This window comes from Duganella levis (assembly GCF_009857605.1).
In the GTDB taxonomy this organism is placed as follows: domain Bacteria; phylum Pseudomonadota; class Gammaproteobacteria; order Burkholderiales; family Burkholderiaceae_D; genus Rugamonas; species Rugamonas levis.
Genome location: NZ_WWCT01000030.1, coordinates 1 through 56702, shown reverse-complemented (window position 1 = coordinate 56702; position 56702 = coordinate 1). Strand labels below are relative to the sequence as shown.

Annotated in this window: 52 protein-coding genes and 1 tRNA gene (1 of these 53 running past the window's edge); 21 read left to right on the top strand and 32 right to left on the bottom strand. The window is 61.7% G+C overall.

The window, feature by feature from the left end; genetic code table 11:
• The 4 genes in view from GTP69_RS27120 to GTP69_RS27105 are tightly spaced (at most 50 nt apart) and all read right to left on the bottom strand, a layout consistent with a single transcriptional unit that may run on beyond the window.
• On the bottom strand, window positions 1–594 hold the start of the coding sequence (locus GTP69_RS27120; protein ID WP_161057802.1) for an ATP-binding protein. Its footprint begins 2247 nt before the window's first position; 594 of the gene's 2841 nt are visible here — the first part of the coding sequence; it begins with the start codon at window positions 592–594; the stop codon falls past the left edge of the window.
• Between the two features lie 50 nt (window positions 595–644).
• Window positions 645–1556 (bottom strand): ribosome small subunit-dependent GTPase A, encoded by a 912-nt coding sequence (gene rsgA / locus GTP69_RS27115; RefSeq protein ID WP_161057801.1) that lies wholly within the window; start codon window positions 1554–1556, stop codon window positions 645–647.
• Window positions 1553–1900, bottom strand: coding sequence for a 4a-hydroxytetrahydrobiopterin dehydratase (locus GTP69_RS27110; protein WP_161057800.1), 348 nt, complete (start codon window positions 1898–1900; stop codon window positions 1553–1555). Before GTP69_RS27110 ends, rsgA begins: the two co-directional genes overlap by 4 nt.
• A complete protein-coding gene (locus tag GTP69_RS27105; protein WP_161057799.1) occupies window positions 1897–3165 on the bottom strand; it encodes a M48 family metallopeptidase in 1269 nt (422 codons plus the stop codon). Before GTP69_RS27105 ends, GTP69_RS27110 begins: the two co-directional genes overlap by 4 nt.
• A 56-nt stretch (window positions 3166–3221) precedes the next feature.
• On the opposite strand from GTP69_RS27105, the gene orn reads away from it, so the two are divergent.
• The 4 genes from orn (at window position 3222) to GTP69_RS27085 (ending at window position 6882) form a co-directional block, all read left to right on the top strand.
• On the top strand, window positions 3222–3818 hold the full coding sequence (gene orn / locus GTP69_RS27100; protein ID WP_110849905.1) for an oligoribonuclease: 597 nt from the start codon (window positions 3222–3224) through the stop codon (window positions 3816–3818).
• A complete protein-coding gene (locus GTP69_RS27095; RefSeq protein WP_229261169.1) occupies window positions 3818–4810 on the top strand; it encodes a DUF1176 domain-containing protein in 993 nt (330 codons plus the stop codon). Before orn ends, GTP69_RS27095 begins: the two co-directional genes overlap by 1 nt.
• Before the next feature lie 123 nt (window positions 4811–4933).
• Window positions 4934–5812: an alpha/beta hydrolase gene (locus tag GTP69_RS27090; RefSeq protein ID WP_161057798.1), complete on the top strand. Its 879-nt coding sequence runs from the start codon at window positions 4934–4936 to the stop codon at window positions 5810–5812.
• A gap of 74 nt (window positions 5813–5886) precedes the next feature.
• Window positions 5887–6882, top strand: a complete 996-nt coding sequence (locus tag GTP69_RS27085; protein ID WP_161057797.1) for a hypothetical protein — start codon at window positions 5887–5889, stop codon at window positions 6880–6882.
• Here the strand turns inward: GTP69_RS27085 and GTP69_RS27080 are convergent.
• From GTP69_RS27080 to GTP69_RS27065, 4 genes are all read right to left on the bottom strand, one after another.
• On the bottom strand, window positions 6879–7769 hold the full coding sequence (locus tag GTP69_RS27080; protein WP_161057796.1) for a cupin-like domain-containing protein: 891 nt from the start codon (window positions 7767–7769) through the stop codon (window positions 6879–6881). The genes GTP69_RS27085 and GTP69_RS27080 overlap by 4 nt on opposite strands.
• A gap of 41 nt (window positions 7770–7810) precedes the next feature.
• Complete coding sequence (locus GTP69_RS27075) at window positions 7811–8236, bottom strand: STY0301 family protein (RefSeq protein ID WP_161057795.1); 426 nt, start codon at window positions 8234–8236, stop codon at window positions 7811–7813.
• 68 nt (window positions 8237–8304) lie between these two features.
• Window positions 8305–9633 (bottom strand): Nramp family divalent metal transporter, encoded by a 1329-nt coding sequence (locus tag GTP69_RS27070; RefSeq protein WP_161057794.1) that lies wholly within the window; start codon window positions 9631–9633, stop codon window positions 8305–8307.
• Between the two features lie 71 nt (window positions 9634–9704).
• Window positions 9705–10400: a UPF0149 family protein gene (locus GTP69_RS27065; RefSeq protein WP_161057793.1), complete on the bottom strand. Its 696-nt coding sequence runs from the start codon at window positions 10398–10400 to the stop codon at window positions 9705–9707.
• Between the two features lie 64 nt (window positions 10401–10464).
• On the opposite strand from GTP69_RS27065, the gene GTP69_RS27060 reads away from it, so the two are divergent.
• Together GTP69_RS27060 and GTP69_RS27055 are read left to right on the top strand one after the other, a co-directional pair.
• The gene (locus GTP69_RS27060) at window positions 10465–11457 is read left to right on the top strand and encodes a serine/threonine protein kinase (protein ID WP_202424590.1); all 993 of its coding nucleotides are present in this window, start codon (window positions 10465–10467) and stop codon (window positions 11455–11457) included.
• 103 nt (window positions 11458–11560) lie between these two features.
• A complete protein-coding gene (locus GTP69_RS27055) occupies window positions 11561–13852 on the top strand; it encodes a coiled-coil domain-containing protein (RefSeq protein WP_161057791.1) in 2292 nt (763 codons plus the stop codon).
• Between the two features lie 95 nt (window positions 13853–13947).
• Here the strand turns inward: GTP69_RS27055 and GTP69_RS27050 are convergent, their stop codons facing one another.
• The 3 genes from GTP69_RS27050 to GTP69_RS27040 all read right to left on the bottom strand — a co-directional run bounded on the left by GTP69_RS27050 (window position 13948) and on the right by GTP69_RS27040 (window position 16459).
• Window positions 13948–14901 carry a hypothetical protein gene (locus GTP69_RS27050; protein ID WP_229261168.1) on the bottom strand — a complete coding sequence of 318 codons (954 nt, stop codon included), beginning with the start codon at window positions 14899–14901 and terminating at the stop codon, window positions 13948–13950.
• 93 nt (window positions 14902–14994) lie between these two features.
• Window positions 14995–15366, bottom strand: a complete 372-nt coding sequence (locus GTP69_RS27045; RefSeq protein WP_161057790.1) for a DUF8785 domain-containing protein — start codon at window positions 15364–15366, stop codon at window positions 14995–14997.
• Window positions 15367–15400: 34 nt separating this feature from the next.
• Window positions 15401–16459, bottom strand: coding sequence for a DUF475 domain-containing protein (locus tag GTP69_RS27040; protein WP_161057789.1), 1059 nt, complete (start codon window positions 16457–16459; stop codon window positions 15401–15403).
• A gap of 106 nt (window positions 16460–16565) precedes the next feature.
• Here GTP69_RS27040 and GTP69_RS27035 point away from each other — a divergent pair, with 106 nt between their 5' ends.
• The 4 genes from GTP69_RS27035 (at window position 16566) to GTP69_RS27020 (ending at window position 23247) form a co-directional block, all read left to right on the top strand.
• The gene (locus GTP69_RS27035) at window positions 16566–16988 is read left to right on the top strand and encodes a divergent PAP2 family protein (protein WP_161057788.1); all 423 of its coding nucleotides are present in this window, start codon (window positions 16566–16568) and stop codon (window positions 16986–16988) included.
• 215 nt (window positions 16989–17203) lie between these two features.
• Complete coding sequence (locus tag GTP69_RS27030) at window positions 17204–18370, top strand: efflux RND transporter periplasmic adaptor subunit (RefSeq protein WP_161057787.1); 1167 nt, start codon at window positions 17204–17206, stop codon at window positions 18368–18370.
• Between the two features lie 14 nt (window positions 18371–18384).
• Window positions 18385–21618, top strand: a complete 3234-nt coding sequence (locus tag GTP69_RS27025) for an efflux RND transporter permease subunit (protein WP_161057786.1) — start codon at window positions 18385–18387, stop codon at window positions 21616–21618.
• Between the two features lie 207 nt (window positions 21619–21825).
• Window positions 21826–23247 carry an OmpP1/FadL family transporter gene (locus tag GTP69_RS27020; protein WP_161057785.1) on the top strand — a complete coding sequence of 474 codons (1422 nt, stop codon included), beginning with the start codon at window positions 21826–21828 and terminating at the stop codon, window positions 23245–23247.
• 63 nt (window positions 23248–23310) lie between these two features.
• On the opposite strand, the gene GTP69_RS27015 is transcribed toward GTP69_RS27020, so the two are convergent.
• Window positions 23311–24711, bottom strand: coding sequence for an L-cystine transporter (locus GTP69_RS27015; protein WP_161057784.1), 1401 nt, complete (start codon window positions 24709–24711; stop codon window positions 23311–23313).
• Between the two features lie 200 nt (window positions 24712–24911).
• Here GTP69_RS27015 and GTP69_RS27010 point away from each other — a divergent pair, with 200 nt between their 5' ends.
• Window positions 24912–26642, top strand: coding sequence for a methyl-accepting chemotaxis protein (locus GTP69_RS27010; RefSeq protein ID WP_229261167.1), 1731 nt, complete (start codon window positions 24912–24914; stop codon window positions 26640–26642).
• Between the two features lie 4 nt (window positions 26643–26646).
• On the opposite strand, the gene GTP69_RS27005 is transcribed toward GTP69_RS27010, so the two are convergent.
• From GTP69_RS27005 to GTP69_RS26980, 6 genes are read right to left on the bottom strand one after another with little or no spacing between them, the layout of a single operon-like run.
• Window positions 26647–27996 (bottom strand): sensor histidine kinase, encoded by a 1350-nt coding sequence (locus GTP69_RS27005; RefSeq protein ID WP_161057783.1) that lies wholly within the window; start codon window positions 27994–27996, stop codon window positions 26647–26649.
• Entirely contained in the window at window positions 27993–29399 is a 1407-nt protein-coding gene (locus GTP69_RS27000) for a sigma-54-dependent transcriptional regulator (RefSeq protein ID WP_161057782.1), read from the bottom strand. Before GTP69_RS27000 ends, GTP69_RS27005 begins: the two co-directional genes overlap by 4 nt.
• A gap of 3 nt (window positions 29400–29402) precedes the next feature.
• The gene (locus tag GTP69_RS26995; protein ID WP_161057781.1) at window positions 29403–30599 is read right to left on the bottom strand and encodes an ABC transporter permease; all 1197 of its coding nucleotides are present in this window, start codon (window positions 30597–30599) and stop codon (window positions 29403–29405) included.
• Complete coding sequence (locus GTP69_RS26990) at window positions 30599–31840, bottom strand: ABC transporter permease (RefSeq protein ID WP_161057780.1); 1242 nt, start codon at window positions 31838–31840, stop codon at window positions 30599–30601. Before GTP69_RS26990 ends, GTP69_RS26995 begins: the two co-directional genes overlap by 1 nt.
• A gap of 15 nt (window positions 31841–31855) precedes the next feature.
• Complete coding sequence (locus tag GTP69_RS26985) at window positions 31856–32518, bottom strand: ABC transporter ATP-binding protein (RefSeq protein WP_161057779.1); 663 nt, start codon at window positions 32516–32518, stop codon at window positions 31856–31858.
• Window positions 32519–32532: 14 nt separating this feature from the next.
• Window positions 32533–33780: an efflux RND transporter periplasmic adaptor subunit gene (locus GTP69_RS26980; RefSeq protein WP_161057778.1), complete on the bottom strand. Its 1248-nt coding sequence runs from the start codon at window positions 33778–33780 to the stop codon at window positions 32533–32535.
• A 159-nt stretch (window positions 33781–33939) separates the two neighbouring features.
• Here GTP69_RS26980 and GTP69_RS26975 point away from each other — a divergent pair, with 159 nt between their 5' ends.
• The 4 genes from GTP69_RS26975 (at window position 33940) to GTP69_RS26960 (ending at window position 38180) form a co-directional block, all read left to right on the top strand.
• Window positions 33940–34380 carry a hypothetical protein gene (locus GTP69_RS26975; RefSeq protein WP_161057777.1) on the top strand — a complete coding sequence of 147 codons (441 nt, stop codon included), beginning with the start codon at window positions 33940–33942 and terminating at the stop codon, window positions 34378–34380.
• A 248-nt stretch (window positions 34381–34628) separates the two neighbouring features.
• On the top strand, window positions 34629–35417 hold the full coding sequence (locus GTP69_RS26970) for a transporter (protein ID WP_161057776.1): 789 nt from the start codon (window positions 34629–34631) through the stop codon (window positions 35415–35417).
• Window positions 35418–35429: 12 nt separating this feature from the next.
• Complete coding sequence (locus tag GTP69_RS26965) at window positions 35430–36974, top strand: methyl-accepting chemotaxis protein (RefSeq protein WP_161057775.1); 1545 nt, start codon at window positions 35430–35432, stop codon at window positions 36972–36974.
• Window positions 36975–37019: 45 nt separating this feature from the next.
• Window positions 37020–38180 carry a DUF418 domain-containing protein gene (locus GTP69_RS26960; RefSeq protein WP_161057774.1) on the top strand — a complete coding sequence of 387 codons (1161 nt, stop codon included), beginning with the start codon at window positions 37020–37022 and terminating at the stop codon, window positions 38178–38180.
• A gap of 17 nt (window positions 38181–38197) precedes the next feature.
• On the opposite strand, the gene GTP69_RS26955 is transcribed toward GTP69_RS26960, so the two are convergent.
• Window positions 38198–38806 (bottom strand): IMPACT family protein, encoded by a 609-nt coding sequence (locus GTP69_RS26955; RefSeq protein WP_161057773.1) that lies wholly within the window; start codon window positions 38804–38806, stop codon window positions 38198–38200.
• Window positions 38807–38929: 123 nt separating this feature from the next.
• Between GTP69_RS26955 and GTP69_RS26950 the strand changes: the two genes are divergently transcribed.
• Window positions 38930–40909: a helicase-related protein gene (locus tag GTP69_RS26950; protein WP_161057772.1), complete on the top strand. Its 1980-nt coding sequence runs from the start codon at window positions 38930–38932 to the stop codon at window positions 40907–40909.
• A gap of 2 nt (window positions 40910–40911) precedes the next feature.
• A complete protein-coding gene (locus GTP69_RS26945) occupies window positions 40912–41202 on the top strand; it encodes a hypothetical protein (protein WP_161057771.1) in 291 nt (96 codons plus the stop codon).
• 4 nt (window positions 41203–41206) lie between these two features.
• Here the strand turns inward: GTP69_RS26945 and GTP69_RS26940 are convergent, their stop codons facing one another.
• The 3 genes from GTP69_RS26940 to GTP69_RS26930 all read right to left on the bottom strand — a co-directional run bounded on the left by GTP69_RS26940 (window position 41207) and on the right by GTP69_RS26930 (window position 43044).
• Window positions 41207–42118, bottom strand: a complete 912-nt coding sequence (locus tag GTP69_RS26940) for a CE1 family esterase (RefSeq protein ID WP_161057770.1) — start codon at window positions 42116–42118, stop codon at window positions 41207–41209.
• 218 nt (window positions 42119–42336) lie between these two features.
• Window positions 42337–42412 (bottom strand) — tRNA-Lys (locus GTP69_RS26935).
• 191 nt (window positions 42413–42603) lie between these two features.
• Window positions 42604–43044 carry a hypothetical protein gene (locus GTP69_RS26930; RefSeq protein WP_161057769.1) on the bottom strand — a complete coding sequence of 147 codons (441 nt, stop codon included), beginning with the start codon at window positions 43042–43044 and terminating at the stop codon, window positions 42604–42606.
• Between the two features lie 158 nt (window positions 43045–43202).
• On the opposite strand from GTP69_RS26930, the gene GTP69_RS26925 reads away from it, so the two are divergent.
• On the top strand, window positions 43203–44372 hold the full coding sequence (locus GTP69_RS26925; protein WP_161057768.1) for an acyltransferase family protein: 1170 nt from the start codon (window positions 43203–43205) through the stop codon (window positions 44370–44372).
• A 136-nt stretch (window positions 44373–44508) separates the two neighbouring features.
• Complete coding sequence (locus GTP69_RS26920) at window positions 44509–47277, top strand: TonB-dependent receptor (protein WP_161057767.1); 2769 nt, start codon at window positions 44509–44511, stop codon at window positions 47275–47277.
• A gap of 3 nt (window positions 47278–47280) precedes the next feature.
• Here the strand turns inward: GTP69_RS26920 and GTP69_RS26915 are convergent, their stop codons facing one another.
• The 5 genes from GTP69_RS26915 to GTP69_RS26895 form a co-directional block, all read right to left on the bottom strand.
• Window positions 47281–47490: a hypothetical protein gene (locus GTP69_RS26915; protein WP_161057766.1), complete on the bottom strand. Its 210-nt coding sequence runs from the start codon at window positions 47488–47490 to the stop codon at window positions 47281–47283.
• Between the two features lie 129 nt (window positions 47491–47619).
• Entirely contained in the window at window positions 47620–47877 is a 258-nt protein-coding gene (locus GTP69_RS26910; RefSeq protein ID WP_161057765.1) for a hypothetical protein, read from the bottom strand.
• A 78-nt stretch (window positions 47878–47955) separates the two neighbouring features.
• On the bottom strand, window positions 47956–48786 hold the full coding sequence (locus GTP69_RS26905; protein ID WP_161057764.1) for an alpha/beta fold hydrolase: 831 nt from the start codon (window positions 48784–48786) through the stop codon (window positions 47956–47958).
• Window positions 48787–48839: 53 nt separating this feature from the next.
• The gene (locus tag GTP69_RS26900) at window positions 48840–49253 is read right to left on the bottom strand and encodes a hypothetical protein (protein ID WP_161057763.1); all 414 of its coding nucleotides are present in this window, start codon (window positions 49251–49253) and stop codon (window positions 48840–48842) included.
• The gene (locus GTP69_RS26895) at window positions 49253–50194 is read right to left on the bottom strand and encodes an NADP-dependent oxidoreductase (protein ID WP_229261166.1); all 942 of its coding nucleotides are present in this window, start codon (window positions 50192–50194) and stop codon (window positions 49253–49255) included. The genes GTP69_RS26900 and GTP69_RS26895 overlap by 1 nt, the downstream gene beginning before the upstream one ends.
• A gap of 181 nt (window positions 50195–50375) precedes the next feature.
• On the opposite strand from GTP69_RS26895, the gene GTP69_RS26890 reads away from it, so the two are divergent.
• Window positions 50376–50945, top strand: a complete 570-nt coding sequence (locus GTP69_RS26890; RefSeq protein WP_308494472.1) for a TetR/AcrR family transcriptional regulator — start codon at window positions 50376–50378, stop codon at window positions 50943–50945.
• Window positions 50946–50951: 6 nt separating this feature from the next.
• Here the strand turns inward: GTP69_RS26890 and GTP69_RS26885 are convergent, their stop codons facing one another.
• The 5 genes from GTP69_RS26885 to GTP69_RS26865 all read right to left on the bottom strand — a co-directional run bounded on the left by GTP69_RS26885 (window position 50952) and on the right by GTP69_RS26865 (window position 55712).
• Window positions 50952–51746 (bottom strand): response regulator, encoded by a 795-nt coding sequence (locus tag GTP69_RS26885; protein ID WP_161057761.1) that lies wholly within the window; start codon window positions 51744–51746, stop codon window positions 50952–50954.
• Complete coding sequence (locus tag GTP69_RS26880; RefSeq protein WP_161057760.1) at window positions 51743–53440, bottom strand: hybrid sensor histidine kinase/response regulator; 1698 nt, start codon at window positions 53438–53440, stop codon at window positions 51743–51745. Before GTP69_RS26880 ends, GTP69_RS26885 begins: the two co-directional genes overlap by 4 nt.
• On the bottom strand, window positions 53437–54165 hold the full coding sequence (locus GTP69_RS26875) for a Crp/Fnr family transcriptional regulator (RefSeq protein WP_161057759.1): 729 nt from the start codon (window positions 54163–54165) through the stop codon (window positions 53437–53439). The genes GTP69_RS26880 and GTP69_RS26875 overlap by 4 nt, the downstream gene beginning before the upstream one ends.
• A 258-nt stretch (window positions 54166–54423) precedes the next feature.
• Window positions 54424–54897, bottom strand: a complete 474-nt coding sequence (locus GTP69_RS26870) for a hypothetical protein (protein WP_161057758.1) — start codon at window positions 54895–54897, stop codon at window positions 54424–54426.
• Between the two features lie 119 nt (window positions 54898–55016).
• Window positions 55017–55712: a hypothetical protein gene (locus tag GTP69_RS26865; RefSeq protein WP_161057757.1), complete on the bottom strand. Its 696-nt coding sequence runs from the start codon at window positions 55710–55712 to the stop codon at window positions 55017–55019.
• 544 nt (window positions 55713–56256) lie between these two features.
• Here GTP69_RS26865 and GTP69_RS26860 point away from each other — a divergent pair.
• Window positions 56257–56589: a hypothetical protein gene (locus tag GTP69_RS26860; RefSeq protein ID WP_161057756.1), complete on the top strand. Its 333-nt coding sequence runs from the start codon at window positions 56257–56259 to the stop codon at window positions 56587–56589.
• Window positions 56590–56702: the final 113 nt, after the last annotated feature.

Here is a 56702-nt window from a genome sequence, read left to right as displayed (position 1 = left end):
GCTGGCGGCGATGCCGTAGTAATCGTAGATCCAGCTGGCGACGCCGGGCTGGTTTTCTTCCGCTTGTGTAAAGCGCTGCGACCAGCGCTGCTGGGCGCTGGTCAGGTTGCGCAGCACCGCCCAGCGGGCATTGACGGCGTCGGCGATGGCGCAGCGCTGCAGGTCACCGCCGGCGCGGGCGATGGCCGCCATCTGTTCCAGTTCGGCTTCGCCGGCGACGTGGTCGCCACGGTCAATGGCGATCCAGGCGCGCAGCCAGTGGGCGTCGGCGTCGCCGGAGGCCAGCTGCAAGGCGGCGCAGCGCTGGCCGGCCTGCTGCGCCAGCTCGTCGGCGGCGTCCAGCTGGCCATTCAGCCAGGCCGCTTCGGCGCGCACCAGTTGCAGGCGGGCGCTGTGGGCGTCGCGTTGTTCAGTGGGGAGGGCGCTGGCCAGCAGTGCTTCGGCTTCGGCCGCCAGTTGCAGTGCGCGCGGCGTGTCGCGCTGGCGCAGATGCCAGGCCAAGGGCAGCAGCAGCGACAGCCGCGCCGGACCACGCAGCGGCGGCAGGGCGGCCTCCCACTCGGCTAACGCGTCGTCCAGCGCAAACATGTCCATCGGCTTCCCCAGGATACTTGCTCCAAGGCATTATAGACGCAAGCTTGTTGTTAATACAGTGTTTGTGATGACTCGTGCAACAGCTGACCGTACAAGGTGTGGCGCATCTTGGCGATCTTGCCTTCGGCGACGGCATCCAGCACCGCACATTGCGGCTCGATCAGGTGGCGGCAGTTGTAGAACTTGCAGTGGCCCAAGTATGGGGCAAATTCTACAAACGCGCGCTCCAGCATGCCCTCACTCAGATGGTAGAGGCCGAACTCCTGGAAGCCGGGCGAATCGATGATCGACGAGTCCGGACCGAGGCCGGGCAGCGTGTACAGCCGGGTGAAGGTGGTGGTGTGCTTGCCGGTGTCGAGCGCGGCCGAGATTTCGCGCACAGCGATGTCGGCATCCGGCACCAGCAGGTTGATCAGCGAGGACTTGCCCATGCCGGACTGGCCGATCAGGATCGACGACTGGCCGGCCAGCAGCGGCTGCAAGGTGGCGACCGCGTGTTCCGGCGCGGCAGTGGCCGAGACTTCATGCACCGGGTAGCCAAGGTTGGCGTACAGCTGCACCCGTTCACGGGCGCGCGGCAGGGCGGCGGTGACGTCGGTCTTGTTGAGGATCAGGTGGGCCTTGATGCCGGCCGCTTCCGCCGCCACCAGCGAGCGCGACACCAGGTCGTCGGTGAAGCCCGGCTCGGTGGCGACCACGATGAACAGTTGCGTCAGGTTGGCCGCCAGCAGCTTGGACTTGTACTGGTCCGAGCGGTACAGCAGCGTCTTGCGCTCCTCGATCTTGTCGATCACGCCCTGGTCGGGCGAGGTCATGGTGATGCGCACAAAGTCGCCCACCGCCACATTGGTCTTCTTGCCGCGGGTGACGCATTGCAGTTTGAGGCCGTCCGATTCCGCCAGGTAGTGGCGGCCGTGGGCGGCAATGATGACCGCGCTGCGTTGTTCCGGCGCGCCGCTCATGCCGGCACCGCCGCTTGCTGGTACAGCGCGTCGGCCTTGGCGGCGCAGATGAAGTCGTTGTCGGTCAGGCCGTGGGCGGAGTGGGTGTCGTAGCGGACGATGCAAGTGTTATAGGTGACGGTCATTTCGGGGTGATGGTCTTCAGTGTGGCTTACGTATGCCAGGGCGTTGACGAAGGCCATGGTGCGATGATAATTCTTGAAGGCGAAGCTGCGCGTCAGGCGGCCGTTGTCGATCGTCCAGTCCGGCACCAGCGCCTGCAGTTGCGCGGCCGCGCCGGCGTCCAGCGCGTCCGTGCGGGGACGGCAGAGGGCGGCCAGCAGATCGGCGCGGGTGGTCATCATGACGCCGCCAGGTTCAGTTGGCGGATGCGCACGCTGGCCGGCGGGTGCGAGTCGTAGAAGGCCGAATGCAGCGGATCGGGCGTCAGGGTCGAGGCGTTATCCTCGTACATCTTGACCAGCGCCGACACCAGATCGCGTGCATCGGTGTGCTGGGCGGCAAACGCGTCCGCTTCGAACTCGTGCTTGCGCGAACCCAGCGACGTCAGCGGGTTGAACAGGAAGGTGAATACCGGCAGCACCAGCATGAACAGCAGCAGCGCCATGGCGTCGTTGCCCTGGCCCGGCAGCAGCAGTGGGTTGACGCCCAGGCCGTCGTAGAACCACGGCTGGGTCTTCAGGTAGCCCAGCAGCGCCAGGAAGCCCAGCGAAATTGCGAACATCATGGTGATGCGCTTGATGATGTGCTTGAGCTTGAAGTGGCCCAGCTCGTGCGCCAGCACTGCTTCGATTTCCTGCGGTTGCAGGCGCGACAGCAGGGTGTCGAAGAACACGATGCGCTTGTTGGCGCCAAAGCCGGAGAAGTAGGCGTTGCCGTGCGCGCTGCGCTTGGAGCCGTCCATCACGAACAGGCCCTTGGAGGCGAAGCCGACGCGCGTCATCAGGCCTTCGATGCGGGCTTTCAGCGACTGGTCTTCCAGCGGCGCAAACTTGTTGAACAGTGGCGCGATCACGGTTGGGAACAGCACCATCATCAGCAGCTGGAAGCCGCTCCACACCACCCAGGTGTACAGCCACCACAGGTCGCCGGTCTTATTCATCAGGGTCAGCACCACCCACGCCAGCGGCAGGCCGATGGCTGCGGCCAGCGCGGAACCCTTGATCAAATCGCCGAAGAACAGGCCCTTGCTCATCTTGTTAAAACCGAAACGCTGCTCCAGGCCGAATTGTTTGTAATAGTCGAACGGCAGGTCAATCAGGCCGGAAATCAGCGCGAACGCCACCAGCAGCGCCAGCTGGTAGACCATGCCGGGGCCGGTCGCCTGGAAAATCTGCAGCGACAGCCATTGCAGCCCGCCCAGCAGCGTAAAGCCGACCAGCACTACAGTATTGACCATCAGCGTCAGCAGGCCGTATTGGGTGCGGGCGATGGTGTAGTCGGCGGCCTTCTGGTGGGCGGCCAACGGTATCTTTTCGGCAAATTCCGCCGGCACGGCGCTGCGGTGCGCCAGCACATGACGGAGTTGACGCGACGCCAGCCAGAAACGGACCAGCAGCGTCAAAATAATGAAAGATACGAACAAAATCGAAAACGCGAGTGAATACATTCTGTGCCTGTGAGAAAATGGCAGATTCGGATTAATTTAGCCAAGAGAAGAGAATTATGTCACAAGCTACTGATTTGCCAGAAGGTTCCGCCGCTGTACCAGCCGCGCCACGCCCGAATGAATTCAACCTGGTGTGGGTGGACATGGAAATGACCGGCCTGGAGCCGGACACCGACCGCATCATCGAAGTGGCGGTGGTGGTCACCGACATGCACCTGAACGTGCTGGCCGAAGCCCCGGTGTTCGCCATCCACCAGTCGGACGAAACCCTGGACAAGATGGATGCCTGGAACCGCGGCACGCACGGCCGCTCCGGCCTGACCGAGCGCGTCAAGGCGTCGACCGTGACCGAAGCGCAGGCGGAAGAAGAGCTGATCAAGTTCATGAAACTGTGGGTGCCGAAGGGCAAAGCGCCAATGTGCGGCAACACCATCGGCCAGGACCGCCGCTTCATGGTGCGCTACATGCCGAAGCTGGAGGCGTTCTTCCACTATCGCAATATCGACGTCTCGACCCTGAAAGAGCTGGGCAAGCGCTGGAAACCGGAAATGGTCAGCGGCTTCAAGAAAGCGCAAAAACACACCGCGCTGGCCGATATTATCGAGTCGATCGAGGAACTGAAGTACTACCGCGAGCATTTCATCAAGCTGTGATGATGCGCCGTCTGCTGCTGGCGCTGGGCGCCTTGACCGTTGCCGGCGCCGTTCAGGCGCAGGAGTTCGGCTACAAGGATTGGGCCGGCGCCTGCGACAACACCCGCCACTGCGAACTGGCCGGCTATCAGCGTGAGGAGGTCGAACTGCCGGTCACGCTGTGGCTGGCCCGCGATGGCGGCGGCGACGCGCCGCTGCAGATGAGACTGATGGCGTCATCCGGCGACGGTGATGCCGAACTGATGACCCTTCGCGTCGGCAAGATGGTCATTCCGGGTATCAAACTGGCGTTGACGCCGGAACAGATCGGGCGCCTGTTGCCGGCGCTGAAGAAAGCCGAGACGGCCAGCGTCACCGACGGCAAGCAGCAGTGGGAACTGTCATTGGCCGGCCTTAACGCCGCGCTGCTGAAGATGGACGACCTGCAAGGCCGGGGCGACACAGTGACGGCGCTGGTGCGGCCGGGCAGCAAGCCGGCCAGCAGCGTGCCGGCCGCGTTGCCGGCGCCGCTGTTGCGCGCTGTGCCGGTCGCCGCGCCGCGCCCCGGCGATGCGGCGCTGCTGCCGACGCTGCTCAAAGCGCTGCCCGCCAACGATTGTCAGAGCGACGGCCCCACCGACGATGCCGGTCCGCATCATCAAGTCATCCGCGTGTCGTCCAGCCAGGTGCTGCTGTTCGTTGAGTGCGTGCGTGGCGCCTACCAGTCGGCCTATGCGCTGTGGCGCGTCAACGACAAGCCGCCCTATGCGCCGCAACGCGTGCTGCTGCCGCTGCCCGGCGGCCAGAAGGAAGATGCGCCGATCGAGCCGTCCTTCGGCAAGGGCGTGCTGCATTCCTACGGTAAAGGTCGTGGCATTGGCGACTGCGGCAGCAACACCGAATGGCTATGGACCGCAGATGGTTTCCAACTGCTGCTGGCGACCAGTGCGCCGCAGTGTCGCGGCATGGTCGGTGGCGGCTTTCCGCTGCGACTGTGGACGGCCAAGCGCTAGCAAGCGGACGGCGATGGTGCGTCAAGCATCAGCGGCAGTGATTGTGGCGGTGGCGTGCCGCACGGTGGCGCGCTTGCTGCTGGGCTAGAGTAGCCTGTCGCTATCCACCCTGATTGCCTTGCCATGTCCCGATCCTCCCTGATGTTGCTGGTGGCGTTGCCGCTGTTGCTGCTGGCGCTGGCCGCCTGCTCGCCGTTGACGACGCTTAACGCCTTGTCGCCAGGCGGCGCTTCCGAACGCACGCTGGACCTGGCCTACGGCGATGGTCCGCGCCACAAGCTGGACGTCTACCGTCCGCATGCCGTGCAAGCTGGCCAGACTGCGGCGCCGGTGGTGGTGTTTTTCTATGGCGGCAACTGGGTGGACGGCGAGCGGGGCGACTATGCGTTTGTCGGCCGCGCGCTGGCGTCGCGCGGCATCGTGGCGGTGATTGCCGATTACCGCCTGTATCCGGAAGTCAGTTATCCCGATTTTCTCAAGGACGTGGCGCAAGCCGTGGCCTGGACGCGCCAGCACGCCACGCAATACGGCGGCGATCCGCAACGCCTGTTTGTCATGGGGCATAGCGCCGGCGCCTACAACGCGGCAATGATCGCACTGGACCCACGCTGGCTGGCAGAGCAGGGCATGGCGCCATCGGCATTGCGTGGCTGGATCGGCCTGGCTGGTCCCTACGATTTTTTACCGATAGAAAACCCGACCACCAGGCCGGTGTTTCACTTTCCGGATACGCCGCCGGCATCGCAGCCCATCCATCATGTGACGGCGTCATCGCCGCCGGCATTGCTGATTGCGGCGCGCAGCGACAGCTTGGTCAACCCGGCACGCAATACCGGTCATCTGGCCACCGCACTGCGGGCGCAGCACGTGCCGGTGCAGGAGTTGTACTACGACCATGTCAGCCACACCACGCTGGTAGCCACGCTGGCGGCGCCAATGCGCTGGCTGGCGCCGACACTGGATGATGTCGCCACCTTCGTGCTGGCGCCCGTCGCCAGGTGAATCGCGCGCCGTCTTTTTCCTTTTGGCATTACGATCCGTAGATATCAACTTACTAACAATGATCTACAGAAACCATGTCCGATATCCTGGAACCCGTCCCGCCGGTCGTCTCGACCGAACCGCCACCACCTGAGAAAAAGCCACGCCGCTGGGGCCGCTACATACTGTATGTGCTGGCCACGCTGGGCGTGCTGGCGATTGTGCTGGTGGCCGCAGCCTTCTACAAAGCTAACAAAGGGCCGGTACTGGTCAAGATCGACGAAGCCGCCTCGATCGACGAATCGATGACCCGCAACTATGGTAAGTACTCGCCCGAGAAAAAAGGCTGGGTGTTCGTCGACCAGAGCAACGAACCATTCCTGGTACGGGTGGTGCAGCAGGCGCGCATCGAGTCGGTGGACGCCAGCGACGAACTGTACTTCGCCACCAGCGGCACATCGCTGAGCGGCACCGGCAATCATTTCTACGGCGTGTTCCAGATCCGCTCGGATGGCAAGGGCGGCGACGGCCTGGTGGAAGTCGGCGAGGCGCAGCGCTACGACAGCGCGGCGCCGATCACGCCGGAAAAAGTGCGCTTCGAAGCCTTATCGGAGAACACCTGGAGCTGGGTGATCAAGGTGCAGGACGGCCTCGATCCCAAGGCCGAGCGGGTCACGGTCAGCAATGTGGTGCTGGCGCCGCATGGCGACACCATCGACCAGCTGGCCAGCTTCCGCGCCGCTGCCGACGCCGATCCCGGCCCCGATTGCGCGCAGGCCAATGCCAACTACGCCGAGTGGGAAAAGCAGGTGACCCATTACCAGAGCCTGCAGGAAGACGCGCCGAAGGAGGACATCGCCGCCGGCGATCTGCTGCTCCAGCACCAGCCGCTGCGCTGCGAACATGCGCGCTGGACCTATGCCACCGCGCCGGTCACCGGCCCGCTGCCGGGACCGCTGACGGTGACCGCCAAGGGTACCCAATACGGCGCGCCGATCGAAGCCAAGACTTGGAAGATCATGTTCGACAGCAAGGCTTTCATCTACAACGTGCCACCGGAACTGGAGTCGGAAGACGCGCAGGGTGACTAAGCCGGTGGCGTCAATGCGCTGAGCGCCAGCGGCACGCCGCGCGCCCAGCGGTTGGACGACAGCGAAAACGTCAGCGCGCGCACCTGGTGATACCAGCCGGCCGGTACATACAGCATGTCGCCCGGCTGCACCAGCACCTCGATCAGCGTGGCCTGGCGAGCCAGCGGGAAGCGCTCGTAGTCGGGCGCTTCCGGATCGAACGGCGAGCCAAACAGCATGGCGCTGGCTTCCCTGGTGTACAGGAATTCATCATGATGGGGCGGCGCCAGGAAGATGCGCTTGCTGCCCCAGATCTGCGCGAAGATATTGTCATCGTAATCGCAATGCAGTGGCGTCAGCGTGCCAGCCGGACCAACCCAGAAGCGCGCCGGCCCCATCTTGTCGAACCAGGTCGGCCAGTGGCACATGCTGTTCAATTCACGCAGTTCCAGGTTGCCCAGATAGGGCGGCAGGCCTTCGGTACGTTCGGCCAGGTCGAGATACTCGGCCATGGTCATGTCCTGCATGGCGCGGTCAGGTGCGAAGGCGGTGTTGATGTAATCGCCGACGCGCGCGCGCACCGCCATGTGGCTGTGCTTTTCGCGCAGCAGGTCCGGCGTGTGGGCGCTCAGCGGCCAGCGGCCGACCACACCCTCAATCAGGAACGGCAGGCCTAGCGTGGCGCGCTGGCGGAAGTCGGCGGCGCCGAGTCCGCGCACGCGTGGCACCGTGGTCATGGCAGGCAGCGCGCGGGCAGTCTGCTTGATGGCCTCGCGCATCTCTTGGATGGAACTGACGCCGCGCACTTGCGCATCGCGCTGTTCGCGCGCCAGCTTGTTGGCGGCCGCCTGTTCTGGCGTCTCGGTGGCCAGCACGCGCGGCGGCAGGTTCTTTTGCTTTCTTAACATCGTGATTGCTGTGATGGGGCTTCCGTCATTGTAGCGCTGACTCACTCGCAGACAAAGGTCAGGACATCGCCGGCTTGCTGGCCAAGTAGCGCGGTGGTAAGCCTACACTGCCTGGCCTCGAGCGGGATCGGCTTGGCCAGCAGGATGCGCGACTGGCGGTAGACGCAGGCCATCCAGTAGGGGGCCGAATCGGGCGGCAGGCGCCACAGCGTGACTTCGGTCTCGTCCTGGCGCTCCGTCTGGTCGGGCACGAGATTGCCGCCGTCGCTGGGATGCTGGGTGTACACCGTCACGTTGACCAGCGTGGCCGGCGGCAGTTCGCTGTCGGCCACCAGCTCCCACGAACGGTCGCTGGTGCGCGTGGTTTGGGCGATGTCGATCACGCGTGGGCAGTCGAAGATGACCGGTGCTGCGGCTGCGGGCAGACAAGCCAGCAAACTGGCGGCGACAAGCAGTGGATAGCGCACGGCGGCTCCTTGGTGACGGCGGGCCTTCCTTTATAGCGCCGCGTGCCGCTGCGCATATTGCGCTGGATTCAGGAAAACGCCTGCCACACCAGCCAGGCGTTGGCGGCCGAGATGACAGCGAACAGGAACCAGGCCAGCGTGGTGGTCCACCAGGCGTTGACGAAGTTGCCCATGATGCGGCGCTGCGATGTCAGGCTCACCAGCGGATACATGGCGAACGGCAGCTGCATGCTCAGCACCACCTGGCTCAGCACCAGCAGCGTGCCGACCGAGTGTTCGCCCAGCACGATGACACCGATCATGGCCGGGATCAGGGCCAGCCCACGGGTGATGGCGCGCCGCTGCCAGCATGGGATCTTCAGTTTCAAAAAGCCTTCCATGATCACTTGCCCGGCGATGGTGCCGGTGAAGGTCGAACTCTGGCCGGACGCCAGCAGCGCCAGGCCGAACAGAATGGCGGCCAGCGCGGTGCCGGCCACCGGTTCCAACAGGCGGTAGGCGTCGTCGATGTCGAGCACGCGGCTGCTGCCCGGCTGGTAGAACGCGGCCGCCGCCAGTACCAGGATGGCGCCGTTGATCAGCAGGGCCAGCAGCAAGGACACCACGGTGTCAATGCGTGACAGGCCGATGGCTTCGCGCCGCGCTGCGTCGTCGCGGCGCACCACGCGCGTCTGCACCACCGACGAATGCAGGTAGAGATTGTGCGGCATCACCGTCGCGCCGAGAATGCCGATGGCCAGGTACAGCGGTTCGCGTGACGACAGCGCGCTGAGCGACGGCACCAGCCCGGCCGCCACTGCATGCCAGTCCGGCTTGACGAACACCAGCTCGGCGAACAGGCAGATCGCCACCGTCAGGATCAGTCCCAGCACGATGGCCTCGACCTGGCGGAAGCCTTTGCCCTTCAGACCCAGCACGATCAGCGTGTCGAGCGCGGTCAGCGCCACGCCGACCGGCAGCGACACGCCCAGCAGCAGCTTGAAGGCGAGCGCGCAGCCCAGCACTTCGGCCAGGTCGCAGGCGATGATGGAAATCTCGGCGAAGCCCCACAGCGTCTTGCCGACCGCCGGCGAATATTGTTCGCGGCAGTGCACGGCCAAGTCTTTGCCGGTGACGATGCCGAGCCGCATGCTCAGGCATTGCAGCACGATCGCCGCCAGGCTGGACAGCACGACCACGAACAGCAGCTGGTAGCCGAACTGCGAGCCGCCCTGGATCGCCGTGGCCCAGTTGCCCGGGTCCATATAGCCGACCGAAATCAGCAGGCCGGGCCCGGCGAAGCGGATGACTTTTTTCCAGAACGGATCGCTCTCGGGCACCGCGACGGTGCCGGCTACTTCGGAAGGACAGAACGGCGCGGTGGCCGTGGTGGGCAGCTTGAAGGGCAGGGAGAACATAGGCATCCTGAACAATGATGCCTGCATTTTACTGGAGACAGAGGGACGCCGTCCCTCTGGCATTGCGCGGATTACTCGGCGGTGTCAGCGCCGTGGCACTTCTTGAACTTCTTGCCGCTGCCGCAAGGGCAGTCGTCATTGCGGCCGACTTTCGGCTCCTCGCGCTTGACGGTCTCGACCGCAGGTTTGCGGCGCGGCACCCAGAACTTGTAGATGGCCGGCAGGTTGGCTTCCAGTTCCTGCGCCAGCTTGTGGGCCTTGACCGGGTCTTCCACCAGCGGCAGTTCCTCTTCCTCGATCTCGTCGGCGCCCAGCAGGTAGATTGGACGCATCAGGTCGCCCACTTCGGACTCCCAGATCGGATCCCACGAACCCGGACGCAGCTCCATGCCTTCCCAGAAGCCCCAGCACCAGGCTTCGGCGTCGATCAGGGTCTGGCCTTCGTGCTCGTGCTCGACGAACAGCGGCTCGAACTCCTTCGGCGCCACTTCAAACGTCACCAGCACTTCGTTCATGAAGCGCATGATCAGTTCGAGGATGCGTTGTTCTTCCTTTTCGTGCTTGAACTTCGGCACGTCGGTCTCTTCCTTGCCCCATACCTTTTTCAGCCATTCGGCCGGCATGATGGTTTCCGGGCCAATCGCGATGGCAGTCAGGTAACCGTGCAGGATGTCCATGGTCATGGCATCTTCAGGGCTGCGGTCGGACAGCAGGAAGCTGTCCAGTTCGTCGAATTCTTTTTCGCTCAAAGGCTGGTCGAGTTGCATATTTTGCTCTTTTTATTTGGGGTAAGCAGACAGTATACACGCCGCGCCCCGTACAATGGCGCTTATGACCGAATCTCACCCGCAATCTCACCCTTATTCCGCCTTGAGCCCGGACTGCGTGCTCGACGCCCTCGACAGCATCGGCCTGCGCGGCGATGGCCGCCTGCTGGCGCTTAATAGCTATGAAAACCGCGTCTACCAGGTCGGCATCGAAGACGACAAGCCGCTGGTGGTCAAGTTCTACCGTCCCGGCCGCTGGAGCGACGACGCCATCCTTGAAGAACACGCGTTCACGCAGGAGCTGGCGGACGCCGAAATCCCGGCGGTGCCGCCGCTGGCGCTGCATGGCACCACCTTGCACCTGCATGCCGGCTTCCGCTTTTCCGTGTTCACCCGCCACGGCGGCCGCGCGCCGGAGCTGGGCGACCCGGCGGTGCTGGAATGGACCGGCCGCTACATCGGCCGCATCCACGCGATCGGCGCCGTGCGGCCGTTCGCCCACCGGCCGGCGCTGGACATCGACACCTTCGGCACCGAGCCGTGCGCATTCTTGCAGGACAATGATTTCATTCCGCTGGACCTGAAGGCGTCGTACGCGGCGATTTCCCAGCAGGCGCTGGATGGCGTACGGCGTGCCTATGACCGCGCCGGCGAACTGCCGCAGCTGCGCCTGCATGGCGATTGTCACGGCGGCAACGTGCTGTGGACCGACGCCGGCCCGCACTTTGTCGACTTCGACGACGCCCGCATGGGCCCGGCGATCCAGGATCTGTGGATGATGCTGTCCGGCGAGCGTGGCGAACAGGTGCGCCAGATGAGCGACATCCTGGCCGGCTACGAGGATTTCGGCGACTTCAACCCGCGCCAGATGCACCTGGTCGAAGCGCTGCGCACCTTGCGCCTGATCCATTATTCGGCCTGGCTGGCGCGGCGCTGGGACGATCCGGCCTTCCCGCAGGCGTTTCCGTGGTTCAACACCCAGCGCTACTGGCAGGACCGCATCCTGGAGCTGCGCGAGCAGGTCGCCTTGATGGACGAGCCGCCGCTGGCGATCTGACCAATCCGAGAATAGGCGGGTGTTTCCGCCTCTTCTTGCCGCTCGGCTTGCTTGACGCGTCCGTGATAATGAGAGCTCGGAAAATCCTCTCAGCGAGACTCTCATGCAAGCACAACTGGTCAAACAAGAACGCGACGACGCCACCCGGCTGCCATTGCCGATGGCCAGCGTGTATGCAGACGACACCGCTGTTCCGGCCCAGTTGCCGCGCGCAGCGATGGAAATGAAAGCCATCCAGGAAGCCATCGCCCGGGTCGAAGCTGAAGCCAAGGCCGCCTGCGCCGCCGAAAGCCGCGCCCATGCCGAGTCCCGCGCCCGAGCGCTGGCCGAAGACCGCGCCGCCATCGACGCCGCCGCCGCCGCCGTGGCGCTGCAAAACGCCCAGGCCTCGGAAGCGGCGATCACCGCCAACCAGGAACGGCTGGAATCGATGCGCGCCGCCGCCCAGGCCAGCGTGGCCCGACTGGATGCCGTCAAACAGGAAACCGCCGGCCTGCGCGCGCGTGCCGAAGCCGACAACCAGATCCGCCAGGCCGCTGAAGAACGCACCCGCGCCGAAGAAGAAAACCGCAAACGCGCCCACGAACAAATCGCCACCGACGCCGAACTGGCGCAACAGGCCGCGCGCGCCGCCGCCGAATTGCAAGAGCAGACCGAACAGGCCCGCCTGCAAGCGGCTGAACGCGTCGCCGCCGTCCAGGCCGCCAAGGAAGAAGTGGTCGGCATCGCCTCGGCCGACGCCCGCGTCGCCACGCTGGCGCGCGAACGCGAACGGCACGCCGCCGGCGCCCGCCAGACCGCCCAGCAACTGGCCGAAGCCGAAACCGAAGCATTGGAACTGACCAAGCAGCGCGAACGCGCCGACAAGATCGCGCTGGAAGCCGCCTACAAACGCTCGGCCGCCGAAGCCCGTGCGCTGGAAGAAGCTCGCGCACTGGCCCACCTGGAGCAGGAGCGCGAACAGATCGCCCAGGCCAAGGCCGAATCCGAGCACAGTGCCGCGCAATCGCTGCGCCTGCGCCTGCAAACCGAAAAAGAAATCCGCGACGCCGCCATCCACCGTGAACGCATGGAAGCGGTCGCCGCCGCCAGCGCGCAAGCACGGCGCGAAGCCGACGCCCGCATCCTGGCCGCCACCGAAGCGCGCCTCGAAGTCGACAATCAGCTGCGCGCTGTCGCACTGGCCCGCGTGCAGGCCGAAGAGGATGCCGAACTGGCCACGCTGACCAAGGTCGAGGCGGAAAGCGCCGCACTGGACCAAGCCAAACAGCGCCAGGCCGCCGACGCAGCCGCTGCCGACGCCGCCCGCGCCGACAGCCTGGAGCAGCAGCGTTCCGCCGACCTGGCCAACGAACGGGCAGCACTGGCACGCGCCGCCACCGAACTGGCCGCCAGCCAGAACGCTGCCGAACAAGCGGAAATCGCCACGCTGGCGCAACATGTCGAAGCGCAGAACGCCGCCAGCGCGCTGGCCACCGAACGCGCCGGTCGCGCCGCCGCGCTGCTGCAAGCGGAACAGGAACGCGCCGCCACCGAACAGCAAGCCATCATCGCACTGAACGCCAAACTGGACGCCGAACAACGCGCCACCGACGCCGCGCAACAGCGCGTGGCCGCCGAGCGCGCGCAGACCGAAGCGCTGCGTCAGCAGCAGGAAGCCGAGGAACGCCTGGCCGCCGCCGCCGAACAGCAAGCCGAGGCGTCACGCGTGATGGCGGCGCAAGTGTCGGCCGAAGCCGAACAGAAAGCCATCTCCGCCCAGGCACTGGCAGCGCAAGCGCGACTGGCGGTAGAGCTGGGTGCAGTGCACGCCGAACGCGCCCGCGTGGAACAGGAAAAAGCCGTCAAGGCGGAAGAGCTGCTGGTTGCCGAACGTGCATTCATCGAAGCCGAGCGCAAATCGCTGGCGCTGATTGACCAGAAGCTGACGCAGCAGCGCATCACCGCCGCGTCTGAAGTACGCGCCTCGCAAGCCATCGCCAGCCGTCTGGAAGCGGAAAAGAACATCGCCGCCAGCGCCCGTCAGCGCGCCGATGAAGCCCAGGCCGAAGCGCAAGCCATGCAGCAGCGCGAGCAGGCCGAACTGGCTGCAACGCAAGCCGTGGCCGACAAAGCCTCCGCTCAGCAAGCGCTGCTGGCGACCGCGCAGGCGCACGCCGCCATGCAACGCAAAGTCGCCGACACCACGGCCGCGATGACCGCCGCCAAACAACAATTGCTGGAATTGGAAACCCGTCGCCTGGGCGCCGCGCAAAAAGTGCTGGCGTCGGTGCAGGCCAAAGTGACGGCAGAAGAAAACAACATCACCACGCTGGACGACGTCCGCGCCCGCAAGGAAGCGGCCCGCCAGAACCAGCCAGCCGAAGCCGGCAAAGCCGTCTGGCGCGCCCGCTAACAATCCGGGGTCAGGTCCGGCACTTGGACACGAGCCCAACCGTAACGTTCGCTACGGTTGGGCTCGTGTCCAAGTGCCGGACCTGACCCCGGAGTTTAGAAGCTGTAGCCGAGGCCGATAAGTAGGAGGTCGGCATCGCGATGGTAGTCGGTGACCACGCGGTTCCATGAGGCTTGCGCCACCACGCGCTTGGCCAGGTGATAGCGGCCTCCAATGCTGACCAGCCCCGCCTTGTGCGAGCGTTGCCCCTCGGCATCCGGCACCTTGACGTTGAAGTAGGGGCCTGCCCCCATGCCCAACTCGACTTTCTGATTCAACGAACGGATCAGCCATAGCTGCGTGGCGACGCCGTTGCGCTTGCTTTGCGGGGTGTTGCCTTCGTTGATGGCAGTGACCGTCCAGTCCACATACCGCCCCACCGCGCGCCGGTATTCCAGTGCTGCAATGGTGGTGGTCTCCGAACTCAGGCTATTGTTGATGCCCTGGCCCGCCATCAAGGTAATCGCTTCGTCCGTGGCAGGGCCTTCCAGATGCAGCTTGTCGCCTTTGACGCCATTAAACTGGTAGCCCACGCCCAGCATCAGCGAGGTGGTCGAGTCCTTGCCGGTCGGGGAGATGCGGTTGACCTGCACCTGGTTGTACCAGCGGCTGTCCGCGTAGTGGTAGGTCGCCTGCACGCTATAGATGGCGGCCCAGCCGTGGTCATTGGTGTATTTGGTGTTGCCGTCGCTGTGCAGCTCGGTAGTGTCGAAGTAGTAGTACTGGCCGGCGCCGGCGGCAAAACTCCAGCCTGGCTGGTTGGGACCGGTCCGCACCCACACCTGGCCGGCCACGCCGTCGCGGTGGTGGTCGGTCGGATGGCCTTCGTTCAGGTAGCTCAGGCTCAGGCCCAGGTGTTCGTTGACCGGATGGGCGTACGAGGCGCCGGCGCTGAAGCTGTATTCCTTGGCTTCGTTGACGCGCAGCGCGCCCGCGTAACCGGTCAGTTCCTGGGCCGGCACGGCTGCCGCGGCCACCAGCGCCACGACGCCTATCAGAATTCGTTGCATAAGAGTTAATTGATATCCGGCAAAAGATGGAGTTTACCGGAAATCAAAAAACACTGTCTTACAGTAGCGCAAAATGGCAGTCTTGCCATTGTGTTAGGGCTGGATGGCGACCTTGGTGATGTAATACTCGGTTTCGCCGAAGCATTGGGTCGGCACGCCTTTGTGCTGGGCGTAGCTGAGGATGACGCGCTTGCCGGTGGCGTTGGTCAGGTCTTTGGCCACCAGCGGGTCGCGCACGCTGAATTCAAACTTTTCCGGGATCGCGCCCGGCATCGAGGTCAGCAGGATTTCGCCTTCCCAGGTCTTGCACACCCAGCCGCGGGTGGAGAATTTTTGCAGGTAGCCGGCGCGCTCGCCATCGGAGTACGAGATGTGCAGCATGGCCCAGGTGTAAGCGGCCATCAGCAGTGCGGCGGCGGCCAGCAGGCCGATGAAAGTCAGGATTACGCGTTTGGATGTGGTCATGGTGAGCCTGGGTTATGCAATGAAAGGGATGGTATCACGCGGCGTTCTGACGCTTGTAGCGCACCGACGACCAGAGCGATACCGCGATGAACGCCACGCCGGACAGTCCGGTAAACCACTCTGGAATATGGTATTTGACGCTGGCCAGCATGATCAGGGCCAGGATGCCGATCGCGTAATGCGCGCCATGCTCCAGGTAGACGTATTCGTCCAGCGTACCTTTGTGCACCAAAAACACCGTCAGCGACCGCACGAACATGGCGCCGATGGCCAGCCCCAGCATGATGACGACGACGTCGGTGGTGATGGCGAAGGCGCCGATCACGCCGTCGAAGCTGAACGAGGCGTCCAGCACCTCCAAATACAGGAAACCGCCGATGCTGCCCTTGGCCACTGCCGCCACGATCGGCGCCACGCCGGCTTCGGTGATGTCCTCGTCATCTTCCGGCGGGTCTTCTTCCAGCAACGAGCTGATCCAGCCGACCGCCAGGTAGACGATGACGCCCACTACGCCCGCCGTCAGCACCTTGTATTGCTCGGCGGCCGGCACCAGCGACACGCAGGCGAACACTGCCGCCAGCGCCAGCAGCACCGCCAGGCTCTCTGTGCCGTGCTGGCCCAGCTTTTCCTCGATCCAGCCCAGCCAGTGTAGTTCTTTCTGGTCGTCGAACAGGAAGTTGAGGAACACCAGCAGCAAGAAGGCGCCGCCGAAGGCCGCCACCTCGGCATGGGCGCCGGTCAGGTACTTGGAATACAACTCGGGCGTTGTGGTGGCCATATGCCACACTTCCAGCAGGCCCAGGCCGGTCGCCATGGATACGATCAGCAGCGGGAAGATCAGCCGCATGCCGAACACGGCCACCACAATCCCGACCGTCAGGAACAGCTTGCGCCAGAATTCGTTCCAGTGGCGCAACACCGAGGCGTTGACCACGGCGTTGTCGAACGACAGCGACACTTCCATGATGCCCAGCACGGCGGTGATCCACAGCGCCTGCACCAGTCCGTTGACGCCACCGTGGTTGTAGCCCCACCAGCCGGACAGCGCCATGAGGATGAAGGTGACGATAAACGAGATTCTGAAGTGTTGCATGGTTATCTTTATTGAAATGAGAGCAAGGGGGATTTTATATTACTTGCTTCCGTCGCTGGGTTGCCATCTGCCATAATGTCGCCACAAAAATGTTAAGGATTTAACGATGGACATCGCTTACCTCGTCACGCCGCTGATTACCTGGGTCACGGTGGGGCCGATCAAGTTCCTGATTAATAGCGCCAAGGCGCGCAAATGGGCGTTCAACCTGGTCGGCAACGGTGGTTTTCCGAGCAATCACAGCGCCGTGGTGTCCAGCATGGCGACCTTGATCGCGTTGCGCGAGGGCATCGGCCATCCGGCCTTCGGCGTCGCCGTCACGCTGTGCTTTATTGTCATCATTGACGCCAACAGCCTGCGCCAGCACGTCGGCAAGCAGGCCGCCGCCATCAACCGCCTGGCCGAAGGCAACGACAAGCACAAGTGGCTGCGCGAGCGCATGGGCCACACGCTGGTGGAAATCGCCGGCGGCCTGTGCACCGGTATCGCCATCGGCCACATCGTCAACGCCATTTTCGGCCGCGGCTGATCCTCCCTCCGGCCGGACGCTCTGTCCGGCCTGTCCGCCAAAGCGGACACTTTTCCCTTCCTGGCTTTACCGTTCATCCCCGTATTCGGCATTTCAGCCACAAATTCTGCCGTCCATCGCACTATGATTGACCTGATAACGTCGGTCGCGGATACTCCGTGCCCTGTAGTCTGGCTAAAATTTTAAGAAGCACTTAATAAATCTCGGAGAACTTTATGTTGCGTAAAACCCTGTTAGCTCTCGCCATTGCCTCTGCCCTGGTGGCCTGCGGCAAATCAGCCAAGGAGCCCGAGAAAGGAGCCAGCGCTTCCGCCTCGGCAACCGCAGCGAAAGACGAGAAAAAAGTGACTTTGCTGATGTCGCCGGAAGATACCCTGACCATCGAGTCCGACGCGCTGGCGTCCGGCCCGGTCATCACCGGCTCGATCCAGCCCGAGCGCCGCGCCGACCTGCGCGCCGAAGTGGGCGCCATCGTGCTGCAGGTGCTCAAGGAAAACGGCGAAGCCGTCAAAAAGGGCGATGTGCTGCTGCGCCTGGACGAGACTTCGATCCGCGACAGCCTGACTTCCGCCGATGAGGCCACCCGCGCCGCCGAGCAGACGCTGGCCCAGACCCAGCGCATGTACGAGCGCCAGAAAACCCTGCTGGCTTCCGGCATGGTATCGACCACCGCGCTGGAAGACGCTGAAGTACGCCGCAACAATGCCCAGAGCGATGTGGCGGCCGCCAAGTCGCGTTCGGTGTCGGCGCGCCAGCAGCTGACCCGCACCCAGGTGCGTGCGCCGTTTGACGGTATCGTTAGTGAGCGCAAGGTGTCGAACGGCGACACCGCCCAGATCGGCAAAGAACTGATTAAAGTGATCGATCCTTCCAGCATGCGCTTTGAAGGCATGGTCTCGGCCGACAAGATCGGCGTGGTTAAGCTGGGCCAGCCGGTGCTGTTCCGCGTCAACGGTTATCCGGACAAACAGTTCAACGGCAAGGTCAAGCGCGTCGATCCGGCCGCCAATGCGGTAACCCGCCAGGTCGAAGTGCTGGTGGATTTTGCCGACAATGTGCGTCCCGGCGTGGCCGGCCTGTATGCAGAAGGCCGGGTCGAAGCGCAGACCACGTCGTCGCTGATGATCCCGCCGTCGGCGCTGGTCCAGGCCGGCGACAGTAATTATGTGTGGCGCATCAAGAATGGCGCGCTGGCCAAGGTGCCGCTGAGCATCGGCACCCGCGACGAACGCACCGGCCGCTGGCAAGTGTTGAGCGGTCTGCAGTCGGGTGACATGGTGGTGCGGGTACCGGCGTCCGGCTTCAAGGATGGCCAGAAAGTCGAACTGAGCACGCCGAAGGCGGTGGCATCGGCCTCGACGCCAAAAGTGTCGGAAAAATAACAGGATAAATCGCCATGTTCCTCTCAGATTTTAGTGTAAAGAAGCCCATTGCCACGATCGTGCTGATCGTCGCGATGATGTGCCTGGGCCTGATGGCCCTGAGCAAGCTGCGGGTCAACCAGAACCCGGACGTCGAAGTGCCGTTCATCGTGGTGGCGATTCCGTATCCGGGCGCGTCGCCGGAAACGGTGGAGCGCGAGATCATCAACCGCGTGGAAAAATCGCTGAACTCGATTACCGGGGTCACCGAGATCAATAGTACGGCGGCCGAAGGTTCGGCCCAGATCCTGATCAAGTTCACCTTCACCAAGAGCCTGATCGAGGCGTCGGACGAGATCCGCAACGCCATCGCGGCGGTGCGCTACAAGCTGCCGACCGAGATGCGCGAGCCGATTCTGCAGCGCATCGATCCGTCGGCGCAGCCGGTGATGCAGCTGGCGCTGTCGTCCAGTTCGCAGACCCACGCGGAGATTTCGCGCCTGGCTGAAGACAAGCTGGCCGACCGCTTCCGCAGCATCGACGGCGTCGCCTCGGTGAATATCGACGGTTCGCTGAAGCGCGAGCTGAGCGTGCTGCTGAAGGCCGAGAAGCTGCGCGAATACAATGTCTCGGTGGGCGACGTGGTCAACGCGCTGCGCAACCAGAATGCCAACGCGCCGGTCGGCAAGGTGCGTGGCGAGCTGGACGAGAAGAGCATCCGCCTGGTCGGCCGCATCGAGCGTCCGGAAGAGTTCCAGCAAGTGGTGGTCAAGCGCAATGGCGACGAGCTGGTGCGTCTGGCGCAAGTGGCGACGATTGAAGACGGCTTTGCCGAAGTCAACAGCCTGAGCGTGCGCTCCGGTAAACCGAACGTCGGTATTTCCGTGACCCGTTCGCGCGATGCGTCGACCGTGACGGTGGCCAAGAAAATCCGCGCCATGTCGGTGGAAATGCAGAAGGAAATGCCAGCAGGCACCAAGCTGGAAGTCACCGAAGATGACGGCGAAAACGCCGAGAGCAGCCTGAACAACGTGATCGAATCGCTGGTGTTCGGCGCCGGCCTGACCATTTTCGTGGTGTACGCCTTCCTGAACTCGTGGCGCTCGACGCTGATCACCGCGCTGTCGCTGCCGACCTCGGTGCTGGCGGCCTTCATCGGTGTCTGGCTGTGCGGCTTTACGCTGAACTTCATGACGCTGCTGGGCCTGTCGCTGGCGATCGGCGTGCTGATCGATGACGCGATCGTGGTGCGGGAAAATATCGTGCGTCACATGCAGCTGGGCGCCGACCGCCGCACCGCCGCGCTGAAGGGCACGGCCGAGATCGGCATGGCGGTGGCTGCCACCACCTTCTCGATCATGGCGGTGTTTATTCCAGTGGCCTTCATGCCGGGCATTACCGGTGAATGGTTCCGTCCGTTCGCGCTGACGGTGACCTGCTCGGTGGCGGTGTCGCTGGTGATTTCGTTCACGCTGGACCCGATGCTGTCGGCCTTCTGGGGCGATCCGCCGGATCACCACGATGCACCGCGCCGTGGCATCGAGAGATACTTCGCCAAGTTCAATCACTGGTTCGACCATCAGGCCAACCGCTACGGCAATGTGATCGAATGGGCGCTGCACCACCGCCGCGCGATGGGCATCATTGCGCTGGCCACCTTCGTGGCGGCGATCGGCCTGCAGGTCAAGTTTGGCGGCGCCAGCTTCGTGCCGGCGTCCGACTGGGGTACGATTGCGATCGATGTGCGGACGCCGTCGTCGTCGTCGCTGGAGTACTCGCGCCTGAAGCTGGAAAAAGCTGCGGTGATTGCGCGCGGCATCAAGGAAACCAAGGAAACCAATAGCTACGTCAACCTGAGCGGCGGTCGCATCTACGTCGATATCGGCAAGAAGACCGAGCGCAAGCGCGGCGCGATTGAGGTGGCCAAGGAGTTGCGTGAGAAGCTGGCCGGGCTGGTCGGCGCCGAATACACGGTGCTGGACGACTTGAGCAATGGCGCCCGCAAGCCGGTGCAGATTGAATTCACCGGCGCCGATTCGCGCAAGCTGATGGAAATCACCAACGGCTTCATGGACCGCTTGCGCCGTGTGCCGGGCGCGGTTGATGTCGGCCTGTCCGAGATGGATCCGAAGGACGAGCTGCAAATCGTGCTGAACCGTGGCCTGGCCAACTCGATGGGCATCGCCACCGGCGATGCGGCGCAGGCGCTGCGCGTGGCGTTTGCCGGTATCGAGGTGGGCGACTGGGTCGATCCGACCGGCGAGTCGCGTGACGTCGCCGTGCGCCTGGCGCCGGAAGACCGCACCAGCGCCGAGAACATCGAGCGCCTGCCGATTTCGGTGGTGGGCACCAATCAGATGGTGCCGCTGGACCAGATCGCGGAAGTGACGATGGGCAAAGGCCCGTCCACCATCAAGCACAAGGATGGCAAGCGCGTGATTACCGTCACCGCCAACGTTGAAGGCCGCTCGCCTGGCGAGGTGACCACCGACGCCATGAAACTGGTCAAGGATATCGACTTCCCGCCGGGCTACGGCCTGGCGCTGGGCGGCGCCGGCAAGGACATGCAGGAAGTGTTTGGCGCCATGGGCATCGCCCTGATCGCCGGTATCGGCCTGATGTACCTGATCCTGGTCATGCAGTTCGGTTCGTTCACCGCGCCGGTGGCGGTGATGCTGTCGCTGCCGCTGTCGCTGATCGGCGTGGTGCTGGGCCTGCTGGCCACCAACAGCACCATCAACCTGATGAGTCTGATCGGCGTGATCATGCTGATGGGCCTGGTGGCGAAGAACGCCATCCTGCTGCTGGACGCGGCGCGCAAGCGCCAGGAAGAGGGCTTCAGCCGCGAGGATTCGCTGATGTATGCAGGCCGCATGCGTCTGCGTCCGATCCTGATGACCACCTTCGCGCTGATCGCCGGTATGTTCCCGGTGGCGCTGGGGCTGGGCGAGGGCGGCGAGTTCTACCGTCCGATGGCGATTGCGATTATCGGCGGCACGATCACCTCGACCTTGCTGACGCTGCTGATGGTGCCAACCTTCTATGACAGTATCGAGATCAAGAAGGACAGCGCCATCGTCAAGCTGCATCGCCGCGCCGAACGCTTCGGCATGATCCTGGCCGTGCTGTCGATCGTGATCGAGTTCCTGCTGTTCCTGGTGCTGCTGCGCTTTGTGTTCCGCTCAATCCTGTGGGCAGTGCGCAAGGCGTTCGGCAAGGACAAAAATCCGCCAGCGCCACCGGCGGAAGTCGAACGGAAGATTGCTTGAGTGCAATTATCACTTGATCATAAGAAAGGGCCTGCGGGCCCTTTTTTACGTCCCCAGTGCAGAGCAACTGCTCGGTTTCAAGGTTTTAATTAGTATTCGCACTCTAACGTCTTGCCTTTTTAATTGTTTTATTTATGTAGTATGCTGCTGGCCTTCCCGTACCAAAAGGCTATGGGACAAAAAAACCATTCATAAAGCGAGACTGCTATGCAACCCAAATATCTTTCCCTGATCATTGCTGCCGCCCTGAGCGCCATTTCCGTGGGCGCCAACGCGTCCGGCTACCGTTTCGGTTCGCAGAGCGTGGCCGGTCAGGGCACGGCGGACGCCAACGGCGCCGAAGCGGCCGATGCCTCGACCATCTTCTACAATCCGGCCGGCTTGAGCCGCCTGGACGGCACCCAGATCAGCGTCGGCGCCACCGTCGTCGTGCCGCACTCGACCTACAACGACAGCGGCTCGACCCACTTCACCGGCGCGCCGACCAACGGCACCCCGGCCAACGATTACGCACCGAACGCGGTCACCGCGCCATCGCTGTACATCAGCAAGAAGCTGAACGATCAATGGGCGGTGGGCATGGGCCTGTACGTGCCATACGGCGCCAAGCTGGACTACGGCAACACCTGGAGCGGCCGCTACGCGCTGTCCAACATCAAGCTGGAGTCGGTAACGCTGAATCCATCGGTGTCGTGGAAAATGAATGAACACCACGCGTTCGGCTTCGGCATCGACGCCGAATTCATGAAGGCCGAACTGGGCCAGGCGGTTGACGTGCCCGGCTCGATCGCCGCACTGTCGAGCGGCGCGGGCGCCGCGCAAGGCGCCGTGCTGATCCGTCAGATCGCTGCCCTGGGCGGCAATCCCGCGCTGCTGCGCACGGCGGGCGATGCACACGGCTCCAACGATGGCAAGGACTGGGGCTGGGGCTTCAACCTGGGCTATATGTTCACGCTGGACGAGAGCACCCGCTTCGGCCTGGCCTACCGTTCGTCGATCTCGCACCAGCTGCGTGGCAGCACCGTGTGGGATTTCTCGAAAGTGACCACCGATCCGATCGTCAACCAGGTGCTGCAGGCGGCCTCGCACAAGGCTAACTCGGCTGCGCTGGTGTCACTGCGCACGCCGGAGACGTTGTCGGCCAACGCCTTCCATCAGTTCAATTCGCAGTGGGCCGGCATGGCCGACGTCACCTTTAGCCGCCACAACCGCCTGGGCGACCTGGACATCCAGTTCCCTGGCACCACCGAAGGCGCGGAAGTGATTCGCCAGCACTGGAAAAACACCGTGCGCGTGTCGCTGGGCGCGAACTATGCGTACAACGAAAACCTGACCCTGCGCGGCGGTATCGCGCATGACCAGTCGCCGGTGCAGAACGCCGAGCTGACCCACCCAGCGCTGCCGGACAGCGACCGCATGCAGTATTCGATCGGCGCCAACTGGAAGCTGAGCCCACGTTCGTCGATCGACCTGGCGTACAGCTTCCTGGACTTCAAGGACGCCACCATCAACTACACCAACCAGTGCAACCCGCTGGCCACCACCTGCACCGGCAACGGCGAAACCACCCGTGGCGTGTATCAGACTCACCTGTCGCTGATTGGTTTGTCGTACAACTACAAGTTCTAAGCTCTGCCAGGACGAAAAAAAAAGGACCCTCGGGTCCTTTTTTTATTGCCTGGAGAATCGCAATCAGGCGGCCTTGCGGTCGCTGTCGATGGCGGGTTCGGCGTCGCTGTTGAAGACCGCGATGTCGGTTTCGCCCATCACCCGGCTGGCAACGGCGCCGGCGGTGACCGAGCCGCTGACGTTGAGCGCGGTACGGCCCATGTCGATCAGCGGTTCGATCGAAATCAGCAGGCCGGCCAGCGCCACCGGCAGGTTCATCGACGACAGCACGATCAGCGCCGCAAAGGTCGCGCCACCACCCACACCGGCCACGCCGACCGAACCAATGGTGATGATCGCCAGCAGCGGGGCGATAAAGCTGAGGGTGAACGGATCGATGCCCACGGTCGGCGCAATCATCACCGCCAGCATGGCAGGGTAGATGCCGGCACAGCCGTTCTGGCCGATGGTGGCGCCAAACGAGGCGGCGAAGTTGGCGATGCCTTCCGGCGTGCCAAGGCGCTGGCTCTGGGTCTGCACGCTTATTGGAATTGCGCCGGCGCTGCTGCGCGAGGTGAAAGCGAAGGTCAGTAGTGGCAGGATCTTCTTGGTCCAGCGCAGCGGATTCAGGCCCAGGCCGGAGACGATCAGCAGGTGCACCACAAACATCAGCAATAGCGCGCTGTACGACGCCAGCACGAAGTCGATCAGGTGCAGGATGTCGGTATAGCTGGAGGTCGAGACCACCTGCGCCATCAGCGCGAACACGCCGTACGGCGTCAGGCGCAGCACCAGCGTGACGATGCGCATGACGATGGCGTGGGCCACCTGCACAAAGCGCTCGAACGAGGCGAAGATGTCCGGCTTCTTGTCATGGATGCCGGTGGCGGCAATGCCGATGAACACCGAGAAGATCACCACCGCAATGGTGGAAGTCTTGCGGCCGCCGGTCATGTCGAGGAAGGGATTGGCCGGGATGAAGCTCAGCAGCATGCTCGGCAGCGAAATCGCCTGCGCTGTCTCGACCTTGCCTTGCAGGTAGACGCCGCGCGCGATGTCGGCCGCCGAGGCGGTCAGACCCACTGCGCTCAGGTGGAACACCTTGGCCATCAGGATGCCGATACTGGCGGCGACCAGCGTGGTGATCATCAGGGTGCCGATGGTCAGCGCACTGATCTTGCCTAGCGAGTTGATACCCTTCAGCTTGAGGATGGCGGAAATGATCGACACCATAATCAGCGGCATGATGATCATCTGCAGCAGCTTGACGTAGCCGCTGCCGACGATGTCGAGGTAGTCGCTGGTGGTTTTCAGCTCGGCCGAGCCGGCGCCGTAGATCGCTTGCAGCGCCGCACCCAGCACCACGCCCAGCCCCATGCCGGTGAACACGCGCACCGAAAAGGAACCGTGCTTGCGCTGTTGCGCATACAGCAGGCCGAGCAGGGCCAGCGCCGCCAGCAGGTTGAGGATCACATTTATCGCCATGGCTTATTCCTTACTACAATGTTTGTAACCGATCGTGCATTTTATATGTCCGCTTAAACTGTTTAGCGAATATTTGGCTATATAAGTATGCAAAATTCATCTATAGAGTGTTGTAAGTTGTTTTCTTTCAGCAATTAAATAAAACTACACGAAGATTGTAGGCGTACAATTTCCTTATCTTTTATAGAGGAGTACGGCGTATGGCTATCGCTAACATGAAAGTTGGTACCCGGCTCGGCTTGGGATTCGGGCTGGTGCTGGTGTTGCTACTAATGGTGGCCGCGCTGGGTGTGTTCAACATGAGCACGATTCATGCCAAGTTGGAACGCATCGTCAATGAAAATGCCGTCAAGACGGAGCTGGTGAACAAGATGTCGGAATCGGTGCACGTCGTTGCGCGCGTGTCGCGCTCGGTGGTGCTGCTGGCCGCGCAAACTGAAATTCGCAGCGAACTGGAAAAAGTCACCACGGCGCGCGCCAGCTACAACGCTGCGCTGGAACAGCTGGGCAAGATGCCGGGCACGCCGAAGGGCATCGCGATCCGCGAGCGCATCGTCAGCTTGCAAAAGACGGCGCGTCCGTTCAACGATCAGGTGTTTGAACTGGCCCTGGCCAACAAGGACGAAGAGGCGACGCAAATCCTGATGAAACAAGCCGGTCCCGCCACCCAGCTGTGGCAGGAGGCGATGGATGAATATGCCGCTCTGCAAAAAGCCACCAACCAGGCCGATGCGGCGGAAGCTGCCGCTGCCTACCAGCGCGCGCGCACGCTGATGCTGGTGTTGAGCGGTCTGGCGATTGTGGTGGGGGCGGTGGCAGCGATTCGCATCGCGCGCGGCTTGCTGCGCCAGCTGGGCGGCGAGCCGGATTATGCGGCGTCGATTGCCGGCCGCATCGCCGCCGGCGATTTGACGGTGGTGGTCGATACGCAGAACAATGACAACCACAGCATGCTGCATGCGATGAAGAAGATGCGCGATGCGCTGGCCGAGATCGTCGCCGAGGTGCGCGTGGGAACCGAGACGATTGCGTCGGCATCGTCGCAGATCGCCAGCGGCAACCAGGATTTGTCGGCGCGCACGGAGCAGCAGGCCAGTTCGCTGGAAGAGACGGCGTCGTCGATGGAAGAGCTGACCAGCGCGGTGCGGGCGAACAACGATAATGCGCGCCAGGCCAATCAGCTGGCGCAGTCGGCGTCGGCGGTGGCGGTGCAGGGTGGGGCGGTGGTGTCGCAGGTGGTGGATACCATGGGCGCGATCAACGATTCGTCGCGCAAGATTGTCGACATTATTGCGGTGATTGACGGGATTGCGTTCCAGACCAATATTCTGGCGCTGAATGCGGCGGTGGAAGCGGCCCGCGCCGGCGAGCAGGGCCGTGGCTTTGCGGTGGTGGCGTCGGAGGTGCGGACGCTGGCGCAGCGTTCTGCCGCAGCGGCCAAGGAGATCAAGGAGTTGATCGGCAATTCGGTGGAGAAGGTGGAGGTCGGCAGCAAGCTGGTTGAGCAGGCTGGGCAGACCATGGCGGAGGTGGTGACCAGCGTACAGCGTGTGACCGATATCATGGCCGAGATTTCTACCGCCGGCGATGAGCAGAGCGCCGGCATTGAGCAGATCAATCAGGCGGTCAGCGAGATGGATACGGTGACGCAGCAGAATGCGGCGCTGGTGGAGGAGGCTGCCGCTGCAGCCGAGGCCATGCAGCAGCAGGCGGCCAATCTGGAGCGCGTGGTAAGCGTGTTCCAGCTGGATGGCCATCAGCGCGTGGCCAAGCCAGCGCCGGTCGCCAAACCGTCCGCAGCCAAGCTGGCGATTGCCCAATCGGCCAAGCCGGCTGCGTCCCGCCCGACGCCAGCCATCAGCGCGCCAGCCAAATCGCAGAAGCGCGTGACCAGCACCGCCGGTGGTGAAGGGGATTGGGAAGAGTTCTGATCGGTTAGGCGGTCAGCCAGATGTCGAAGCTGGTCGCGCCGTCGTTGGTGGCGGCCAGGCGGTAGGCGTAGCCGTGCCGGTTCAGCACCTCGCGCACGAACAGCAAGCCGATGCCCTGGCCGCCTTTTTTGGTCGTGAAGAACGGCGTGAACAACTGCCTTGCCGGCACATCGCCCAGCAGGTTGCCGCTGTCGATCACCGATAGCCGCACACGGCCGGCATCCTGCGCCAGCACGAAGTCGATGCGCCGATGGTTGCTATTGCCATCGCCGGCGCCGGCCTCCACCGCCTCCATCGCATTCTTCACCACATTCAGCAGCGCCTGTTCCATCAAATGCCGGTCCATGGCGATGGCCGGCACCTCGTCGCAACGCTGCCAGGCGATGGTGATGCCACGGCTGCGGCACTGTTCGCGATACAGGTACAGGATATCGTCCATGATGTCGCGCACAGCCGCCGGACGCAGCTCCGGCGCCGGCATCTTGACCACCCGCGTAAAGCGCTCGATGAACTCGCCCAGGCTGGCATTGCGCCGCTGCACAGCCAGAATCGCGGTGCTGAAATCCTCGCTGTCGCGCTCGGCCAACTGGCTGCGGTAGTACAACAGCGAGTCAAGCACCGAGCCGGTGGCGGCCACGGTGTTGTTGACCTCATGCGCCAACACGCGGATCAATTTTTCGTAGGTGGCTTTTTCCGAACTTTCCAGCTCCTCGGTCAATTCCTCTACCAGCAGGAAGTGGCGCGAAAAGCCGCGATCGTAGAACTGCCCGCGCTGGCCGCGATAACGACGGCCGTCGGCATCGGTCAGCAGTTGCGAATCGCCCAGCGGTAGCGCATCAAGTTGCGCCAGCAGGCCAACGCCGGCCTCATCAACCTCCAGCGCGCAAGCGGCTAGCGTTTTACCCTTGACGTCGCCCAGCCCGCGCAAGGCGTGCGCGCTGGCGTTCAGCAGGCTAATGCGGCCGTCGAAATCGAACACGATGACGGCGCTCGGCGTCGCCTCCAGCAGCCGGTCGAGGAAGCCTTGCTGCTCGCCGATCTGCAAGCGCTCCTGATACAGCCGGCCCAGCATGGTGTTGAATAGCTGCACCAGTTCGTTCAACTCCTTGTCGCTGCTGAGCTGCAAGCGGGCGGCGTAGTGCTGGTCCTGCAGCAGATCGTGAAAGTGGCGCGTGTAGCCGAGCGGTTCCAGCGCGCGGCGCAGCAGCCACACGCCCAGCGCCAGGCTGAGCAGCACCAGCACTTCCAGCCCCAGCATCAACAGCGGCTGCTCGCGGAACAGCACCACTGTGATCGCCAAAAATAGCAGATGCGCGCCGATCAGATAGGCGTACAAGCGCCAACGCAGGCTCATGGAAGTGCTTCGCTATCCGGCACGCTGCCGAGACCGTGCCGCTCCAGCCGGCGGTACAGCGCCGTGCGGCTCAATCCCAGCGCCTTGGCCACGCGCGAGATATTGCCGTGATGCTGCTCCAGCGCATGCACGATCATGTGTCGTTCCACCTGTTCCAGCGTCATGCCATCCACGCCCAGCCGTTGCGTACCGAGTGCGCCGCCATGCTCGTGCTGCTCGGCGGCGACAAAGTCGGCCTGCCGCAACTCACTGCTGCCGACCAGCAGCAGCGTGCGCTCCAGCGTCTGCTTTAGTTGGCGGATATTGCCGGGCCACGGCTGCGCGCTGAGCCACTCCAGCGCCTGCGGCGCCAGCGTCGTGGTCGGCAGGCCATAGCTGGCGGCCACCTCGCCGATGATGTGTCGCGCCAGCAGCGCAATATCGCTGCGCCGCTCGCGCAACGGCGGCAGGCGTATGGTGATCAGGTTGAGCCGGTAGAACAAATCCTCGCGAAACTCGCCGCTGGCCACCAGTTCGGCCAGTTCGCGGTTGGTGGCCGACACGATGCGCACATCGGCCTTCTCGCTGCGGCTGGCGCCGACCGGCTGATAGGTCTGGTCTTGCAGCACGCGCAGCAGCTTGACCTGGTCCGAGCGATTCAGTTCGCCGATCTCATCGAGAAACAGCGTGCCCTCGTGCGCGCTGGCGATGTGGCCCTTGCGGTCGCTGCGGGCATCGGTAAAGGCGCCGCGCACGTGGCCGAACATTTCGCTTTCAAACAGCGTCGGCGTGATCGCCCCCATATTGATCTTGATGATGGGCTTGCTCGCGCGCGGGCTGTTGCGGTGGATGGCGTCGGCAATCAATTCCTTGCCGCAGCCGCTTTCGCCGAGGATCAGCACCGGCGCGCGGGTGTTGGCGACCTGGCCGATGGTGGTCAGCACCTTCAGCAAGCGCGGATGTTCGCCAACGATGCCGCTGAAATCGAATTGCGCATCGAGCGCCTGGCGCGAGGCGTTGCCGGCCGGGACCGGTGCGGCCGCTTCCAGCGTGGTGCGGATCAACTCGGCCAACTGGGTGTTGTCCCATGGCTTGGTGAAGAAGTTGGCGGCGCCGGCCTGCATGCCGCGCACCGCCAGCGCGATCGAGCCCCAGGCCGTCATCAGCAACACCGGCGGCGCCGGCTGCATGGCGCGGATGTCGGCCAGCAGCTGCAAGCCTTCCTCGCCGCTGGTCTGCAGCGAGAAGTTCATGTCCTGCAGCACCAGGTCCACCGACTGCTGTTCTAACAGCGCCAGCGCCTGCCTGGGGCCGTCGGCGCACAGGGCTTCGTAGCCCTGCTGCTTGAGCACCAGGGCCAGCGATACCTGTACCGCGCTGTCGTCGTCGACAATGAGAATGCGTTGCTTGCGAGTAGAGTCCATTATTTATTCATAGTGCAGCGCCTGTGTCGGACTCAGGCGCGCGGCGCGCCAGCCGGGATACAGCGAACATAGCAAGGATAGCAGATAGATCACAGCGGCCGATAGCGCCGCAGCCTTCACAAACACCGGCCAGTTGAGGCTGTCGCCGAACACGCCGGTCAGCGGCAGCTGCACCAGCAGCACCAGCGCGATCAGCATCGCGCCCGAGCTCAGCAGCAATTGCTCGGCGATGATCTGCTGATAGATGCGGCCGGCGCTGGCGCCCAGCGCGCGGCGCAGGCCGATTTCCGGAATGCGCTGGGTGGTGTTCTGCCACAGCACGCCGAACAGGCCGAAGGCCACCATCACCAGCAGGAAGGCGGCGATCACGCCCAGAATGATCAGCGGAATCATTTGAGATTTGAGCATCGACCGGCGCGCTTCGGACTGCGGCGTAATCACATAGTTCCAGTCACTGCGCACCTGCTTCAGCCTTGCGTTGAGCTTGGCCTCAAACATGCGCGGCGTGCCCGGCTTTAGCTTGAGCATGATGTTGTAGGCGGCTTCCTTGCCGACGCCCGGCACATAGCGTTGCAGCATGAAGTAGACCGGGTCCATCAATTCGCCGTGCGAGCGGAACTGCTCCACCACCGCCGCCACGCGGAAGCGCTCCGGCGTGCTCTTGTCGTGCGTTTGTTCGATATACAGCTGGCCCACGGCCTCCTTGCCGGGGAACAGCTTGTCGGCCAGGCGGCGATTGATAACGACCGGTGTGGCGGCGGCGCCGTCATCGGCCTTGGAGAACCAGTGACCGGCGGCCGCTGTCATGTCCATGGTCTCGAAATAGTCGTCGCTGACCGTGAGTCCATCGATATTGAGTTCATTGCTGCCGTCGGGCAGCGTGTATTCGCCGGTCCAGCGCGACATTTCATAGGTGCCGAATTTGGCGAACGCCACCGACTCGACCTCCGGTAGGTCGAGCAGCGCGCGCTTCAGGCTGTCGAAGACGGCCGCATCGTTGGGGATGTCGCTGGCCGTGCGGATGTTAACCGACCACTGGTTGCGCCAGTTGTGGCCGGTCGGCAGCTGGTACAGTTGGTGGTAGCGCAGGCCGAAGGCGGCGATCGCGAACACCACCAGGAAGGCCAGCAGGATCTCCAGGCTGAGCATCATGTTGCGGGACTTGCGTTTCCAGATCAGTTTTAGCAGATGGCGCAACATTATGCGGTTCCTTTCAGCGCATGGACCGGGTCCAGGCGCGACATTTTCCAGGCCGGGATCACGCCCGACAGCACGCCGAACACCAGCGTAATCAGCAGGCCGTAACCGAACACGGCAAAGTTCAGGTGGACTGTGAGGTAGGGAATCAGGCCCGAGCCCTCCAGCCACCACAGCACGCCTGCCGCGCACAGCAGGCCGATGGCGCCGCCGATCAGGCACAGCAGCACATTTTCCAGCACCAGCTGCGCCACCAGCTGGCGGCTGGTGGCGCCGAACGCCTTGCGCACGCCAATCTCGCTGCTGCGCTCCATGATGCGGCCGACGTTCAGGTTGATCAGGTTCAGCGCGGGCAGCGCCATGAACAGCAGCATCAGCACAATGACTCCGCCGATCAGCTTGCTGGTGCCGCCGTCTTCGTCCTCGCTGCTCAACAGCATCCGTGAGAACAGTTGCAGCTTGGAGTCGCCCCAGAATTTGGTGACGTTGAAAGCGTTCGGATCATCGTACTGCACGGTCTTGGCGACCGCCATGATCTCTTTCTTCAGCGCCGGCAGGTCGTCCGGCGAGCGCGCCATCATCAGTGCGCCGTACTGGCCGAACAGGCTGTTCTTGTAATCACTGGATGGCTGGGCGCTGACCGGGGTCCAGATGTCGGCGTAGGCATTCATGTGCATTTCGTCGCGCACCACGCCGATGACGGTGAAGATCTGGCCGTTGGCGCTAAATTTCTGATCCAGGTAGGTCTGGCCTGGGAACAGCTTGCGCGCGGTCGATTCATTCAGCACTGCGACCATGCGGCCCTGTGCCACATCGTCGGCATTGATGACGCGGCCTTGCAGCACCGTGAAGTCGAGGATCTTCCAGTATTCGGCATCGGTCAGGCGCATGTCCAGGCTGCTGATCCGGCCGTCCTGGTAGACCGACACGCTGCTGGGAATGCTGCTTGTCACCGACACCAGTTCGGCATTTTTCAGCGGCTTCAGGTATTTGTCGACCAGCTTGTAGCCGAGTGTGCCGCGACGGGTGCCGCCCTTGCCGGTATGCGACGATTGCATCATGACCATTTGCACGAAGCGGTCGCTCTTGCCTTCTACACCGGTCGGATAGAAGGTGTTTTGCAGCAGGGCGGTGGCCACCAGCAGCACCATCAGCGTCAGCACGATGCATAGCAGGTTGATGGCGGTGAACAGCTTGCGGCGCATGAAGACTTTCCATGCGGTCAGCAGATAATTTCTGAACATGTGCGCTCCCTCGGCCTAGGCGACCAGCTGGCCGTCGAACACGCGCACGATGCGCGAGGCCATTTTCGCCTCCTGCTCGTTGTGGGTGACCATGACGATGGTGGTGCCTTCGCTGTGCAGCTTGAGCAGGATGTCCATCACTTCCTGGCCCATCTTGCTGTCCAGGTTGCCGGTCGGCTCGTCGGCCAGCAGGACCTGCGGCTGGCCGACAATCGCGCGCGCGATCGCCACGCGCTGCTGCTGGCCGCCGGACAACTGGTTCGGGTAGTGGTCCATGCGGGCGCCTAGGCCGACTTTTTCCAGCGCCTCGCGCGCCAGCCGCTGGCGCTTCTTGGCCGACATGGTGCGGTACAGCAGCGGCAGTTCGACGTTGTCGATCACGCGCAGGTCGTTAATCAGGTGGAAGCTCTGGAAGATGAAGCCGAAGGTGTTGTTGCGCAGCTTGGCCACATACTTGTCCTTGTACGAGGCCACTGGCGTGCCGGCGACTTCGATGGCGCCGCTGCCCGGCTTGTCGAGCAGGCCGATCAGGTTGAGCAGCGTGCTCTTGCCGCAGCCGCTCGGCCCCATGATGCTGACGAATTCGGCTTTGCCGACGTGCAGGTCGATGTCTTTCAGCGCCAGCGTTTCGACTTTGTCGGTCTGGTAGGTTTTGCTGACTTTGTTCAGGCGTATCATGTTTTCCCTCTTTTTTATTGGGCTACGCGGACGCTGTCGCGGTCCTTGTAGCGGCTGGTGTCTGAAGTGATGAGATGGTCTCCGGCGCGCACGCCGGACAGGATTTCCACGGCCTTGCCATCGCTGGCGCCGATGTTGAGTGTGGTCTTGCGGGCGACGCCGTCGCGCACCACGAAAATATCTTGCGGGCCGCGACCGTTGAAGGCCGGGCCATTGTCGGCAAGCAGCGCGTTCTGCTTCTGCTCGGTGACGATGTTGACTTCCACCCGCAGCTTGTTGCGCAGCATGGCGTGGTGCGGCTCGGCCAGCGTGACCAGCAGCTTGACGGTGCCGTTCTGGATTTCCGGCAGCACCGTCTGCACCTCGCCGTTGAGCTTGACGTTGCCTTGTTCCACCAGCACCTTCTGGCCGGCGTTGAGCGCCCGCGCGTGGAAGTCGGACAGCGAGGCTTCGACTTTGTAGTTATTGAGCTCCGAGACCTTGGCGACCAGCTGGCCGGTGGCGACGCTGGCGCCTTCATCGGCCAGCAGCCAGGTCAGCATGCCGGCGAACGGCGCGCGCACCTGGGTTTGCGCCAGCAGTTGCTGCTGTTCCTGCATCTGCTTTTGCAGGATGTTTTTTTGCAGGCGCGCGCCTTCGATATTGCTGTTGGTGACCAGCTTGTTATCGGCCAGTTGTTCGTGGGTCTGGCGCAGCTGGATCTCGTTGCGCTTGACGTTGAGTTCGGCGGTCAGCAGGTCTTCGGCGGAAGCACCGCCGGCCTTGCGCAGCGTCTGGTAGCGGACCAGGCGGACGCGGGTGGCTTCCAGGTCGAGTTGCAGCAGCTCGATGGCGCTGGTCAGCTGCTTGCGTTTTTGCTCCATCTCCAGCGTCAGCGCGACGATGCGGTTTTCCTGTTGCGCCAGCTGCTCCTTGAGCGCGTCGATGGCGAGCAGCAGGGTGCGGTTGTCCAGTTCCAGCAGCAGCTCGCCGGCCTGCACTTGCTGGCCCAGCTTTGCGTGGACCTTGGCGACGCGGGTCTGGATCGGGCTCGACACCAGTTCCTCGTGTACCGGGATCACGATGCCGGAGGCGTTGATGGTGTTGGCGATGCTGCCGACGCGCACGGTGGCGATGCTGACGTCGCCGGCATCGACGCTGGGGCTGACGGCGCGATTGATGGCCCAGGCCGTGAGGCTGAGCGTGGCCAGCACAGCGGCGGTCGCCAGCACGGTGTTGCGCTTGCGGCGGGAGAGGGTGGCGGTGGTGATGAGGGTATCCATGCCTCTTCTATTGCAAGCCCCGTGCCATACCTTTGATAAAAAGACAAACCCAGGTAAATCAAGGCTCTAAGCTGATCCGGCCACCCAGCGCCACGCGCCACGTTGCCCGTCTCCGCCCACACCCGTCCGGAAACGGACACCCTTGAGAAAGGAGAATTTATGAATACGCTTCAATTCATCGCCTGGATCTTCGTCCACATCGCCATCCCCATCTTCGCACCGATTGCTCTGCTACCGTTGCTGGGCATTGGGCGAACCTATCGAGAGCAGGCGCGGGGCCTGGTCTACAGTGTAGTAAAAGATGGCCAGTTGTTTTGGCCTGTGATCGCCATGTCGGCGGGAGCCACTTATGAGCTGGCTGGCTATCTGGAAAACGCCAGCGGGTGGCCGCGCGTTATCGCATGGACGGCTTTAGTTTTTCATGTGGTTCTCATCATCTATTCTGCGGTGCTGGTCATGCTCGGAGCCATTGATTCACTGGATCGCAGTGATAACAAGCCCGCCTCCGGGGCCTTGCGGATAGTGCTAGTATCAATAGTCTTCACGGTGCTATCGGCTTTGACCTTCGCCATTTTCCATTTCGTGATCACAGGGAGATAAATATGGGAAACCTAATTGACTCTTTTGTTCGCTATGCCTCTACGCCGCTTGGTCGCGATAAGCTAATCAAATTTATGGTATCTACCTCGCTAGCGGGAGGCGGTATCGTTCTCGTCACCACGTTGAGTATCATCCTTTTTCGCTAAGGGATGTGCTGGCTGCAGCCGAAGCGATGTGGGGATTTACCAACAATTGATCTATGCCAATGTGTTAGGGTGGACCCCACGCGCTTCGCTCGTGGAGGAGACATGCATATCAAGATGCTTGCTACGTTGCTGCTGGTATTCCCGCTGTTGGCCCAGGCCGATGAGAAAGACCAGATCGTCACCGACCGGCCGGATTTCGTGGAGTCCAGTAACGTCGTCGGCGCTGGCCGCTTCCAGATCGAAACCAGTTTCGCGCTGGACCGCAACAAGGCCAACGGCATCAAGGAACGCACCTATTCCACGCCAACCCTGCTGCGCTTCGGCCTCAGCGATACGGTGGAAGCGCGCATCGAAACCGATGGCCGCATGCGCGTCGTTACCGACGACCTCAACACCGGCCAACGCGCCACCGAAAACGGTTATGCCGACGTTTCGCTCGGCGTCAAATGGCATGTGGCCGATGCGCAAGGCTCACTGCCGTCGATGGGCGTGCTGGCCCACGTCGACCTCGACAGCGGCTCCAGCGCCTTCCGCGCCACCGGCAAAGGCGGCTCGCTGCGCCTGGCGGCCGAATGGGAACTGCCGGAGGACTTCAGCCTCGGCGTCATGCCCGGCATCGCCTGGCAGCATGACGATAATGGCGCGCGCTACAGCAGCGGCATTTTCGGCATCGTGCTGGGCAGGGAGTGGAACGAGCGCTTCCGCAGCTTCATCGAATACTCGGCGCCACAGATCGCCAAGGGCCGCCACGGCGGTAGCGTCACCACCTTCGACATTGGCGCTGCCTATCTGCTGACCGACACGGTGCAAGTGGATACCGCGCTATCTCGCGGCCTCAACAAGAACACGCCGGACTGGAGCTGGACGGTTGGACTGTCCATCAAATTCTAAACAGGAGAGCTCATGCGATTGACCATCAAGCAGCGCTTGTTGTTGATGAACCTGGCGACGCTGGTGTTCGTCAGTCTGGTAGGACTAGTAGGCTATTACGCGGTGTACGTGCTGGACGGCTCGATGGACGCCATCAGCACCAATAGTTCGGCGATGAAGGATCAACTCCAGGCCGATCAGGCGCACGACGCGCTGCGCGCCGACGTGCTGGCCGCCCGGCTGGCGTCCGGCAAGAACGATCCGGCCGAAATCAAGGAAGTGCGCCAGGATACGGCCGAACACATCGCGCTGTTCCGTAAGCTGATCAAGGACATGGACGGCGCCAGCACCGATGCCGACGTCCACCGCGCCATGGAACAGGTGCGGCCGGATGTGGAGCGTTACCTGAAAAGCGCCGAGGAGATGGTCGAGCTGTCGCTGACCGATCCGCCGGCAGCGCAAACCAAATTCCCCGCGTTTATGGACAGCTTCCGCGTGCTGGAGAAAAGCATGGCCGCGCTGAGTGACTTGATCGAGAAAAATTCGGAGGCCACCAAGGCGGTCGGCGATGAAGCGGTGGTCAAGTCGCGCATCCATATCATCGGCTTCGGCTTGCTGGCGGTGGTGGTGTCGCTGGTGGTGGGGCAGATGATTTCGCGCTCGATCCTGACGCCGCTGGGCGAGGCGGTGGACTTTGCCGCGCGCGTGGCCAAAGGCGATTTGTCATCGCAGATTGACGTGTCCGAGCAGGATATTACGGAAACCGGCCAGCTCAAGCGCGCCTTGCGGGAGATGAACGGCAGCCTGCACGGCATCGTCAGCCAGGTGCGCGGCGGCACCGATGCGATTGCATTGGCCTCCGGCGAGATTGCGGCCGGCAATATGGATCTGTCGGCGCGTACCGAGTCGCAAGCCAGTTCGCTGGAAGAGACCGCGTCATCGATGGAGGAGATGACGTCGGCGGTGCGGCAGAATTCCAATAATGCGGGCGAGGCCAACACGCTGGCCTCGTCGGCGGCCGACGTTGCCGTGCGCGGCGGCGCGGTGATGGCGCAGGTGGTAGCCACCATGGGCAGCATCAACGCCTCATCACAGAAAATCGTCGATATCATCGCGGTGATCGAGGGCATTGCGTTCCAGACCAACATTCTGGCCCTGAATGCGGCGGTCGAAGCGGCGCGCGCCGGCGAGCAGGGACGAGGATTTGCCGTGGTGGCGTCGGAAGTGCGCAGCCTGGCGCATCGCTCGGACGCGGCGGCCAAGGAAGTGCGGCAATTGATCGAAGCATCGGCGGCGCAGGTGGACGAGGGCAGCGCGCTGGTCGGGCAGGCCGGCGGGACGATGGAAGAAATCGTCTCCAGCATCCAGCGGGTAACCACGATTGTTGGCGAAATCGCCACTGCCAGCCGCGAGCAGGAGATGGGCATCGACCAGGTCAACCAGGCCATCGGCACCATCGACAGCGCCACGCAGCAGAATGCCGCGCTGGTCGAACAAGCCGCCGCAGCCGCTGGCGCGCTGCAAGAGCAAGCCGGCCGTCTGGCCGACGCCGTCAAAGTCTTCCGTTTAGCTGGTTAAAAAAACAAGGTAAGCTTGGCATTTTGCTTACCTTGGTGGAGACGCATGACTATAACGACAACGACTTCCAGGCTGGATGTGATCGACGCGCTACGTGGCTTTGCCATTGTTTCGATCATGCTGTTACACAATATCGAGCATTTTGATTTCTATTTTGCCCCGACAGGTCTGCCGGCCTGGCTGCAGGCGGTCGACAAGTTGATCTGGGACAGTCTGTTTTTCTTGTTCGGCGGCAAGTCCTATGCCATCTTCGCCTTGCTGTTTGGCGTCACTTTCTACATCCAATATCACAACCGGGAGCGGCGCGGCGAGGACTTTCGCGCCCGTTTCGCCTGGCGGCTGGCGTTGTTGCTCGCGTTTGGTTTGTTTAATTCCATGTTTTATCACGGCGATATCCTGAGTATTTACGCGGTGCTGGGATTGACGCTGATACCTGTGGCCCGTCTCAGTAATCGCTGGGTAGGAATTATTGCGGTGGTTTTATTGTTGCAGCCGTATGCGTGGTGGGAAGTATTCCAGGCTTTGCCGAATCCGAATGAGAAATTACCCGATCCGGCTTCGTGGGCATATTTCGGTCGTGCCAATGAATATTTCGCCCATGGTTCGGCCTTGCAGGTTTGGACGGGTAATCTCACCAATGGCAAAATCGGCGTGATTCGCTGGAGTTGGGAAAACGGCCGGATATTCCAGATTCCCGCTTTATTCATGCTGGGTATGCTGGCTGGCCGCAAGGGATTGTTTAGCGATCCGACATTCTGGCGCCGTGCACTGCTTATTGCGATAGTTCTGTTCATCCCATTTTATGTGCTCAAGACCTGGCCGGAATTATTGGGCGTAGGCGAGGCCGTGCGTCGTCCGTTGCTGGTGATTATTACCTCGTGGTCCAACGTGGCATTCATGGTGGTGCTGGTATCGGTGTTTGTACTGCTGTTTTATTCTCAGCGCTGTCTGATGTTCTTTTCGCCTCTCGGTCGTATGAGTTTAACCAGCTACGTGGTGCAATCGATTATCGGCACGTCGATTTATTATGGTTTTGGACTAGGCATGTATCAATATACCGGTGCCAGTTTTGCGCTGGCGATCGGTATCGTGCTGGCGCTGGTGCAACGGCAGTTCAGCGTGTGGTGGCTGGCCCAGCATTCGCAGGGACCGCTTGAATCCGTATGGCACAAGCTGACGTGGCTCGGCAGCCATGCCAAGAATTAGCGCGAAGACACCAAAATTCAGCTTGCAGAAGGCGTATCGTCGGGATCGGTCCAGACGATGCGTCCATGGCCGGCTTCGTTTAAACGGGTAATCAGCGCATCGGCGGCGGTGTCCGGGAGATTAAATTCAAACTGCACGTCATTCGCATGCTGGACATTATTCAGCTCGGCGTCGGCCATTTCAATTTCCCTTCGCACCAAGCCTTCCATGGCATATGGCGCGCTGCAAATCAGGAAGCGCTGTTTGATAATGGGAATTTTCTCGGCCTTTAATAAAGCCTGCGCTACGCTGTCGGTATAAGCGCGCACCAAGCCGCCGGCGCCTAATTTAACGCCGCCGAAATAACGCACCACGGTGGCTAATACACCTTCCAGATCCTGATGGCGCAATACATCGAGCATGGGGCGGCCGGCGGTGCCGCTCGGTTCGCCATCATCGACTGCCGCCGATTGGCCGCCGGCTAATAATGCCCAGCATACGTGTGCGGCGCCGGGATGCTGTTCCCATAATGCCGTGACGATTTTCTGCGCGCTGGCGCGATCGGTCATCGGCTGGACGCAGGCAATAAAGCGGCTTTTTTTTATCAGCAGTTCGTGATGAACGGCGATATTGATTGTTTGGGGCATGGGAGTTTTCTGGCAAGACGGCGATGTAAAACCGCCGTATGGTGCCAGAAATCAGAGATGCACGCCATCTGGCCAGCGCCTGCGCGGTATAATCCGGGCCGAGTTCACCCCATCTGATATGCCATGACAAAAGCCTCCGCCCCCTTCGTTTCATCCTCCGACGGCGACCCGGCAGAGGACGATGACCTGATGCGCCATCTCGGCCTGACCGCGCGCGGCATCGCCTTAGCCAAGGCCGAGGGCAGGGTGTTTCTGCGCATCAGCGGCGTCGTCAAATACGGCGACCGGCGCGTGGCCTACGACCTGGTTCCGGCGCAGGGTGTGCTGGCCAAGTCGTCCAAATGGCGCAAGCTGGATGAGGACACCCGCTCAGGGTTGCTGCTGGAGCGCGCCAGCGAGGAAGTGGCGGCCGAGTTGCACGGCTACGTCAGCGACTTCGTGCAGGAGTTGGCCGACGCCTGCGACGATTGCGATATGGACGCCGAACCGTTCCTGCAAGCGCTCAACGATATGCAGATCGCCGAGCCGGCCGGCATGGTGTTCGACCGCATCCGCCTGCGGCTGGAGCACGCGGTCGAGCGCGATATGGAGGAGCAGCACGCCGAACGTACCCGCCAGAGCATCAATCTGGCCGAATATCCGGCCTCGTTCGACCTGGCGCGCCGCATCAAGCGCAAGTTCATCGCGGTGCTTGGACCGACCAATTCCGGCAAGACCCACCAGGCGATCGAGGCGCTGGCGAAAGCGCCGAGCGGCGTGTATCTGGCGCCGTTGCGTCTGCTGGCGCTGGAAAACTACGAGCGTTTGCAGGAAATGGAGCAGCACGGCAAGCCGCTGAAGGTCAGCCTGGTCACCGGCGAGGAGCGGCGGCTGGTTCCGGGCGCTACCCACGTCGCCAGCACGGTGGAGATGCTGGATACGCAAACGCCAATCGATGTGGCTGTGATCGATGAAATTCAGATGCTGGCCGACCGCGACCGCGGCGCCGCCTGGACCGCCGCAGTCTGCGGCGCACCGGCGCGTATCGTCTACCTGGTCGGGGCGCCGGAAGCGCGGCGCGCCATCGAGGTGTTGGCGGCGCGGCTGGAATGTGAGCTGGAAGTCCACATCCTCAAGCGCAAGGGGCCGCTGACGATGGAAACCAACGCCGTGCGTAAGCTGAGCGGTCTGCGTCGCGGCGATGCGGTGATCTGCTTCTCGCGCCGCGAGGTGTTGATGTGGCGCGATATGGTGACCGAGATGGGGCTGTCGGTGGCCACGGTGTACGGCAACCTGTCGCCGGAAGTGCGGCGCGCGCAAGCCCAGCGCTTCCGCGAAGGCACGGCCGACGTGGTGGTCGGCACCGACGCCCTCGCCATGGGCCTGAACATGCCGATCGCGCGCGTGGTGATGACCACCACCGTCAAGTACAACGGTTACGAAGAGGAAGAGATTCCAGCCGCATTGGCGCGCCAGATCGCCGGCCGCGCCGGCCGCTTCGGCGTGCACGAGGAAGGCCTGGTGGCCGGTTACGACAATGAGACCCACAATGTGATGCGCTCGCTGCTGCGCGAGAAGCCGGTGCCGTTGAAGGCCACCGGCTTTGCCGTCGCGCCGACGCTGGAGCATCTGCACCGTATTTCGTCGGTCACGCATGAGCATGGACTGGCCAAGCTGTTGAAGCGATTCGTCCACAATATTGATGTGCCGGATGGCTTCTTCTATCCGCGCATTACCGAAGAGCAGTTCGAGCGCGCGGCCTGGCTGGATACCTTGCAGCTGACGGTGGCCGAGAAATTCGCGCTGTCGCTGGTGCCGATTTCGTCCAAGGTGCCGTCGTTGCAGAACGCCTGGGAGACCTGGGCCAAGGCGCTGGCGCACAAGAAGATCACGCCGCTGACCGCCAACGACCGGCCGCTGCATTACATGAACTTGCAGGAAGTGGAGGACGCGTGCCGGCTGTATTCGGCCTATGCGTGGCTGGCCTACCGTCAGCCGGAATACTTCCCGGATACCGAACTGGCGCAGCGCCTGTCGCGCGAGGCGTCGGAGCGGGTCGATTCGATCTTGCAGGAGCAGAACTCGGCGGCGCGCAAACGCCAGCCGCGCAAGTTCCGCCGCTAGCCATGGACGCGGAGCACTGCCCCTTGTGCGGCCGGGTGCTGGGGACGGTCAACATCGACCGTCATCACCTGGTGCCCAAGACCTTCAAGGGCAAGGAGCAGTTTCCGATCCATAAGATCTGTCACCGCAAGATCCATTCGGTGTTCACCGAACGCGAGTTGCTGCACAGTTACCATACGTGGGAAGCGCTGCGCGCGCATCCGGATATCCAGACTTTTATCGCCTGGGTAGCCAACAAGCCGCCGGGTTTTTATGTGCGCACTGACACGTCGGCCCGCAAGAAATCACGCTGATTGCTTATCTGGCTTGCTTCTCGCGGAAAAACTCCCATGCCGCTTCAGCGACTTCAAGATCGGCGTTTTGCAGACCGGTTAGCCAGTTGAGGAAGCGTGGATATCGCTTGAGGCGGCTCGGTTCCGCGTGGCCGGCGCCGTCGATGCGGTATAGACCGACCTGGAGTTGGTCCGCCGCCTTGCCCCACATATAGCGGGTGACGCTGGTGCGGCCGCGCTTGTCGCTGACCGGCAGCTTGACGACGTCGGGCGTGTCCGGCAGGCCCGCCAGTTCGCGCCAGACCTGTACGCTATCCTCGATGCTGCGTACCGGCTCTGCAAAGCCGAATGCATACCAGGGTTTGCCGCCGTGATAACGGATCAGCGGATCGGCCGTGCAGCCAAAGATCAGCGCCGGCAGCGGCGTGATGGGCATGGTGATGCGTCCGGACGGCGGCATGCCGGCCAGTATTACCGAGAACGCCGCCAGCTTGTGCGGGAGCTCGATGGCGGCAGCGTACGCCATCCAGCCGCCGCGCGAGACGCCGATCAGGTAGACGCGGGCCGGATCGACATGGTGATGGGCGATCGCATCGTCAATCAGCGCATCGATGAAGGCCACATCGTTCTTCCGCGCCGTGCGCGCGTCCGGCGCGAAGCAGTCGCTCCAGCCACCTTTGCCGGCATCCGGCGCGATCACGACGAGTTGCTCGCGTGCCGCAATGTCCAGCCACAGCGATAGTGGCGACGGCGGAAACGCCAGTCCCAGCACCTGCTCGGCCGATGCGCCGGCGCCGTGCAGTATGACGACCAGCCCCCGTTTGTCGGGCGTGATGGCGGGTGGCGCCGCAACCAAGTAGCGGTGCCTACCTTCGGGACGGTCGAGTGTTGCTGGTGCCGGCGCAAGGGCCAGACCGTCGGCGTCATGATTGCTCATTCCCATCCAGTTTCACTATTGAAACACTGATTATCACATCAATAGTTATGGTTTTGCTATATTATTTCCCTGCGTCAAGTCGTAAAAGCATGATGAAACTGTCTTCGGAACGCTTGCAGACGCGTCAGCGCGTATCAATTTTGCTGTTGCGCGTGGCGCAGATACTGCTAAACAAAAAAGCCCACGAACCGAAATTCGTGGGCTTTTTTGATGAATCTTGGTAGGCCGTGCGGGATTCGAACCTGCGACCAACGGATTAAAAGTCCGCTGCTCTACCAGCTGAGCTAACGACCCAAGGGCCAGCATTGTACTTGCTGGCGCACGAAAGTTCAAGCGATCAGGAATGAGGGAGCAATATCACTATGCCCACAAAGCCGATCAGCATTACGACTCCTGCAATATACGCCAGAACGTCACTGAATCTATCGCTGGAAATAAGCTGCAGCAGGAATTTTCGCATTGGAGTGCTCCTATGTCTTTTGAGTCTAGCACCATGAGAACGTGAAATGAAGAAGGGGATAGAAGTACGACATGACTATGGTCACGAGTACAGAGATCCATATCACTCTTGTGCTGACTGTTTGACTTTGCGACGTGCGGGCTGTATTCACAGCGATAAAAATCGAACTGAAAAATGCACCGACAACACACGAACCCAGTGTCCATCCAATAAGCTCTCTCAGGTGGGGCCGGCTCTGGTAAGCAGAGAAGGCGTCATAGCCGGTAGCTGCCATCATGCCGAGCGCGACCCAAAACAACTGACCGCCGTCTATCGATTTCTTCAGCATGCGCACAAAAAGTCGCCACCCGCCTGTCGCGGTGGCGACGGCGGCGATTACTGCGAAGGGCAGCAGCACCGGCACCAGCACGTTGATGGCGAACCAGCCGGGATTGTTTTGCAGCTGCGCGAGGTAGGAAGCAGTCATTTCGCCAAGCTAGCACGCCCATTTCACCCCTTTGCGGCATAAATCAAAATATTGCTGAATTGTTTCGGGCGACACCTGATGGCCAACCTCGGCTATCATGTCGGCCTGCTATAAAAATAAGCCATCTTTTAATGGCAAGTTGACAGCAAGGAACACGAATGAATGTAGTTACAGGCCCGACGCCTGGCACGGTAAAACCGGCCCCGTCGCAGTTTGGTTTGATTAATCTGTTGAAAGCCGGCGCGGCGCAATTGATCGTGCTGCACCATCTGGCATTTTATGGCCCGATGTCTGATCACGTCCGTATCATCTTCCCGGCCTTGATCGACTGGCTGAGCAGCAGCGCCCGCATTGCCGTCCAGGTGTTCCTGGTGATCGGCGGCTTTCTTGCGGCCAAATCATTGGCGCCGTCCGGCCACGCCGGCTACGGTCAGCCGCTGCGCGCCATCTGGCGCCGCTATACCAAGCTGGCGCCGGCATTCTTCGCCGCGACGCTGATCGCCGCCGTCGCCTCGTCGTGGGCCGCCGAATGGATGACCCACGATTCGATTTCGCCGCCCGCCACGCTGAGCCAGCTGGCCGCGCATGCGCTGCTGCTGCATGGCGTGCTGGGCTACGCGTCGGTGTCGGCCGGGGCCTGGTATGTGGCCATCGATTTCCAGCTGTACGCCTTGCTGGTGCTGGCGCTGTGGGTCGGCGGCATCGTCGAAGGCCGGCGGCCGGTGACCTGGCTGATGCCGATGGTTGCCGCAGCAGGCGTCACGCTGTCGCTGCTGTATTTCAACTTGGATGCCGACTGGGACAACTGGGCGCCGTATTTCTTCGGCAGCTACGGTCTCGGCATCATGGCTTGGTGGGCCAGCGATCCGCGCCGCAAGCCGGGCGTGGCGGTGATGTTGATGATGATGGCGCTGCTGCCGGCCGTGGCCGGTCTGGCGCTGGAGTTCCGCAGCCGCATCGCGCTGGCCGCCGTGGTGGCGTGCGCGCTGTTCCTGTTTGGCCGCGTCAAGAGCACCGACCAGGGCCGCGCGTGGAGCGTGGTGCACGGCATGGGCAAGATTTCGTACTCGGTCTTCCTGATCCACTTCCCGGTGTGTCTGCTTGTGAACGCCGCCTTTACCCACTTCGCGCCGGCCGAACCGGCGTGGCAGATGCTGGGCATGCTGGTGGCCTGGGCCGCCAGTTTGATCGCCGGCGCCGCCTTCCACCGCTGGGTGGAAACGCCGCTGAGCCGCATGATCCACGCGCTGGGCGAGCAGCTTGCGGTGCGTGATGTGCATATGCCACGGCCGTTGCCTGTCCGCACCAACGGCGTGTCCTTGCGCTAAGAGGAGGCCGCTGAGTTATACCATTTTGGAATGCCATTTCGTAAAGAAGTAATAGATTGACATGGTTATGTCGGGCGTAAGATCAAACCGGCTACACAGATGTCATTCATAAAACTTACAAGATGGAGACAACATCATGGCTATACCTCACGCAACTTTGCGTCAAACCGTGCTGGCCGCGCTCATTGCCGACCTGCTCTTTTCCCTTAGCGCCCAGGCGCAAACCACCGACCAAACTGCCGACACCGGTCCGACAGTGGTGGTCAGCGGCATCCGTGCTTCGCTCAGTTCCTCGCTGAACACCAAGCGCATGCAGGATGGCGTGGTCGATGCCGTGTCCGCCGAGGACGCCGGCAAATTCCCCGATACCAATATCGCCGAATCGCTGCAACGCGTCACCGGCGTGCAGATCCAGCGCAATGGCGGGGAAGGGCGTTATATCTCCGTGCGCGGGCTGGGGCCGGAGTTCAACAACGTGCTGGTCAACGGCCGCACGCTGACCAGCGATACCGGTGGCCGCGAGTTTTCATTCGACCTGCTGTCGTCCGACCTGATCTCGAAGGCGCTGGTGTACAAGACCTCGCAGCCGTTCCTGCCCGAGGGCGGCATCGGCTCCACGGTGGACATCCAGACCGCGCGGCCCTTGTCCGGCAAGACCGGGCACACCTCGGTGGTCAATGTGTCGGAATCGTACGACTCCAACTCGGAGAAGAAGACGCCCAACATCAGCGGCATGTACTCGTTCGCCAACGCCGAGCGCAACTTTGGCGTGACCACCTCGCTGTCGTACACCGACCGCGCCTCCAAGCAGAACAAGGCGATTACCGATGCGTGGAATTACCGCGACGTTTCGCTGATCAACGGCGACCTGAATTCGAAGGGCCTGACCATGGCCGACGTCACCACCAAAAAACTCTACCTGCCGCAGAGCTTCGGCTACCAGCAGGAAAACGAAAGCCGCAAGCGCCTGGTCGGCAATCTGACGGTGCAATACAACCCGTCGCCGACGTGGAAGATGACGGCCGACGCGCTGTATTCGCGGTTGGACCAGCGCAACGACGTGATCGCTTTCAGCGACTGGATCAACCCGCAACTGCTGGGCGCGCAGGTGAACCAGAACAACCAGGTCACCAGCTTCCTGCGTCCGGGCGCGACGTTTTATGCCAACAACCCGGCGCTGTCCGGTCCCGGCAGCCTGCTGGGCGAGGCCAACTCCAACGACATGATCGTCAAGGGCGGCGACCGGCTGTCGATCACGCGCGCGTTCGGCCTGAATTCCAAGTGGGCACTGGCGCCGGAGTGGAAGCTGGAGGGCGATGTATCGACCTCGCGCACTACCTCGTACTCGCCGGATATGTGGGTGGTGGCGGGCATGGTGCCGAAAAATGGCGACGTGCTGAGCTTTGGCGGCACGCCGTCGGTGGTGTTTGGCGACGGCATTGCCGATCCGACTGCGGTGCGCGCACACGCCGTCTCCAATGGCGACATCCGCAACCATGACAAGCTGTCGGAAGGCCGGCTCAGCCTGAACTGGAATCATGAGATCGGCTATTTCAAGGGCGTCGATACCGGCCTTGGCTATTCGCAGCGCAGCGTCGACCGCACCGAGTGGAAGAACGATGCGTGGAACACCTACAGCGGCTACCATCTGCCGCTGCCGTCATCGCTGTTCACGGTGACGCCGATGGATAACTTCATGGGCAATGGCGCGCAGGTGCCGAGCGCCTACCTGAGCTTCGATCCGTACGCGTACATGAATTACCTGAACCAGCGCTCGATCCTGGCGCAGTCCAACGACCCGGCGTTGTACCTGGACACCACCAAGTATCCCAACGGCCCGATGGCGATCGACTATACCTTGCCGTCGATGTGGGGTGTGAAGGAGAAGGTGTCCAACTTCTTCGTCGACAGCAAGTGGGAAGGCGCGGGCTGGTCGGCCAATGCCGGCGTGCGCGTGGTGCATGTGCAATCGAGCTCGACCGGTATCAGCCGCGTGCTGCTGTCTGCCACCAAGAGCCCGAACGACACCACCTTTATTTCCAACTGGGGGCCGATGACCACCACCACGGTCAGCAACAGCTACAACAGCGTGCTGCCGTCGGCCAACCTGAAATTCGACCTGACCTCGGAGATGCTGCTGCGCCTGGCCGCCTCCAAGACCGAGACGCGGCCGACGCTGAACCAGATGGGCGTGGATAACTACTACGGCGGCCGCTTCGGCGACGTGCAGACCGGCGGCGGCAATCCTTATCTGAAGCCGATGAAGTCCAACAACTACGATGTGTCGTGGGAATGGTATCTGTCGAAAACCAACTACGTCAGCGCGGCGGTGTTCCAGAAATACGTGTCGGACTTTCTGGAAACGCGGCTGGTGGACATGAAGATTCCGCAGTTTGACGAAATCGTCCACGACACCCGCGTGCGCAACGGCCAGAAGGGCAAGATCAAGGGCGTGGAGATCGCCGGCCAGTATGCGTTCGACACCGCGATTCCGTGGCTGCGCGGCTTCGGCGTGACGGCCAACTACACGTATGTAGACGCCAGCGCCAGCCGCGAGGTCGACAGCAGCACGCCGGCGTGCGGTTATCCGGGCCTGTCGCCGCAGTCGTATAACGGCTCGCTGTTCTACGAGAACAGCAAGTTCCAGGCGCGCGTGAGCTACAACTGGCGCAATCACTTCTCGGTCGATTGCGGCGGCGGCAGCACCCAGCCACGCACCCGCGCGGCCTACGGCCAGACGGACGCCAGCCTGCGTTACAACCTGACGCCGACCCTGTCGCTGTATGCCGACGCCATCAATCTCAACAACGCGCGTACGCATGAATACGCGCTGAACGAGAGCCAGTTCCTGACGTTGGAAGATGTCGGCCGCCGCGTCAGCATCGGCCTGCGGGCGGCGTTCTAGTGCTTACCGGGACTCAGGCTTGGGATCGCTAAGTATCTTGAAGTGCCGGTGAAATTTGAATGGACGGTGGACGCCGCGAGGCTCGGTGAACGGGACCGTAAAGGTCTCGTCGTTGAGCAACTCCACCGTCCATTCAGTGTCGCCAAAAAAGAGAAAACGAATGCTATTGGGCGCCTGAAGCTGGATCAGCGAGAACACGCCGGTGGCGTACATTGCACCCATCCAGGCAGAGTCCACCACTTCTAACCCAGCATCGAGTAAATAGATGCGCAGTGCTTCCTCGTGCGTGATGTTGTCTGTGACGAAAAGTCAGCGTCGGCGGCAATTGAATGCTGTGTCAGTTCAGGGCGCTTTTTTCTTTTGTACCTGGCGTTGCTGCTGCTTGCGCTGGGTTTGATTCTTGTTCTGCTTGGCTTCGTAGATGGCGGCGGCATCCAGCTTGGCTTGGGCCACGGTGCGCAACTCTTCCTTGTCGTCATGCACGACAAAGTAATCGTTATCTTGCGCATCAACCACCAGCTTGATCGCAGCTTCATCGGTCAGGTCGTACATCTCGGTGAGCAATGTTGCAATCTCATCTAGGAATTCTTCGTAAGTCATGGTGCAGTTTTCTATTGTTTAAAGATGCTGTCATTGTAGCCGCTCCAGCTGGCGGGAACGCTACTGTTTTCGCGACGCCTACTCGTAAACGCCGCCCATAAAAGCCTGATATGTACGACGTGTTTCCGGTTTCGTCATGGCATTCATATGGCCTGCCTCTTTAACCGCTTCAAACCGTTTATGCTGATTACTCAGACTGTCGAATAGTTCGCGGGAGGTGGCAAGCGGCGTCTGCACGTCGTTGACGCCGCTGATGATGAGCACAGGATCTTGATACGTCCGTAGGGCGACGCGGTTGTCGATCGACAGCAGTTCCTGATCCAGCTTAATGCGCACGAAGGGCTTGCCGTACCACGGCACCATATTGTCCGCATACGCTTGCGCGCTGGTGCCGGTGCCTTCCAGTACGAGGGCGTCCAGATGCCGCTGTTTGGCCAGTGCGGCGGCGACAAAGCTGCCAAACGAATGGCCGTGGACGACCAGTTTTCCGGTGGTCGTTGCGCGTACATGGTCATACAGGGCCAGGGCTTCCGCATTCAGCTCTGGCAGGCCAAATGCGGATTCGGGCGCATCGCTACGGCCAAAATCGTGATAGTCGTAGCTGATGAAATTGGCGTTCATGTCGACAAACGGCTTGGCGATGAATGCGCCATTGACATCGATCCGAACGCCCGAGCCCATGAAGTACAGCACCGTGAATTGCGCGTCGGGCTTATGCACGAAGATGCCCCGGCTAATGGCGCCATCCGGGTGCTTGAATTCGATATTGTCAACCTGGTAGTCCGGTGCTGTCTTCTTCAGCATCGATAGCTTGCCTGCATCTTTCGGAATGAATTGCCTGGACGTTACGTCGACCGTGGAGCAGCCGGCTAAAGCAATGAGAAGTAAGCAGGTAAGCAGTTGACGCATATTTTCCTTGAGGCGCGATAATCTATGACTTACAAGAATAGCATCTTTCTCTGCTAGTTTGTTCGATCCACGATCCGGTCATGCACTGCGCTGAACCAGCTTCCTAGCTGCGACAGGTCGCCGTCGATCTTCAATTCGCCGGCGGCCTGTAAATTTACGAACGCGGCGTGAAAGTGCGGGTCATCACTGCGCAAGGTGTTGAGCGTGTACGAGGCTGCTTTCGTTACCTCGACCGTGATGTCCCCTCGCTCGTCGCGCCCGGCGCCGAGCTGGAAGGCCGGCTTGCCATTGATGATGTCAAAGCGCAGGCCCTGGACTAGCCCTGGACTCAGTTCGATACCGTCGATGTAGCGCTCCACCAGGCGAACATTGCACTCCGGTGGAAGTCCGGCCTGCATGGCGGCGTCCACCAGCACCTCGCCCACCATCTCGAACCACTGCGTTGTGCCGTGAGGTGTGGTTTCCATCACGCCACCGTGAGAACGATCTTGCCGCGAATGTGGCCGGCGGCTGCGCGCTCGTGGGCCTTGCGTGCTTCGGCCAGCGGATAGGTACTGTCGATGACGGCGCGAATCGTTCCAGCATCCAGCAGCAGCGCGAGTTCTGCGAGTTGCGCACCGCTGGAGCGCACTTGCGTCGACGACACTGTCACGCCTAGCTTCTCAGCCTCTTCGCTACCGGAGAAGCCCAGCGGGAATACCGGGAACAACGCGCCGCCACGCTTCAGCGTGCGCAAGAAGCGGCCCGAGGTCGGACCACCCACCGCGTCGATGACCAGGTCAACATCGCGCACAACGTCCTCGGCGGCAGTCTGGGTGTAGTCGATGACCTCGTCCGCGCCGAGATCGCGCAGCATTGCCGTGTGTTCGCCCGAGGCCACCGCAATCACGCGGGCGCCGCGCCACTTCGCCAGCTGCACCGCGAAGTGGCCGACGCCACCGGCCGCGCCGTTGACGAGGACGGTCTTGCCTTCAAGCGGAACCGGCTCATGGCGATTTGGCTGCAACGGGTTCTGAACATCGTGGCCAAGCTCAATCATGAATTGCCAGGCGGTCAGCAGCGACATCGGTGCGGCGGCGGCCTGCATATGGTCGATGCCGGCCGGTTTGCGCGCCATTTCCGCTGCGGGTACGCTGACGTATTCCGCATAGGCGCGGCTGCCGCCCGCCAGGCCGGTGGGGAAGCGCACCATGGCGAATACTTCGTCGCCCACGGCGAAGCCGGTCACATCCTCTGCCACCGCCGCAATGACGCCCGACACGTCCGTGCCCAGAATCAGCGGAAACGACACCGGCGGTTGCCATTCCGGCGGCAGCATCTTGTAGCCGTCACGCAGGTACCAGTCCGGCGGATTCACACCGACCGCGTGCACGCGTACCAGCACTTCGCCGGAATCGAGCTCGGGCATCGGCGCATCTTCATACTGCAATACCTCGGGGCCTCCGAAGGCATGTTGTCGAATCGCTTTCATCGTCGTGTTTGACATTGCTTTTCCTTTTGCGAGAATTGATAATGAGTACCGGAGCAAAGCTCCGAAAAGGTGGAGCAGCGCTCCGTTTATGTTTTCAATATACGGAGCAGTGCTCCGTTTGTCAAGCTATCTGATGCGTTCTGACGCCCAAAAAAATTACGATCATCTGTTTGAGGTAGGGCGCGAGGTCGTCGCCGAGCAGGGGGCGGACGCCTCCATGCGTGAAGTCGCCCGCAGGGCCGGAGTGGGGATTGGCACGCTCTACCGCCACTTCCCGTCGCGGGAAGCCTTGTTGGACGCGTTGCTGCGCAAGAGTTTTGATCAGCTGACGGCGAAGGCCGGTGAGCTTGAAACGGTAGCGTCGACCGGCAATGCGCTGGTGTTGTGGTTGCGCGAGATGGTCACGCTTACGCATAGCCATCGCGGCGTGATTTCTGCAATGACAGCCGCCATAGCTGAGCCGGATTCGGCCCTGCATGCGTCATGCGTGTCGATGCGTGCGTCGGGCTCGCATCTGCTGGCGCGCGCGCAGGCGCAGGGCGAGGCGCGGCTGGATATCGATGGGGCGGACTTGTTTGCGCTGGTCAGCGCGCTGGCGTGGCTGAACGATCAGCCGTTGTTCGCGTCCCGCGTGGACCGCCTGTTCCAAGTGATCGCCAGCGCGATCCTGGTGCAGCCAGCCAGCTGAACTGGCTTACTCGGGGCGGGCGAACATCGCCGCCATCGCCGTGACGTCACGTCCCACGCCGCGATAGCCGATGAAGCGGCTGGCCTCGTCAAACATCGGCTCGCCGCTCACTTGCAGATATTGCACCGCGCCCGCTGCCGTGGCCCGGCTGTACACAAAGTCCAGGAAGGGCTTGCGCTCCGCGATATTCGACTGTAACAGCGCGCGTTCCTCGACATCCCAACCATCGGTCTCGGTGCCGCCGATGCCCACCATGTCGGCGACCGGGCCGGACCAGTTGGTGAGCTCGCCCTCGGCATCCTGTTCCCAATACCAGTCCGTCGACAATTCCGCGAAGCGTTGAAAGCGTGCTTCACTGGCGCGCAACTGCGCGGTGCGTTCCTCGACCATCTTTTCCAGATTGCGATGCAGCAGGCGCACCTCCAGCATATTGCGGATGCGCGTCTCCACTTCGATCAGCTCGAACGGCTTGCTGACAAAGTCGCGCGCACCGGCTTGCAGCGCGCGCAGTTTATGGCCCGGCTGCGCGGTGACCACCAGCACCGGCACATAGCCGTCCGGCTCGACTTCCTTGAGCGCTTCCAGCACCGCAAAGCCATCCATGCCGGGCATCTGCAGATCCAGCAAAATCAAGTCGTAGTGATGGGTGCGATGCAGGTCGCAGACGGCAAACGGGTCCATCGTGCTGCTGACGTTGGTGTAGCCGGCGTTCTTCAGCATTTGCTCCAGCAGCATCACGTTTGCATCCTGGTCGTCAACGATCAGGATGCCCGCACGGATTATTTCGGATGGTTCAATCATGATGCATTTCCTGTGTGTACGACGGAGAATTCAAGGGCCATATCCAGCGCGCTCATGAACTCCACTACATTGATCGGCTTGGTCAGATAGCGGAGGAATCCCGCCTCCATCCCTTTTTCTATGTCGCGCGGCATGGCGTTTGCCGACAGGGCCAACACCGGAATATGCGCCGTCGCCGGATTGTCTTGCAGGATCTTCAGGCAGCCGTAGCCGCTGATCCCTGGCAGATTGATGTCCATTAAAATCACGTCCGGCTGGTAGGCCTGCGCCAGCTGGATACCCATGTGGCCATCGATGGCGGTCAGCAGTTTGAGGTCGCTGCGGCGCAAGATCAACTGCTCCACCAGCGCCAGATTGGCCGGGTTGTCTTCGATGTACAGCAAGGTAGCCTGTGACTCGGTATCCTGGGTCTCTGGCAGCAGCAGTTCATCCAGCGCCATCGGCTCCAGCGTTGGTTCATCGCTGGCGACCAGCTCGATCCAGAACGTGGTGCCAGTGCCTTCGTTACTGCGGACGCCGATCGAGCCGCCCATCAGTTCGGTCAGCTGCTTGGTCACCACCAGGCCGATACCTGTGCCTTCCTCGGCGCCATCTTCTTGTCCGAGGCGGTTAAACGGCTGGAACAATTTGTCGACCTGATCGGGCGACAGGCCGGCGCCGTTATCGGTCACGCTGATCCGTACCATGCCCTCGCGGCCTTCACCGCACTCGACCGCCACCATGCCGCCGCGGCGGTTGTATTTGACAGCGTTGGAGAGCAGGTTAATCATCACCTGTTTCACGCGCGTGCGATCCGCATGCACGAAAAAGCGCCGGCTCAATTTGGGGAAGACCAGGTGGATGCCGCGCTTGTCGGCCAGCGGACCGATCATCGCCTGGCAATCCTTGAAGACTTCGGTCAGGCCCATGGATTCCTGCGACATGGTGACCTTGCCGGATTCGATCATGGCCAGATCGAGAATCTCGTTAATCAGCTGTAGCAAATACCAGCCACCCTTGAGAATCTGGTCGAGCGAACGCTGTTGCGACGTGGTCGGTGGCGGTTTGTCGGACGCCAATAGCTGCGCAAAGCCGAGCACCGCATTGAGCGGCGTGCGCAACTCGTGGCTCATGCTCGACAGGAAATCAGACTTGGCGCGATTGGCCTTTTCGGCTGCCGCGCGCGCTGCTTCCAGCGCCACGTTGGTTTCCTGTAGCGCCAGCTGTTGTTCGCGCAGACGCTGGTCCAGCAAGTATTGCTCGGCTTCCACCTGCTTGCGCGCCGTGTTGTCGGTTCCCATCAGCAGATAGCCGATGATTTTTTCATGCGCATCGCGCAGCGGGCTGACAGAAACGATGGCGGGGAAGCGGCTACCATCTTTGCGGATGTAGGTCAGCTCGTAAATGTCCTCGATGCCGCGCGACGCTTTGAACACCAGTGCCTCAAAGCCCGGCCGGATGTCCATACCCGCTTCCAGGCTGAGCGCAGCAGCGCGCGCAATAATTTCCTGAGCATCGGAGATGCCGGCCGGCGTAATCTGGTTGACCACTTCCGCCGCGCTGTAGCCCAGCATGCGTTCGGCGCCGACGTTGAAGATCTGGATCACGCCCTGTGCATCGGTCGCGATGCTGGAGAAATTGGCGCTGTTGTGAATCGCCAGTTGCAGGGCATCAGCCTTGAGGGCATTGCCTTCGGGGAGGAGTACTGTTTTCATTTGACGCCCTGGCGTTGACGCACATCCGACATCAGGCGCGCGAATTCTTTTTTAACGACGTCGTAGCATTCGCAGACGTCTTTTTCCAGACCGATGCGGTCGATGACCGAGATGTGGCCGCGCCGGCAACTGATGTATCCCTGCGTCTGCAATCGGCCTGCCGCCACTGTCACGCCTTCGCGCCGCACACCGAGCATGTTGGAGATCAGTTCCTGCGTCATGGTCAGCTCGTTGGTCGGCAGACGGTCCAGCGTTTGCAGCAGCCAGCGGCATAACTGCTGGTCCAACGTGTGATGACGGTTGCAGATGGCCGTTTGCGACATCTGCGTGATCAAGGCTTGCGTGTAGCGCAGCAGCAGACGCATCACCGGCCCGGCGCGGTTGAATTCTTCCATCAGGATGTGCGACTTGAGGCGGTAGCCGTGGCCCGCCGTCTGCACCACCGCGCGGCTGGGCGTGGTGTTTCCGCCCATGAACAGCGAGATGCCGAGGATGCCTTCATTGCCGACACCGGCGATTTCCGACGAACTGCCGTTCTCCAGCACGTAATGCAGCGAGACGATGGCGGAGGTCGGGAAATACACATGATTGAGCACGCCGCCCGATTCATACAGCACATCGCCGAGGCGCATCATGATCGGTTCGAGGTACGGCGAAATGCGGTCGAACTCGGCGTCGAGCAGGGCGGCCAGCAAATGGTTTTGATTGGGGTTGTTGAGACGCATGGAGATATTGGTTATTCCAGTCGTCAACTAGGCGGGCGGCGAAGACGGCAAACGATGGCCGTCTTGCAGAGTAACACAGAAGCTATATCGTCGTGCGGCTGCGTATGTTAAGGCCGCATCCTTCCAAGACATCTTCGTAAGGAGCAAGTCATGCAAACGAATACATTTCTGGTGCTCTTGCTGGCTGCGGTCATTGGCTTGAATACGGCGAGTGTGAAGACGCCTGCTGTTCCAGACAACCAAATTCAGTGGATCGAGTCAATGCCCGAACACCGCAATTGTCTCGCGCGAGGAGGCCGCTGCTGAGATCAGGAGGCTCCTCAATGAGCCAATCTGAGTCTCAATAGTTGTTTCAGACTGACCGGATATGCTTTTCCGTCTTTCTGGCTGTGGCTTGCCTTCCACCCGGAAGTATCTGGAGAATTTGAACTTTCGGCTTACGCCGCTTGGGTCGGAAACAAAGGGCAGTGCAAACTCCCGCTCGGTGAGCAGCACCACACGCCAACGGGTCCCACCGAAGAAGCGGAACGACAACGCATCCGGTGGTTGCAGGCTCAGTTCGGCAAACGTGCCAGTAGAATACATCGCACCAAGCACGGCCGCATCGACCAACACCATATTGGCGTCGAACATATAAATTCGAAGCATATCTTCGAACGGGATGTCATCGGTAAGAAAGACAATGTGATAGCCGCGCCATTCCACAGCAGCCTCTAATACCTCTCCGGTCACGATAACTCCGGAGGGCTTGCCATTTAGCAGGAGCTGGGATGAAGCCAGCTCCGTATCCGTATAGGGCGATGCCCGCTGTATACCTAGTTCTGAGGTCGAAAGTAGTTTCACGAGCGTACCTACCAAATAAATCCAGCACCGAAGGCCGCCAGAGCCCCTCCGACAAACGCTCCTATTGTCACACATACCGGTGCGCCTGGGCCACACGCCAATCCCGCAAGAGCGCCTGCCGCGATGCTGCCGCCGATTCCTGCCGCAGTTGTTGCGACCTCGCGCTTGATCGCAGTAGATTTATCACGAGCGGTTAGAACGTTGTATATCGACAGAGCCACTGACAGCAGAATGACGCTCCGTCCCAAGTAAGATAATCGCGCGACATTGCGCGTAACCACGGGCTGAGACCTGCCAGCCGACGCGACAATCTCAGCAAATACACGATTCTGTTGTGACGAAGTGAGCCTGTCAAAGAGAGCGCTTTTACCGAACAGCTTGACTGTTTTTTCGGCGACTAACGCATTCAGGCCACGACCCTCAAGCTTCGTACGTTGTGCGTAAGCTCGGCCAACGGGCGTGGTATTCGATCTGGAGAGCTGCATGATGATGTTGCGCGTAGTCTGGGCCTGTTGCGCCGCCTGCACCCAAGTCAATTTCCCTCTAGCGACGTCACTTCGAAGATTATCGGACATCGCTTTTATTTCACGCGCGTAAATGCGGCGTGCGGTGGAATCAATTTCGAGATGCATTCCAGCGCTGGCTGCTGTCGCTTCGAGTGATTTGACCGCGTTTTCAAATACCTCTTCGTCGGACTGTTGCATGGCGTACTCCTGTCAAAGGTGTCTGGCGAGAGTACTCTGGGTCAGTTTGAGGGGCTTTGAAGCGGCGCAAAATATTTGATGGGCCGACTCACTTAATGAGTCATACGGCAAAGACGATTCCGCGTCACTATCGGGCGCTCGCAGGTGAACGGAGTTCGAATCCGTGGCTCTGGGCTCGGCGGATGTTTAGGTCGTGGTATGCGGTAGGCCTTGCCAGGTGCATCGAGAAGAGGTGATTTTGGTGAAGGCCGTTAGGGATGCTTCCGGTCTATCTCCGGTCCGCTCGGATCACGCTTTGCTCAGCGCGGCTCGGATTTGCGCCGGGACGATATTGCGTAGGGTTACCCCCGCACGCATTGCACGGTGGACGGGAGGCAAGCATTGAGCGCAGTTAGGAGGCACTGCTGCCTGTTTAGAGCAACTCCGAAGGCATTCCACAGGCGAGTTCACGAGTTTAGGAACGAAAATTGCCTAATGGCTATTTGTACCGATGGTATGGTAGGCTATTGTGGAATTTGTAACTCACCGTCACCGGAATTTGCTTATGGACGCCGAAAAAGAGCTCATCGCGAAGCAAGCGCAGGATTATTACAATCATTCGCCTGTAATTATTTTAGGAAGCGGTGCTTCGGCAGCGTACGGATTGTCTGGGATGGGGGCGCTAGCTACTCACCTTATCGATACTGTGGACGTATCGTCGGAACACCCAGAGGCGCAGAAATCTTGGTCTAGCTTCTGTGAGCTGTTAAACGACGGCGTAGATTTGGAATCTGCTCTTCATAAGATCACACTTCCGTCAGGAATAACTACTAAAGTTGTGCTTGCCACTTGGGAATTATTGAATCCGCAGGATTTATCAATATTGTGCGTTTGCTAGCTGAATTGACCCTGTCAGTTTGACCCGCCCGCCATACCCTGGCGAACGCTGCAACCCGGTCGTAAGACCCTTCAAAGCCCAACTCCTTTAGTTCTTCATGAAGCTGTTTCAAA

Coding starts and splice junctions, on each gene's coding strand:
- rsgA (WP_161057801.1), bottom strand. CDS start 1,556: ATGAGCGGCGCGCCGGAACAACGCAGCGCGGTCATCATTGCCGCCCAC.
- GTP69_RS27005 (WP_161057783.1), bottom strand. CDS start 27,996: ATGAGCCTGCGTTGGCGCTTGTACGCCTATCTGATCGGCGCGCATCTG.
- GTP69_RS26965 (WP_161057775.1), top strand. CDS start 35,430: ATGCGATTGACCATCAAGCAGCGCTTGTTGTTGATGAACCTGGCGACG.
- GTP69_RS27015 (WP_161057784.1), bottom strand. CDS start 24,711: ATGGCGATAAATGTGATCCTCAACCTGCTGGCGGCGCTGGCCCTGCTC.
- GTP69_RS27000 (WP_161057782.1), bottom strand. CDS start 29,399: ATGGACTCTACTCGCAAGCAACGCATTCTCATTGTCGACGACGACAGC.
- orn (WP_110849905.1), top strand. CDS start 3,222: ATGTCACAAGCTACTGATTTGCCAGAAGGTTCCGCCGCTGTACCAGCC.
- GTP69_RS27070 (WP_161057794.1), bottom strand. CDS start 9,633: ATGTTCTCCCTGCCCTTCAAGCTGCCCACCACGGCCACCGCGCCGTTC.
- GTP69_RS27025 (WP_161057786.1), top strand. CDS start 18,385: ATGTTCCTCTCAGATTTTAGTGTAAAGAAGCCCATTGCCACGATCGTG.
- GTP69_RS27080 (WP_161057796.1), bottom strand. CDS start 7,769: ATGTTAAGAAAGCAAAAGAACCTGCCGCCGCGCGTGCTGGCCACCGAG.
- GTP69_RS26995 (WP_161057781.1), bottom strand. CDS start 30,599: ATGTTGCGCCATCTGCTAAAACTGATCTGGAAACGCAAGTCCCGCAAC.
- GTP69_RS26865 (WP_161057757.1), bottom strand. CDS start 55,712: ATGCAACAGTCCGACGAAGAGGTATTTGAAAACGCGGTCAAATCACTC.
- GTP69_RS26880 (WP_161057760.1), bottom strand. CDS start 53,440: ATGAAAACAGTACTCCTCCCCGAAGGCAATGCCCTCAAGGCTGATGCC.
- GTP69_RS26980 (WP_161057778.1), bottom strand. CDS start 33,780: ATGGATACCCTCATCACCACCGCCACCCTCTCCCGCCGCAAGCGCAAC.
- GTP69_RS27095 (WP_229261169.1), top strand. CDS start 3,818: ATGATGCGCCGTCTGCTGCTGGCGCTGGGCGCCTTGACCGTTGCCGGC.
- GTP69_RS26940 (WP_161057770.1), bottom strand. CDS start 42,118: ATGAGCAATCATGACGCCGACGGTCTGGCCCTTGCGCCGGCACCAGCA.
- GTP69_RS26990 (WP_161057780.1), bottom strand. CDS start 31,840: ATGTTCAGAAATTATCTGCTGACCGCATGGAAAGTCTTCATGCGCCGC.
- GTP69_RS27035 (WP_161057788.1), top strand. CDS start 16,566: ATGGACATCGCTTACCTCGTCACGCCGCTGATTACCTGGGTCACGGTG.
- GTP69_RS26905 (WP_161057764.1), bottom strand. CDS start 48,786: ATGCGTCAACTGCTTACCTGCTTACTTCTCATTGCTTTAGCCGGCTGC.
- GTP69_RS27030 (WP_161057787.1), top strand. CDS start 17,204: ATGTTGCGTAAAACCCTGTTAGCTCTCGCCATTGCCTCTGCCCTGGTG.
- GTP69_RS27060 (WP_202424590.1), top strand. CDS start 10,465: ATGACCGAATCTCACCCGCAATCTCACCCTTATTCCGCCTTGAGCCCG.
- GTP69_RS26950 (WP_161057772.1), top strand. CDS start 38,930: ATGACAAAAGCCTCCGCCCCCTTCGTTTCATCCTCCGACGGCGACCCG.
- GTP69_RS26910 (WP_161057765.1), bottom strand. CDS start 47,877: ATGACTTACGAAGAATTCCTAGATGAGATTGCAACATTGCTCACCGAG.
- GTP69_RS27020 (WP_161057785.1), top strand. CDS start 21,826: ATGCAACCCAAATATCTTTCCCTGATCATTGCTGCCGCCCTGAGCGCC.
- GTP69_RS26915 (WP_161057766.1), bottom strand. CDS start 47,490: ATGTACGCCACCGGCGTGTTCTCGCTGATCCAGCTTCAGGCGCCCAAT.
- GTP69_RS26930 (WP_161057769.1), bottom strand. CDS start 43,044: ATGACTGCTTCCTACCTCGCGCAGCTGCAAAACAATCCCGGCTGGTTC.
- GTP69_RS26875 (WP_161057759.1), bottom strand. CDS start 54,165: ATGCGTCTCAACAACCCCAATCAAAACCATTTGCTGGCCGCCCTGCTC.
- GTP69_RS27045 (WP_161057790.1), bottom strand. CDS start 15,366: ATGACCACATCCAAACGCGTAATCCTGACTTTCATCGGCCTGCTGGCC.
- GTP69_RS26985 (WP_161057779.1), bottom strand. CDS start 32,518: ATGATACGCCTGAACAAAGTCAGCAAAACCTACCAGACCGACAAAGTC.
- GTP69_RS26970 (WP_161057776.1), top strand. CDS start 34,629: ATGCATATCAAGATGCTTGCTACGTTGCTGCTGGTATTCCCGCTGTTG.
- GTP69_RS26920 (WP_161057767.1), top strand. CDS start 44,509: ATGGCTATACCTCACGCAACTTTGCGTCAAACCGTGCTGGCCGCGCTC.
- GTP69_RS27040 (WP_161057789.1), bottom strand. CDS start 16,459: ATGCAACACTTCAGAATCTCGTTTATCGTCACCTTCATCCTCATGGCG.
- GTP69_RS27065 (WP_161057793.1), bottom strand. CDS start 10,400: ATGCAACTCGACCAGCCTTTGAGCGAAAAAGAATTCGACGAACTGGAC.
- GTP69_RS26895 (WP_229261166.1), bottom strand. CDS start 50,194: ATGCCCGAGCTCGATTCCGGCGAAGTGCTGGTACGCGTGCACGCGGTC.
- GTP69_RS26925 (WP_161057768.1), top strand. CDS start 43,203: ATGAATGTAGTTACAGGCCCGACGCCTGGCACGGTAAAACCGGCCCCG.
- GTP69_RS26960 (WP_161057774.1), top strand. CDS start 37,020: ATGACTATAACGACAACGACTTCCAGGCTGGATGTGATCGACGCGCTA.
- GTP69_RS26860 (WP_161057756.1), top strand. CDS start 56,257: ATGGACGCCGAAAAAGAGCTCATCGCGAAGCAAGCGCAGGATTATTAC.
- GTP69_RS26945 (WP_161057771.1), top strand. CDS start 40,912: ATGGACGCGGAGCACTGCCCCTTGTGCGGCCGGGTGCTGGGGACGGTC.
- GTP69_RS27050 (WP_229261168.1), bottom strand. CDS start 14,901: ATGCAACGAATTCTGATAGGCGTCGTGGCGCTGGTGGCCGCGGCAGCC.
- GTP69_RS26955 (WP_161057773.1), bottom strand. CDS start 38,806: ATGCCCCAAACAATCAATATCGCCGTTCATCACGAACTGCTGATAAAA.
- GTP69_RS26885 (WP_161057761.1), bottom strand. CDS start 51,746: ATGATTGAACCATCCGAAATAATCCGTGCGGGCATCCTGATCGTTGAC.
- GTP69_RS27055 (WP_161057791.1), top strand. CDS start 11,561: ATGCAAGCACAACTGGTCAAACAAGAACGCGACGACGCCACCCGGCTG.
- GTP69_RS27110 (WP_161057800.1), bottom strand. CDS start 1,900: ATGATGACCACCCGCGCCGATCTGCTGGCCGCCCTCTGCCGTCCCCGC.
- GTP69_RS27090 (WP_161057798.1), top strand. CDS start 4,934: ATGTCCCGATCCTCCCTGATGTTGCTGGTGGCGTTGCCGCTGTTGCTG.
- GTP69_RS27105 (WP_161057799.1), bottom strand. CDS start 3,165: ATGTATTCACTCGCGTTTTCGATTTTGTTCGTATCTTTCATTATTTTG.
- GTP69_RS26900 (WP_161057763.1), bottom strand. CDS start 49,253: ATGGAAACCACACCTCACGGCACAACGCAGTGGTTCGAGATGGTGGGC.
- GTP69_RS26975 (WP_161057777.1), top strand. CDS start 33,940: ATGAATACGCTTCAATTCATCGCCTGGATCTTCGTCCACATCGCCATC.
- GTP69_RS27010 (WP_229261167.1), top strand. CDS start 24,912: ATGGCTATCGCTAACATGAAAGTTGGTACCCGGCTCGGCTTGGGATTC.
- GTP69_RS27085 (WP_161057797.1), top strand. CDS start 5,887: ATGTCCGATATCCTGGAACCCGTCCCGCCGGTCGTCTCGACCGAACCG.